Source organism: Treponema sp. OMZ 798, from assembly GCF_024181385.1.
GTDB lineage: Bacteria > Spirochaetota > Spirochaetia > Treponematales > Treponemataceae > Treponema_B.
Genome location: NZ_CP051305.1, coordinates 1,960,702 through 2,018,372 on the forward strand (window position 1 = coordinate 1,960,702; position 57,671 = coordinate 2,018,372).

The window sequence follows — 57,671 nt, forward strand, 5'->3', positions numbered from 1 at the left end:
GCATATAGGTAATAAAATGAAAAGTAAGGGAACTAAGATAAAGAATCCAAGTTTTACACTAGACAATTTATAAAAAAGCTACTAAAATAATAAATAGGTACACTAAAAAATAGGTTTTTAGAGGTGCCCAAAAATATATCTGAAAGGGAGAATATAAGGAAACTATGGACAAAAGAATAATTGATAGAATCACTAAACTTGGCGGCAAATCTGCCTTTGAAGGCGAGAACTTGCTGCACAATATGGAAAGCATTAGCTTACCTAAAAGTTATCTTATGCAGGACTTTAGCGATTACTTAGAAGATGATTTGCTAGATAGAATAAAGGCAGAAGGAATATTACCTGAATTGGAAATCCCATATCCAAGGATACAATACCAAACTGAGAAATTTACTCCTTTCACAAAAGGAACAGCCGACTATGATGAATACTCCGGGTTTATACATAAAGAATATGTAAGCTCAGTAATTCCTTCTAATGATTTAGAGTTTTTAATTATTGGCGAATCCAACTCTTATCCCAATTATTACTTTATATGCCTAAGCGATAAAGATATTAGCAATCCCAAAGTATATACTACGGATCATGAAGTATTCTTTAGAGAGATTGAAGAATTGGGGCGTTTCTCTGACTTTCTTGATTTATTCGTATCTGAAGATGAGTATAAAGTAGAAATCAACAAGCTGAGAGAATAGGGAGGTTATAAGAATAATTATGTGCAAATATTGAGATGATATAGACAGCAAAGCTATGTTTGATGAACTACCTGGCTCAAAACCTAAAAGGAGACGATAGATTGGGAAGATTAATTTTTATTTTGCTGCTTTCCGTTTCAGGACTATTTTTTTAGCGGTTATCTTCAGAATGTATATTTATATGAAACGAACTGTTTCCAGTGGAAAATCATTGATGGAAGAAGCAGTAAATGAACAGACAGATACTACAAAAATGGCGCTCAGTGAGTTTTTAGTATATGCATCTTTGATACTTGGGGCGGTATTATTTGCCTTACAGGTGATAAAAAAGGGAGGTTCAGGATTTTCTAATTTGGCAACATATATTATTTTGCCTCCGGTTATGGCTCTCTTTAATGCTCGGAAGCGTACCGGAAGAAGTATTTTTGTGTTTGTGGCTGTCGCAATATTTTCACTTTATATGTTTTGGTATATATCATAATCAGCGTTCCGGTGAAGGCACCGGTTTTTACGATTAACAACACAAAGATTAAGATGGCTCATACAACTGTTGCCGATATAGCCGCAGATGGATTCGATATTTATGTAAAACAAGCTAATCCTTCCGGCAGAGATTATAAAAAACTACTTTCCTCGGGTGCTTTTAAAAAATATCCTGTCGATCGAAGTATTCTCGTTGAAAAAGGATTCCGAAGAAATAATACTGCTATACCTTATGCTAATTATCTTCTTGTAAAAGACGGTTTTGTAATCGGGAGCATCGGTCTTTACGGTCATAAAAAGAAGGATACGGTATTGGAGGATTGTAAAATCATTCATTTAAAAATTGACGAATACTGTATTTTCGATGCAAGAGCAAATTCAATTCGTTATTGTCTTGATGATATTGATCTGATGGTTCCATTGCAACTGGATACCTTGCAAAAAACATTCGATAAAAAACTGTGGTTAGTACCGCCAAGAAATACGAGAGACATAACTCAGCTGCACTACGGAATTAAAGGCCTTGTCCAAAAAAGGAAAGATTCAATATAAAATTGAGATTTTAAACTTTTTAGGATATATATTTCAAGAGTATATTCGAGACGAAAATTGCATTTTGGTACCCCCTATTGAATATCAGGTCGCTGCACCAAAGTTATCATTACAATATTCTGACGAGTTTAAATTTTATAAACGATTTCAATCCTTTGTAAAAAGAGTATTCCCTGACAATATTGAAACTCAAATACCGGAAGTCATTTTTTATAAGTCCTCATTGGATAACAGCCAAAAAACTTTTGAAACATTGATGTATAACATTAACTTACAAAATATAGGAGAGTCTCTTTTTGCATGTGGATTGATGAGTTTCAAAAATCCCAATTTGAATATCCATAATTTAAACATAACTCAACAGGATAGTATTACTAATTTGGGCTTATGTATAAATCGAATGGAATTTGACAAAAGACTCGCAATTAATTCGCTTTCTACACCCACACAACATTCATTTGTATGGGGAAATGGTTATGAATGTGTATTGGCAACATCATCAATGATGATTGATACTTTACATAAAGATTTTAGATGTCAAAAAAACACTGTCAATAATATAATGAATGGATACGATACAACAAAAAAATTAAACATTGATGAAGAAATAGATTTTCCACCCCATAGGTTTATGTTAGAAGATTTGAGTAGTGTTTTATTTCAAGAACATCTTGGTAAAGAGATATTAATTGACAAAAAAATCTAACCGAAATACAATTATACTTTTATAATTTATTATCAAAAGAGTATCGTACTCACACTTACACGCTCCTTTATGCAGGAATACTTCCCAATGGGATGACAATTGAAGATGTTAACAATGTAGATGATATTTACAATTGTTACAACTAAGGTAATGCTCCGGATTGGAAGTCCTGATTGTAACAATCAGACAACCGGTTGTAAATTTTGAAATAAAAGCGTAAAGCCGGGGATATTCTCCGAGCCTTTTACTGTTTTTAGAATTAAAACAACTTTTTAGAGAAAAATTTGGAATTTTGCAAAGAGCTCTTTGAGGTGAGATTATCCGTTCTTATATCAAGGTCAAAACCTTGATATAAGAACCGAATTAGCGTATAATGATAGATATAGGTATTACAACCCAAACACAGGGAATTACATAAGCCAAGACCCGATTGGGTTCAAAATTAGATTTATAAGATTATGAAGAATATTAAAGTTAAAATTGGCGATGTATTTCTTATACCATATCAAGATAAATATGCTGTTTGTAAGGTATTGTGGATTTCAAAAAGGACAAAGAATGCTTTTTCATTTATTGTAAAAGACAAGCTAGTTGATACAAAAGAAGAAGCTGTAGAAATAATAGATACCGCCCAAAATATTTCCGTTCAGATTTTTACCGGATTAATTAGTGTATTTTATACTGACATTACAAAGCTAAAAAAAGGCGAATGGGAAATTATTGGTAGCCAAAAATTGACAATTGAAGAAAGTGATAATTTTCAGTATCACAATATTGGGGGCAAATTATTTAAAGGCGACGAAGAGGTAAGACCATTAAATAATGCTGAAATAAAAACAATTCCCAAAATGTTAAATGCAGGATATGAAGCTATGAATAATTTTCTAAAAATGGCATTTGAATAATTAAAAAACGCTTCAATTGAAGCATTTTTCTGCTTTCTTTCTTCCACCTTTGGCGGAACATCGGCGGTTTTTTTTATATCAAGGTCAATATCTTGATACCGAGACTGAATTAGTATATAATTATAAGCGTTATTACAGCCAGAAGACAGGTGCTTATATCTCACAAGACCCTATAGGGTTGGCGGGTGGTAATCCGACTTTGTTGCCTACGTTCTCGATGTGAAATAAAATGTGGAGGATAAATATATGAAATATTTCAAAATTCACCGGCTTCACAGTTTTACAGATGAACCGAAGTATATTTTTTCTGAAATTGATAAAGAAGGATACGAAGTAAGGAAGGTCGAGATTTTCAAAAATGGTAATCATATCCTATATTCTAATTATATCAATTCAGATAGATTAGTTGAGGGGAAATATCCTTCTCTTGAAGAGCTTAATTATGAAGAAGAAACGGAAGTTATGCAAACAATAGAAATTCCTAAAAGTGAGTTCTGTAATGTATGGTTGAGATGTAATTCAGAATAAACTGTTCCTTGGAATATGCCGGTTTAACAGCAGAAGAAACCGCTTAAAAAAGCATTATCTTATAAAACTTTTCAACTGTAGTTGGAGAGAATAGTATGACAAATCGATTAACGGCAAGAGACCGTTTTTTTTTAAACTGAAGTTTAACGATTCAGAGCTTTTTGTAATAAATCGTAAAATTTTAAAAAATAATTTGAGTAAAGTTAAAATCTTTATGAAATAACCGTTTTCATTTCTTTTAAGGTATTAACATAGTTTTCTTTAAACTTTGCAAGAAAGCCGTTGAGCAATTCGACATTTGCGGGTGTTTTGATGTTTGAAGGCTCAACCAGGAACTTTTCTATATCCTTTGCGGAATCACCTAGGATGCTTGCACCGACCATATACGAGCTTCCCTTTATCTTGTGAGCCGTTTTCCGTACATTTTCACGCAAATCACCATCGCTTAAAACGGCCTCAGCATTTGAGTCAAAAAGAGTTTTTAACCGCTCTATTTCAGTCGCATCTTTTTCATAGGCTTCGATAAAGGTTTCAAGTAAGCTCATGTATATTTCCATGTCTCCGTCTACAAGCTCCATCGCAGCCGCTCTGTCTAAATACATATTTTCCCCTATAAAAACTTTTATAAATTAAAGCTAAGGCCTTGCAAAAACCTGGTTTGCGAGGCCTTAAGTTATTTCAAAATCTATTTTAAGTTTGTCATCAGCCTGTTAAGCCTCTTTACAAAGTCGACCGGGGCTTTTAGCTCTCCGCTTTCGACTAAGAGGGCTTGTTCCAAAAGCAGGTTGGACATATCCTCTACAAATTCCTTGTCCTCGGAATCCTTTAATTTTTGAACCAAGGGATGATCCGCATTTACCTCCAATATCGGCTTAACGGCACTTGTGTTAAACTGCCCCATAGCCCTCATCATTCTTTCCATCTGGAGGCTGGGATCGCTTTCATCCACAACTATACATGAAGGAGAATCGGAAAGGCGTTTTGAAAAACGTACCTCTTTTACCTTATCGCCAAGCACTTCTTGAATCTTTTCGAGAACGGGCTTAAAGTCTTTTTCTTTTTTTTCTGCTTCTTTGGTTTCTTCTTCGGTGCTAAGCTCCTTATCGGAACCGGCTCTGTTTGCAGCCTTCAATTCCCATTCCTTGTATTTTCCCAATGAAGGAATAATTATATCGTCAACCTCATCGGGCATGATTAAAACTTCAAAGCCTTTTTGTTTGTAAACTTCAAGATGAGGAGATTGGCGCAAGGTCTTTTCATCTTCTCCGGTAATATAGTAGATAGCCTTTTGATCGGCCTTCATTCTCGAAACATAATCGGCAAAACTTGTCCACTCATCTTCTTTTACATCGGGAGAAGTTGTTTTAAAGCGGACGAGGTCGGCGAGTTCTTCCCTGTGCTCATAGTCGCCGTACAAGCCTTCCTTCAAAGGACGGTTAAATTCGGCTATGAATTTATTGTATTTTTCCTTGTCGTTTTCGGCGAGCTTTTTAAATTCTCCTAAAAGTTTTTTTACCGAGGCATTTTTAATGCTTGAAAGAATTCTATTTTGCTGTAAGATTTCGCGGCTTACGTTTAAGGGCAAGTCCTCGCTGTCGATAACGCCGCGTACAAAGCGGAGGTATGTTGGGAGAAGTTCTTTTTCGTCATCGGTAATAAAGACCCTTTTTACAAAAAGCTTAACTCCCGGCTTATAGTCCGCATGGAACATGTCGAAGGGAGCCTTCGACGGAATATAAAAGAGGGTTGTATATTCTTGAGTTCCTTCTGCCTTTGTGTGAACATAGAGGAGGGGCTCTTGGGAGTCGTGCGAAAGGGATTTATAAAAGTTAAAATAATCCTCTTCTTTTAATTCCGACTTAGGTTTTTGCCAAAGGGCTCCCGCATCGTTTATCTGCTCCGTTTTAAAGGCTTCGGACTTTACCTTTCCCTTATCGTCATATTGCTTTTCCGTAAAATGAAGATAGATGGGGAAGGCAATGTGATCGGAATAGGTTTTAATTATTTCTTCGATACGCCAGCGGGCAGCATACTCCGAGTCCTCATTGTTTAGGTGAAGTATAACGCAGGTTCCGTTTGCTCCTTCGGGCACATCGTCTATTATGGGGAAGGCAGTATCGTCAACCTTTTCCAAGTCGTAGGCACCCTTTCCGTCAGAGGTCCATTTCCAAACATCGCTTTCTCCGGCCTTTTTGGAAATAACGTCGATGGTAGATGCGGCCATAAAAGCCGAATAAAAACCTACACCGAACTGACCGATAAGGTTGGAGTCTTTTTTATCGGCTGCGGCAAGCTGATCTAAAAAAGCCTTTGTTCCGGATCTTGCTATAGTTCCCAAATTATTTTTTAGATCTTCCTCGTTCATACCCAAGCCGGTATCCCGCACGGTGAGCGTATTAGCCGTATCGTCAAAACAGATATCGATTCTGGGCTCGAATTTAATCTGCTTATAAGCCTCATCGGAAAGGGTTAAATACTTTAACTTGTCCAATGCATCCGAAGAGTTGGAAACAAGCTCCCTCAAAAAGATTTCCTTGTTTGAATAAAGCGAATGAATGATGAGCGACAAAAGCTGGTTCACTTCAGTTTCAAACTTGTACTGTGCCATAACAACCTCCAAAATAAACCGCAGAGCACGCAAAGAGCGCAAAGGGGTATTAAAAATTAATTATTAATATAGATATTCAAGGATAATAAATTATCGGTAAAAAGGCAAGAGGAGGGAATTCTGTGTTTTGAAAAACAATGATAATGTCTCCATTGACCTTAAAACAAGCTGCCATAAAAATGTTTGATAAATAAAAACCGGCCGAGTCTTTTTAAGATCCGGCCGGTCTTGTACAGAGTCTTTTTAAAAATACAAGAAGATTTTTAAAAAGATTTATTTTCTGTTTTTCTTAATCTGCTCAACGGCATATTCTAAGGCTTTTTCGTAGAACTCCTGAGGAGGTTCTTTGATGAAGTTCTTTTCCATTAACATTTTGGTCAAGGAGCGGCTTTCTTCGATATCTTTTTTTGCTCGCTCGTAAGCTTCTTCCCATGTCATGGTTACGCGGGCCAAGCCTTCTTTGATAGCCTGCATTGCAACGTCGGCAGCTTCAACAGCAAATACATCCTCATCCTGCATTGTAACTACTATATTGTCGGGATTGATTCCCTTCTTTTCGGAGTAGTCTGCAATCGAGTGAGAACAGCGGATTGCCATTCCGTCGGAAATCTTTTTGGCTCGTACCAAGAGGGCACCCTTTAAGATGCCGGGGAAACAAACGGAGTTATTGATCTGGTTCGGGAAGTCTCCGCGGCCTGTTCCTACGATATAGGCACCTGCGGCCTTGGCTTCATGCGGCCAGATTTCGGGGATGGGGTTTGCACAAGTGAAAACGATGGCCTTTTCGTTCATCGAAGCGACCTGTTCCTTTGTTACGGTGTTTGGCCCGGGAGTAGAAAGGGCTATTAAAACGTCGGCACCCTTCATAGCCTCATCAAAGCTGTCTATCTTCTTGGGGTTGGTCTGTAAACAGAGTTCCCACTTTCGGTAGTAGCGTTTATCTTCTTCTATGTCTTTTCGGCCTGAATGTAAACCGCCTCTTGAATCGCAGATTATCATGTTTTCAGGCTTACCGCCGTCAGCCAAGATAAGGCGGGCGATTGTCGTGTTTGATGCCCCTGCTCCCAAAAGAACAATCTTGCAGTCTTCCATTTTTTTGCCTGCAAGTTTTATGGCGTTCAAAAGACCTGCAAGGGTGATACAGGCAGTCCCTTGAGCATCATCGTGCCAGACAGGGATTTCACAGACCTCTCTCAAGGTGTCCAAAACCTTAAAGCAGTCAGGCTGCTGAATATCTTCGAGGTTTACGGCACCTACAGAAGGTTCAAGCATTCTGACAAAATCTATAATCTTGTCGGGATCATGCTTTCCGGATTTTATACCTCGTTTTTCTTCTTCATCAACTCTTACTTTAGAATCGATACACAGGGGATAAGCGTCAACGCCGCCTAAATACTTCATAAGCATACATTTGCCTTCCATAACTCCCAATCCTCCGGGAGGGGTGCAGTCGCCGTCGCCCAAAACTCGTGTAGAGTCGCTTACAACAGCCACCAAATTACCTTTGTTGGAAAGAGCAAAGGATGTTTCATTATCATCGCGAATTGAGGTAGAAACGGCAGAAACGCCGGGCGTATACCAAACGTTAAACCAGTTAAAACCGTACAAACCGCATTTGGGAACAGTTTGAAGCTTTCCGCCGTAAAAACTGTGAGTCAAAACAGACAGTTTTTTTAAAAAATGCGTTTTCGCGAGAGCCTTTTCATCATCCGTAAAATCGGACGGGAATAATTCAGTAATGGAGTTCAACTCCTTATCGATGCTTTTCATACTATCAATGATAGCATAAGAACCGAATTTTATCAAGCCGTAAATTTATTTACAAAGACAAAATGATTTGTTCCGCTGTGTTTTCCGGGGAAAGGTTTTTCGGATTTATGGAAAATGAAGCCAGCTCTCGATAAATTTTTATCCGCCTTTCATATACGGCAAAAAAACGGTCTTCCGCATCTTTTTCATCTTTAATATTTTCTCCCAAAAAGGCAGGATAAAAACCTTCTTTGTGTTCAGCCGCTTTTATTCTATAAAAAATTTCGGCAGGCTCGGTGTCGATTAAAATTATTCGGGGAAAATCTTTTAGTTTTTTAATAAGAATTTCGTTTTCGGCATAACCTCCTCCCGTGCTGACAACAGCGTTTTTCTCATCACAGATAACGGCGTTTTCGTTACCAGAGAGAACGGCGTTTTTCTCATTGGAGCAGGACGAAAAGTTTTTGATTATTTTGTCAAAGCATTCCAATTCTTTTACTCGGAATTTTTTTTCTCCATGAGCTTTATAAAGTTCTCTTATAGTTTTACCGTAAAGATCTTCCATAAAAGAATCGGTGTCTATAAAGGAGGCTTTTAATTTTTTTGCTAAAATCTTTCCTGTTTCGGTTTTTCCTGCCCGGCTCATTCCGATTAAAAATATAATCATTAAAATATTTCCTTTGAAATAAATTGGTTTAAGTTAATCCTTTTTAATTTTGCGTAAAATAAGAAGCTCGCCCAATTCGCCGGAATACGGCTTTCTTTGAGCGTTTAAAAATGAAAGAGAGCCGTCCGCATTTTTTATAAAAAATTCGCTCGGGACACTTTGTTCAAAATACAAAATAATAATTCCGTCCTTTGCTATAAGCCACTTGCCATAAGAAATTTCAGGCTCCGTTCTTCCTTCTTTAAAAAGCAAAACCCTTGCAGTTTGATCGGCCTTAAATTCCACAGAATAGCTTGTAATTCCGCTTCGCGATGAAGGCAGGTCCATAATATAAACACCCAAAAATGGGTCTTCCGGCTTCTCTTCGATTAAAACCTCAGGCGTTTCCAAGGGTTCGGCAAGTCTGCGGCTCTTACACGAAAAAACACAGAACAGGGTACAGAAAAAAAATATCAATAATTTAAATTTTCGAGTTTTAATTTTTTGCTCCTCGAGTTTTCTTGTTTAAGTATAACCTATAAGCACATTCGATTCAATAGAAGCGGAACCTTATTTCGACGGCCAAGAATACTAAATTACTAAATAATTGACAAGCTATCCTGCTTATGCTAGACTATTAGTTATGATGGATTTTAGTAGAAAACTGCCTATAGGCGTACAAAGTTTTAAGGTAATACGTAATGATAATTTTCTCTATGCAGATAAAACGGAACTTGTGTATAAGTTAGCTTCATCAGGACGTGTTTATTTTTTAAGCAGACCGCGCCGATTCGGTAAGAGTCTCCTTCTTTCAACACTAGAGGCATACTTTTTAGGGCAAAAAGAATTATTCAAAGGTTTAGCCATCGAGAAATTGGAAGAAGCCGAAAAAGAAAAAAGGGAAATCTGGCAGGAATACCCCGTTTTTCATTTGGATTTTAATGTCGGGAAGTATAGCGGTATTGAAGATCTCAATGAAAGGATTAATTTTTTGCTTAAAAATATAGAAAAGCAATATGGCATAATGCATGAAAACACTGCGGCTTTCGGTCTAAGATTTGAAGCAGCAATAAAAACCGCTTACGAAAAAACCGGCAAACAGGTTGTCGTCTTGGTGGATGAATACGATAAACCCCTCCTCCAAACAATGAGTATAAATGAAAAATTGAATGAAGAATACAGAGCCGTGTTAAAGGCTTTTTATTCCGCATTAAAGAGTTCCGACCAATATATCCGTTTTGCATTTTTAACCGGAGTTACAAAATTCAGCAAGGTAAGTATTTTCAGCGATTTAAACAATCTCCGTGATATAAGCATGGAAGAAGACTTCGGCTGTATTTGCGGGATTACTCAAGAAGAACTTGAAAAAACCTTTCAACCTGAAATTAAAATTCTACAGGAAAGAGAAGCTTGCAGCTATGAAGATATCTTACTAATGCTAAAGCAAAGATATGACGGCTATCTTTTTAATCAAAACAGTATAAATGTATATAATCCCTTTAGTTTGCTGAATGCCTTTGCAAAAAAAGAACTGGGTAATTACTGGTTTGAAACCGGAACTCCCACCTTCTTGGTAAACTATTTAAAAAACTATTCATACAATATCCCCGACCTTGACGGAAATGTAGAAATGGATGCATCAGGTCTATCCGACTACAGGGCAGAATCAGGCTCGGTAATACCTATCTTGTTTCAAGCAGGATACCTAACGATAAAGAGTTATGATAAATTGGTACGGCTTTATAAATTGGGCTTCCCGAACGATGAGGTACGCTACGGATTTTTATATAATCTTTTCCCAAGTTATTGTAATGTAGTATATGCAGAAGGGCCTTTTTGTATAGCCCAATTTTATAGGGATATTATTGCAGGACGGGTAGAAGATTTTATGCAGAGGTTAAAGTCGATAATGGCAAGTCTTCCATATAGCAATGTAAAAAAAGACAGTAACGAAAACCTTGCTTTAAGGGAGTATAACTATCAGATATGTATTTATCTTGTCTTTGCCCTGATGGGACAATTTGTCGAGGTGGAAATACCTTCATCAAAGGGGAGAACTGATTGTGTTGTAAAAACCGGCACGGCAATTTATATCTTTGAGTTTAAACTAAAAGAAGATGCAAAAACCGCTTTAAATCAAATAAAAGAGAAAAACTATGCCGAAAGGTTCAAGGCTGATAATAAGCAGATAGTGCTTATAGGTGTCAGTTTTGATCCTGAAGAAAAAACCGTCGGGGAATGGATTAAGGAAGAAATTTAAAACCTCTTATTACTCATGTCTTATAACTTCAAAGCGGTACATAGTATAAGGTTCTTCGGGACTTATACCGCCCTTTTGAAGAGCAATGGCAAGCTGCATACCGACGGAGTCTATGCCGTCAAGATTGGGTAAAAGAAGTCCTGTACGGCCACCCGAGGCAACTATTACGCCGAAACGCTTTACATCCAAATCCAAAACGGATTTTATTTCTTCCGGTTCTGAAAGAATATCCACAGAGCAGATAATATCGTTCATTTCGGATAAATCGACAGGCGGAAAACGCGGATCATTTAAGGCGGCTGATACGGCATTTTTAATTATCTCTTCCTTTATAGTCCTTTTGGTAGGCATAATTGTTCCTATACATCCGCGAAGCGTTCCTTTTTTTTTCAAACATACAAAAACACCGGCCCTGTCTGCAGGAATACCTCTTATGCTTTTATGTTTTAAAAATTCCTTGTGCTTTAAATAGTAGGTAATACTCTTCCTTGCAAGCTTTATATATGGGTCCTTAGTTTGAGAATCAGGCAAGATAAATTTCTTTTTTCCGTTAAAAACTTCTTCAGATTCTTCATCATCTTCTTCCTGCCTTATAGATTCAACCTTAAACCGGGCTACACCATATCCGACACCGAAGGGCCCCTCATAAGAAAGCAGCTCTTGAGAATATTCATAGCAGGATAAAAGGCCTGACAATATCAAGAAAGAATTTAAGCCGCACTCTCCGGCTCTTTCAGCCAAGACAGGGGACATTTCGGCAAATTCGGAAAGACAGCCCTTTTCTATAATTCTTACAAACTCCTTATCGAATTTAGGTCCTTCAGGAGCAAAACCGTAAGGCCCTGTAGAAAGAAGCCGGTGAGAAAGATCTCCGCTTGCAACAAAAACAGATTTGCATTTTTTTTCCTCTATAATTTCGGAAAGAATTGAACCGAATTCTTCGAGCATTGCACTCAGCATAATTCCGTAATTTATATGAACAAGAGAAAAGGTTGAGAGTTCGGAAGCTATAAAATAAAGAGGAACAAAAGAGCCGTGATCAAGGCTCATATCTACTGCAGCATAAGGAAAACCGGTTTTTTTACATTTTTTGATTATACTTTTGACTATATCTGTGTTGTTATTTGCCGAAAGGTTTAGGTCAGGGCAGCCGAATTGCCTCATGCTTCCTTCAATAATCTTGGCAGTATTAATGGTAACTGCCCCTCGGTGCATTTTTGCATGGGGAGTAATAATTATAATGGTTTCGGGTTCTATTTGCCTTATTTCTTCCGATATAGTTTTAAGAGCCCCAGAAGTTGAGGCTATTTTTTTTTCTTCTCCCCTTCCTATTTCGGGGATTATAATCGGAGGATGCGGCGTTATATAAGCAGCCTTCAAATTAACATGTTTTAAATCAGCTGATTCTTTATTCATAAAAACATTATAATATAGTTTTTATAATTATATCAATAGATTTGTTATGATTCTATTTACTTTTTTTGGATAAGAAGATATACTTAGCCCTATGAATGTCGCTATTTTCTATGATGAAAAGAAAAAAGACGCAGCGATGGCTATAAAAAATATAATCATATCCCACGAATGTGATGTCATTCTATACAATGAAGATGAGATATGGAAAGATGAAAACTTAAACACGCCGCGCCATATTATGAAAAACATTACCCATGTTCTCTTTATTTACAGTAAAAATCCGGTGGCCTATTTGGGCTTTATGTTTTTTTCGGGCTATGCTACGGGCTTAAACCTTCCGGTTCTTGTACTTGAAGAAGAAAAGCTTGAACTGCCTAAAAACTTTTTGCGTTCCTTTGTAATGCTTACGATTAAGTCCTTTGATGCCTACTTCGAGGTAGAAAAAAGACGCTTTAACGAAAACCTGCTCAAAGAACAAGCCCGGGCAAAATTGTTGGAAAGCGGCTATTCCCTCTTTATTCCGAATTATGTGCGTGCCGTTAAAAACAACGAGAAGGAAATAGTCAGCCTTTTTATCGACGCAGGTTTTGACCCTTCGCAAAAGGATTCCCTCGGAACACCTGTTCTATCCCTTGCCGTAAGAAATAAGTGTTTTGAAACGCTTGAGCTCCTCCTCGAAAAAGGAGCAGCAATAAACCTCTGCGCGGAAGACAGAAACTATTCGGCCTTGATGGATGCAGCCCAAGTCGGATACGGCGAGGCGGTAAAGGTTCTCCTCGAAAAAAAAGCCGACACCAATATTCAAAGCAAGGACGGGCAGACAGCCTTGATTCTTTCGGTAGGCCGCCGTGAAGCCGATATCGTGGAAATGCTTGTAAAGCACGGAGCCGACTGTAATATAAAAGACGGCCTAGGTATGTCAGCCTTAGGATATGCAAAACTTTTCGGTAATAAAGCAATTTTATCCTTGTTCGGAGAACAAACAAATTAAAAAATACTTTAAAAATTTACCTTGATGGAAGACTATGCTTACAAAAGAATTTAACTTTGACTTACCCGAAGAGCTCATAGCTCAGTCGCCTTCAGAAAAAAGAGGCGGAGACAGGCTTTTAATTTTAGACAAACAAAGCGGAAAACTTGAAGACCGCCTTTTTACGGAGCTGCCCGATCTTCTCCCCAAAAATGCCCTGATGATTTTTAATAATTCGAAGGTGCGCCATGCCCGCATTTATGCAAAAAGCAAAACAAATGCAGTGTGCGAATTTTTGATGATTAACCCCATGAAGGGCTCGGACGGTTCTCTTTGGCAGGTTATGGCAAAAAAAGCAAAGCGCCAAAAGCCCGGCAAAACCTTTTTGTTTGAGGACGGAACTGAGGCCGAAATCATTGAGTCCGAGATTCCGCTTGAAAGCGAATTCCGCTGTATGAAATTTAACAGAATCATCGATGACGAGTGGCTCGATAAATACGGCCACATGCCGCTTCCGCCCTACATTCACCGAAAGGACACCGAAGAAGATGCCGACCGCTACCAAACTGTCTATGCCGAAATATACGGCTCGATTGCAGCGCCCACTGCCGGCCTTCACTTTACCCGGGAGGTGCTTTCAAAAATACGAGATAAAGGAATCGAAATTGAATATGTAACCCTCCATGTCGGGCTCGGCACCTTTCTTCCGGTCAGGGCAGAAAGAATAGAAGACCATAAGATGCACACCGAGCATTTTTTTATTTCGGAAGAAACGGCTCAAGCTGTTGAAAAAGCGAAAAAGGAAGGGCGGCCCATTATAGCCGTCGGAACTACCAGCGTGCGCACCCTCGAATCCGCATGGGATGAAAAAAGAAACAAACTAAAAAGAGGGCATCAGGCTACCGATATCTTTATTTACCCCTCTTATAAGTTTAAACTGATAGATAAGCTTTTTACGAATTTTCACACCCCCGAATCGAGCCTTGTAATGCTAGTCTCAGCCCTCGCCGGAAAGGAAAATATTTTTAATGCCTACCGCCACGCCGTCGAAGAAAGATATAAATTCTTTTCGTATGGGGATGCGATGCTGATTTTGTAAGTGAGGTTTACCTCAAGGCAAACCTCGCTTGATTACTTGGATAGATCTTCGGCAAGCCAGTTATTGGAAGACTCCGAATCCATACCGTCACCGAAGACGGCTCCTACCAAAACTATTTTTTTACCGCTCATCCGGTATGGTTCGGCATAGCCCTTTTCTTTTATCTGTTGAATTGCCTCCTGAGGCGTTCCATTTCCCATCAATTTAAATTCAAAAACATAAACTGTGTTAGGAGTATGCACAACGCAATCGGCTCTTCCTTTTGAGCTTACTACCTCTGTTTGAGCAAATTGCCCCATCAAACTAAAAAGGATATAAAAGGCAATTTGATAATCCCTCTCCCTCATATTGGTGTTGCCTTTTGCAGCAAGGCTGTAGGGTAACCCTGCACAGGCTGTGTACATACGCTCCATAAAGGAATCTATATTTCCGCTCCGCAAATCCCTTAAAAAATTAGCTATAAACAAGCCGCTCGCATCTTTTGCTATTGATGTAAATGCAGGTACAAGGTTATCCAAAAAGCCGTATTTTACCTCATCATTCGGAAAGCCCAACTTATAAAAACCGAATTCGGGATCAAAACTTTTTATAGTCAGATATCCGGCCTGAAACAAAATAGGTATGGGGTTTTCCATATCGGGACGGTAATCCTGTAAGGCATTTTCGGTCATCTCCGCATCCTCAAGTATCTCCCTGACATTGCCGGTCTGGTTTTGCAAAAACTTGACCAAAAAAGACGGAGTTCCTGTGGCGAACCAATACATACCCATTTCTTTTTTGACAAAGGCATTAAGCAAGCTAAAGGGGTTGTACAAGGATTCACCCTGAGGATGAAAAAGATAGCCGTCATATTGCTTTTTTAAAAGAGAAAGGGTTTCTTCATAGTTTATATTTTTTTCTTCAGATAAGCTTTTGATTTCAGGCTGAAAAGATTCTTTTAATTCTTCTTCCGTAATGCCGCAAATACCTGCATAATACCTTTCAAGGGAAATATCCCTCAAATTATTCAAATCGCTAAAAATGCTGACCTTACTGAATTTTGTCACTCCCGTTAAAAAGGCAAACCGGAGATATTCGTCACTCGACTTAATTACCCCATAAAAGCCTTTTAGAATCTTTCTGTATGTTTCATTTAATTCTGGATTATCATTCATCGTTTCCAAAAGAGGTTTATCATATTCATCGGCAAGAATTACAACCCTCTTACCTGTTTTTTCGTATGCTCGGCGGATAAGGCCTGCAAAGCGGCTTGAAAAACTTTTTTCGTATAGCTCACTTCCATACTCTTTTTCCCACAAAGAAAGATTATTATCGATTATAGTTTCAAGGCTATGTATATCACGATAGGTTTCGGAATTAAAATCCAGATAGAAAACAGGGTATTTTTGCCAAATTTCCCGCTTATCGGCTTGAGCTTCTTCTAATTTTTCTATTGCCAAACCCGTGAGAAGCTCTTTTTGTCCTAAAAAATAGGCCTTTAAGGTAGAAAGAAAAAGACTTTTCCCGAACCTGCGCGGTCGGCTTAAAAAGTGGGGATTAAAATTTTGCACCAGCTCCCAAATATATTTTGTCTTATCGATATAAACGTAGCTTTCTTTTCTTAATTTTTCAAAATTTTGAATACCTATCGGCAGCTTTCTTTTTTCAGGCATTTTTACTCCCCTTAATCTAATTCTTAATTAGATTATAGCATATTTTTTTGATTTTTATAAGATGTGGAGGGGGATTTGTGGGACGGAGCCCAAGTCCTTATTTAGAATGTTTATATAAAATGTTACGATTTTTCATCCTCACCTTTTGATAACCAAAGCTTTTCGGCAAACTCTTTTATTTTTTCATTTCTATCCATCCCGGTTTTAATCTCATTTATAAATGTCTGCTGCTCCGGTTCATCTGCTCTATCCATTATTTTTTTAATAATATCTGAAAATTTAAGTAAGATTTCTATATGTGAATCGATAACATCAGCAGGGAATAGTGTACGCAAAGCTTCTTTTTTTTCTTCAAGTTTTCCATATTTTAATAAGTATGAACCTATAACAGAGAATATATTTGCATTCATTTTCTCTTTTCCATTTGTAAAAATATCCCGTACATTTTTTGCACCTGTCTGTAATGGGCAATTATCATTTTCAGCTTTACTGATAAGGTATTTTATTTGGGCAGAACAATTTGCAAAACCCGATTCCGATTTAATAAAATTTTCAATAACTTCTTCCAATGCTGTAACTGCACTATGCTCCAATGGTATCTTGCTATAATCTAATACTTTATAAGCAAAAGTTTGATCTTTTATGGATTCAATCCAGTCTTCTTTTTTAAGATTTTTTAAATACTCGGAAAGCGTATTCATACAATGTTTAGTCAATTCATTATTGATATTTTCAGTATGCACAGCCTTAAAAAAGGCTATAGGTATATCCGATATATTAGATTCGTTGATAGCTTTTACTGCAAAATCTCTCCACGCATTTAAATGTGATAACAGCACATCATGCGAAAGCTCTAATTTTTCATTAATCGAGTCATAATGCATGAGCAGTTTCTCTATATGTGCGCTAGATATACCATAAGAATTCTTTGTTAATTCCTGTGCAACAGCTTTGTAGACAGGGAACTCCATTTCCGGTAAATGGAGAAGAATATCACCATAGCTTGTATAATATTCAATTCGTTCTGATATTTTTTTAACAATATTAGGATCATTACTATTTAACACAGTATCAAAATAAATTGAATATGAGGAGTTAAAGTTATCATATTGCGCAATTCTCATACAAATTAAATCATAATAAAAATCATTTTTACTATCCCAGTCAGTAAATAGGGAGTATATATTGCTATCCGATAAAAGGTCTTTTTGAACCGGACGTTCCAGTTCCTTTAAGCGAGTGTATAATATTTCAATATATTCTTTATTATCATAATTGTTTTTAATTCCATCAATTAATTTTGATTTGTATTTTTCTAAATCGTCTTTTTTTGTAAGATACGGTATAAATGTAACTCCCTTTAACTTTTCAAGTTTCAGTTCAGATAAATATGTATCAATCTCATTATTATCACAAGTAATTTTATATTTATTAATATTGGCCTTAGCCAGATTAATAAAAACAATAAACTGCTCAATCTGTAACTTCTTTGGCATAAGATGAGAAAATACATCAATATTTTTTAATTGAGTAAGTTTTGTGATATCATTATAATACTGCTGAGGATTAAAGTTTTTATTATTTGCTAACATACTTATAATAGTTTCTAGATATTGTGCAGGAGCTTCAATATGAGATAGTAGTATATACTGATAATTTTCAAGCTTTGTTTCCACTTTATCTCTTGCCTTATTGTAAAGAACTTTCCAAATATATTTGGCATACTGAGTATTCATTTTATCATCAAAAATTTTATTAATAGATTCTACAGCATTACCGATATTTGTAATAATCGGTACAGCAGATTCTAACGCATCAATAAAAATTGGTGATTCGCTGATCTCTTTAACGGTATTTGCATCGTTATTATCAAGTGATTGCTTAAGTTTTTCCCTAAATATAACACTTTCTACTTCTTCCGGAGGTAGTTGATAGTGAAGTGCTGCAAGGTATTTTGCTAAGTCAGTATCATTTTTATATAGAAATTCAATAGCACCTAAAAAGGTAGGCGAAAAAATTTCAATAATACCTTTTTCGGTTATTTTCTGTTTACCGAATATGTACAATGCAATATATTGATAAGGTATAGCATCTTCTACAATTTGTTTAATTGTTACTATTTCGTTGATGAATGCAATAATTTTTCGAGGTGATTGTTCTATCGTAAGCATATCATATATTTGCATTACATTTTCATAATTATCTTGATCAATTGTATTCCCAAATGCCTCCTTCCACTGAATTCTAAAATAGTTTTTCCAGTCCGACATAATAGGCGGAGAAACTCTATACACTACATCAAAAGTTTTATTGATAAAATCATCGCCATAACATATATATTCATCTAAAAAATTATCTTTATCTTTATCGTTATCTTTTGTGAGTATTTGTATATCCTCTTTTTTAAAAGCATTTCGTATATGTTGCCTATCGAAAGGAACAATAACCCATATATGTTCGTATCTTTCTTCTGCAAAAAAACTATGAATAGATGACCAAAGTTCTTGCACCTTATCTGATGGGAGTCTATCCATATTATCAAAAATGATTATTAGATTATTGTTTATCAAGTCATTAGATACTTCTTCTATCCAATCTTTAAAGTCTTTTGAAGAAGGATTGCGTTCAGATATTATTTCATGTGTTATAGTATCTTTTCTATCTTTTGTATAAAAAGCAAATATATCATTAAAAATATGTATAAATTTTTCCTGTTTTTTTTGTTTTTTGAAGAACCCAAAAAGATATTTTAATATTATATAACAAACTGCAACTATAAATAATGATAAAGGTGTAAAAAATATATATTTACTAACTTTTGGACAAGTTTCTTGTAATAAATCTGAAAGAGGTTTTAAAGCAGGTGTGATAATGATAGAAAAAATACCTATCATAACGCTAATACTTAACCTTGGTATAGTTTTTACTTCGGTTTCTTTTGTTCTTGATTCAAGATTTTTGCATTTTTCTTCCCATTTTTTACTACCAAGAATTTTTTTCTCATTAACCAGAAAATCGGTTAAATTTTCTAAAATTGCACGTCTTTGAATATCCTCTTGATGTCCCCATGCGTCATATAGAAAAAAGTGATATTTTTCATTCTCTTGCTGATTAAGCTGTTTTTCTACTATCTTTAACAGATTTGATTTACCGGAACCCCAAGACCCGTCAAGACCTATCATACGGCAATCCGAATTATTTTTTATAGTATCACAAATATTCTTTGCAATTGTAGTATGAGCCTTACCGGTAAATAAATCTTCTGCACAAAGAATTATAACCAACAATAAATTCTTCTTTTAGATTACAATCGGAAAGATAAAAAGCTTTATTATCTCCACTCACTATTCCCTGAAAGATACCTTTGAAAATATGTTTTACCATCATCTTTTGTAATTGTAATTTTTGAATGAGTGAAGTATCAGCTGAAGCAGATAAATGCCAAGCTCCATTGTCTTGCAAAATATCAAAAGGTAAAATATCAAAAAATAGTTTATCTGTTATTTTTTCAGGCTCGGTTTTTATAAATTTAAAGTCGGTATTGTTGTGTGAAAGTCCAATAATACAGGTATAAACAGAAGCCGTATTGAATACAAGATGTGATTCAAAATGAACGATACTGTTCAATGCATGATTTTCATATATAAATTGTCTAATACCTGAGCCGAAATCACTATTGATAAATTTATTAGGAAGAATAAATGATTGTACTCCATCCTTATTAAGCAATTTAAAACCTTTTTCCATAAAAAGTATATAAAAATCAAAGCGTCCGGTTGCAGATTTATATACCTGCTCATAGTATTTTGATTCCTCCGTATAATATTCACGCAATCCTTGTACTCTAAGATACGGCGGATTCCCTATCACACAGTCAAAGCCGCCTTGAGCAAAGACTTCGGGGAATTCCTTGTCCCAGTCAAAGGTGTTGATTTTCCGCATGGCTTCATCATCAAAAAGGCTTAAATCTTTTTCGTTATAATAGTCGGAACCGACGAGGCTGTTGCCGCATTTGATATTTGAATCGAGTGAGGGCAATAGTGTAAGATCCGAAAACTTAAAAAGCTGTCCCTGTGTTTCGCTGCCTTCGTTTTCCAAAAGTTTTAAGTAAAGCGACAATTTGGTAACTTCAACAGCCTGACCGTCTATATCAACTCCGTAAATACTGTTAAGCAATATTCTCTGTTTTTCTTCAATGGTAAGCTTATATACATTTTTTCCTGCTTCATAAATATAACCGTTTTTTAGCGCAGCCTTCCGCTCCTTTTCATTTGAATAATAGTCCAAATGATAATTAAGCAGCTCTTGATAGGCTTCCACAAGGAAGGAGCCTGAACCGCAGGCAGGGTCTACAACTTTCAGCTTTGCAATATCTTCGGGAGTTTTTCCCCTTATCTTTATACCGATTGTATTATCAACAATGTAGCGGACAATGTATTGAGGCGTATAGTACACGCCGCCTGCCTTTTTTACCTCAGGCTTTTCTTAGATAAGGGCGGTGTGTCCGCCTTTTACATTGCGGAATTTAATGGTCTTTCCTAAAAACTGCTCGTAAATATTACCGAGAATTTCTACGGGTAAAATAGAAAACTCATAAGGACATTCAGGGTAATACAGCCCGTTTATAATGGAAGAAAGAACCGCATCGTCAATCGTCAGATTCCGAAGCCAATCATGCGGTTTAAAAAGACCGGAATTGTACTTTGCATTTGCCTTGTCAAACACAGCTTGCAGCTTTTGGTATACCGCACCGCTTTCCGTTATTTTTTTAAGAAGTCCGTACTCTTCCATTTCTTTATCTTCTGCAATCCGCAAGAAAATAATACGGTCGATAATTTTTTGTACGGCAACATTTAAATGGTAAATGCTTAAAGAAGGATTGCGTAAGGCAATATTCTTTGCAATGTCCGTCCGCCAGCTTTCAATCAGCTTTAGTAATTCTTTGTCGACTTCGGAAGTGCCCTTTTTATTTTTATTTTCTTGAATATAGGAATCAAAGCTGCCCTTTAAAATTGCCTCTTTTGAAAAGGTGTTAAAAATAAAATCGAAATTCTTTTGATATTCATCAAAGGTGCAATAAAAAATACGGGCCGTACTCGGTTTATCGGAAGGCGAAGGTTTTATGCGTGTATCGTACACGGCAAATTCTTCAAAGTCGGTGAGAATACACAGGGGCAGCTTTGCCGTATAGCCGTACCGCCTTACCTGAAAAGCAGGCTCAAGGTCATCTTTGATATTAACGCTAGGCTTTTTCGCTTCTACAAAAAACTTTCTCACTCCGCCTATCCTAAACGCATAATCGGGAGCCTTAACTTTACCTTCGATTGTTACCTTGTCTTCACGCACAACCTCGCGATACTGCTCGGAATAACCTTGTGTATTACTGATATCCCAGCCCAAAAGCTCAAAAAACTTATCTATAAAATCAGTGCGGGTATTTGCTTCATCATAAGCCGCTGCATTATACTGTTTTTTATTTTGTTCAAACAGATCAGTTAATTTTGTAAGACCGATTATATGTTCATCTAAAATATTCATGAGTAACTCCGTAAAAGCATAATTACATTTGATTATACCAAATTCCTATAAAAAAATCAGAGGGTAACAAATAAATCTTTAGCAAAATAAAGTTTGAATGAGGCAAATGATATAAGCAAGGAACCTTACCCAAGCCAACAATCTTCCGTAATGAGGCCTTCTTTCAGTTTGAGAACTCGGCCGCACGAAACTCCCAATTGCCCATAGCTTTCAAGCATTAGGGAACGCAAGCCTGCATTATGTAAAACATCTGTAGAAAGCTTCACGATTTTAGAACTTTTAATTATAAAAAAATCTTCACAATTTTTAAAATTATCATTGACAAATTGTCAGTTACGTGATATTCTAAGTGTTGGGATGAATAGTATGAGAGATGTAAAAGAACCTGAAATACGGCGTGCCGAGATTATGAATGCGGCAATGCTGCTTTTTATGGAGAAAGGATATACTAACACAACAACTCAGGATATAGTCGATAAAGTAAATATATCAAGAGGGTTGTTATATTATCACTTTAAGAATAAAGAGGATATCTTATATTGTCTTGTAGAACAATATTCAGATAAACTATTGAAAGATATTCACATTATTACCTATGATGATAAAACTGCCATAGAAAAAATCAGATCATTTATGAATGCCACCATTATATCTTCGGAAAATATTTCGGCAGAGGGTACAGTGCTACAAAAAACAGTTGACCTTAAAGAAAATCAATATATGATAGATAAGTTATCCCATAAGCTTGTTGAAAAACTGACAATATATTTTGAAAAGATTATAAATCAAGGAATAACGGAAAAAGTTTTTTTTGTAAAATATCCATCAGAAACAGCAGAATTTCTTATGACAGCTTATGTTTTTGTTTCAAATAACATAAGTATAAGATATTCGAAAAAAGAACCTGTTAATGACTACTTAAACGCATTTAAGATAATGCTTGAACAAAGTTTAAATACGAAAAAGCTCTTTAGTAATCAAAAAAAAATAGAATGTTTGTAAGGAGAATGGTATGCCGATAGATGTTGCTACACAAGTTATCGGTTTTATTTTAAAGAATAACTGACAAATTGTCAATAGAGGCGGAAATTATGTTAGAGATAAAGAATTTTAGTAAATTCTATGGGAACAAAAAGGCTGTTGAAAACTTATCCGCTTCAGTACAGTCCGGAGATATTTATGGATTCATTGGTGCAAATGGAGCCGGAAAAACTACAACGATAAAAGCGGTAGTTGGGATTCATGATTTTGAGAATGGAAGTATAACGATTGACGGGCATTCCATTAAAGAGGAGCCTGTTATTTGTAAAAAAATGATGGCATACATTCCGGATAATCCGGATTTATATGAACATCTGACAGGATTTCAGTACATCAATTTTATTGCAGATTTATTTGAAGTTTCTACTGAGATACGCAGAGAAAGAATCCAGAGATACGGCGATTTATTTGAAATGACGAAACATCTTTCGGGAATGATATCTTCGTATTCACATGGCATGAAGCAAAGAACGGCGATTATTTCTGCACTGGTGCATTCTCCAAAGTTACTAATTTTAGATGAACCTTTTGTTGGACTTGATCCGAAAGCAACTTTTCTACTAAAGAAAATAATGCACGAATGCGTATCAGATGGAGGAGCCATTTTCTTTTCAACACATGTATTGGATGTTGCAGAAAAATTATGTAATAAAATTGCAATTATAAAAACCGGAAAGTTAATAGCGAGCGGAAATACAGAAGAAGTCAAAGGCAATAAATCTTTGGAAACTTTTTTCATGGAGGTGCAGGATAATGAGCAAAATTTGGATACTAATTAAAACACAATTGATGAATTTTTTTCCGATCAACGAAATGAAAGAGCCGGGAAATAAAAAACAAAGTTCAATTGTTATTGCAAGTTTTGGAATAATAACTCTTGCCATATTTTTCTTTGTTTATAATATCATAACAGCCAAAACATTGGTACAAGCGGGACAGCAGGAGTTGATACCGGCATATATGGTATCGGTATCAAGCTTTGCAATATTATTTTTGACAATATTTTATTCGAATGGGATTTTATTTGGCAGTCGTGATATGAAAAATCTTTTGTCGTTGCCTGTAAAAAGTTCGGATATTATAAGCAGCAAGTTTATGTTTATGTATTTATTGAATTTTTTAATAGGATTGATGTTTATGCTTCCGGGAGGAATTGTTTGGGTGTTAAACGGAAGTTTAAATGCATTACAGATTATATTGTATTTTACTTCCATAATTTTTGTTCCGTTGATACCGATGTGTATAGCAGCATGTATGGGAATCGTTATTGTTGTTGCTTCATCTTTCTTTAAGAGAAAAAATGTTATTACATTAATCTTTTCATTTGCGATGATAGGAATCATTGGATATATTGCAGTGTCGGCTATGAAATCAGGTAATGAAAATAGCATTGGGATTATGCTTTCTAAGCAAATTACCGGACTGTACCCGCTATCTAAGTTATTTATGGAATACTATAAATTTCCAATGCACATTGGAGTAGGGTTATTTATTGTTCTCTCGATAGTATTTTTTTATATATTTGCCAAAATGGTTTCATTGAAGTATGGATTGCTTAATACTCTTGCTAAAACAACAACAAGATATTCCGACAACAAAAATTCGAATAATAGAAAATCAGTATTTTTTGCCCTATATAAAAAAGAAATGGGACGGTTTCTAAACTCATATATGGCAGTGTTGAATGCAGGTCTTGGTGTAATACTTTTATGTGTTTTCAGTATATTTTTCCTTTTTAATTCTTTACAACAAATAGGGGAATATTCGGGAATCGAAAATATTAATGAATATCTTTCAAATTTTGCTCCGATGTGTATTGCTTCAATGTTTTTACTTAGTTGTCCGGCAGCGTTTTCCATATCTTTAGAAGGTAAAAATGTTTGGATTTTGCAAAGTTCTCCTATTCGGGTAAAAACGATTTTAAATTCTAAAATTGCAGTAAATCTTACAATTCATTTAATCGGATACATGATTTCCATATTTGTATTTACACTGAAACTCGACATGAGTCCAATTCAAATGATTAACCTAATAATTGTTCCTATATGCTATTCCGTTTTTATAACAGTGATAGGAATTTCTTTGAATAAAAAATATCCTAACTATGAATGGGAAAGCGAGATGATGGTAGTAAAACAGAGTATGCCTGTTATTGTGTCTGCAATTATTGGAATGGCTGCATTAGTTATACCAATTCTTCTTCATTGGTTTTTAAATCTTCCGATAACGCCTGTTTTTCAAATAATATCGGTTACTTTACTTGTTATTGCAAGTGGAGTTTATATAAAAATCGGTAAATCAAATTTTATTTAGTTCAAGGAGAGAAATTGTATGAAAGATGGACTGTTAAAAGATGTCTTGGTGTTGGTGGTAATAATGGTTGTAATATTTATTATTTGCTTATTTCTCCCGGAGAAAATTCCTGTTCATTTCAATGCAAAAGGAATCCCTGATATGTATGTGAATAAATTTTATCTTTTATTTGCCACAGTCGTTCCTTACTCTGCATACCGGAAATTTGTACGAGGAAGAAAAAACAGAAAGCTAAGTGAGTAAGCATCCACATTTACAAATTGGTTGCAATCCTTTTATCAAGCCTTTTTAGCATCATACATAAAAACAAATGCGGCAATCTGTTCGTTGAAACGTGCTTCATTCGTTCAATTTCAAGGAAGCCCCCTCCCCCAAATTTTTCACTTTTCTTTGTTAAATTCGGTTGACACTAACTTTAAATTATGTTATCTTTATATTAGCGACGGTAGCGTCGCTATAATCTGCCGGCAAGGCAGGGTGTTTGGGAGAATGTATGTGTGCAAAAGAAAGGCTTCCGGCTGATGTCCGCAAAAAGGAAATCAGGGAGGCGGCAAAAAAGGTATTTTTAAAAAAAGGCTTCGGCAGTACCACAATGGAAGACGTTATCGCTGCAACGGGTATGAGCAAGGGCGGGGTTTACCGGCACTACAAAAGCACGGCAGAAATGCTCTATGACCTTATGCTTGACGGCAACGAATACCGCTCCTATCTTTCCGAAGACTTTATGCGCAAGCATGAGGGAATTTCTGTCGAAGACCTTGCAATCGAAATTGCCGTTATGAAAATGCTTGACCCCAACGAGTACAAATCCTTATATGCCATGTTTTTAATGGAAGCGGAAAAAAATAAAAAACTTCAAAAATTACGCGATGAACTTATAAAAGAATCTGCAAAGGAATTACGCTCATTTTTACATGAACATAACTTGGATAAACTCATACCCCTAACAAGCGAAACGGGTATAGCTTTTCTAAATGCCGTCATCGTATCATGCGAAGTCCTATCGGTGGGTAAGGTTTTTAGAAAAAACAAAGATTTTTTTAGAAACATAATTCGTCATTATTTTAGTGAATCAGAGGAGAAACACAATGAACCTGATAAAAAAATACATCAGTAAAAACAAGGGTATGTATGCAGCTTCCATATTCTGCGCCTTGCTAGAAGTCGCTATGGGACTTATTACATACATCACTTTGGCGGGAGCAGCTGCCGCTCTTATCGAAGGCAATAGAGATATGCAGTTTTACACAAAGGCAGCAGGAATTATTTTGATCTGCTTTACGTTAAAAGAAATCTTTGCGGCAATTTCTACATCAATATCGCACAGAGCAACTTTTTCTGCATTGAAGGATATACGCAAAGATATTTCGGACAAGATGTTTAAGATGCCCTTAGGCGACATTCTCGACATCTCATCGGGAAAGCTTAAAAATATTCTTGTCGAACAAGTCGATTCAATGGAAACAACATTGGCTCATCTTGTTCCCGAAATGACGGCAAACATTGCAGGCCCCGTCATTCTGTTAGTGTATATGTTTATTTTGGATTGGAGACTGGGGCTTCTTTCTCTTGTGCCTCTTGTTATCGGCATGATGTTTATGAAAACCACAATGAAATCATACGGAACAAATTATGCCGAATCGGTAAAAATAAATCAGGGAATGAACAGTGCCGTAGTCGAATACATCAACGGTATCGAAGTTATAAAAACCTTCAATCAAAATGAAAAGTCATACAAAAAATACAGCGATGCAGTCTACAACAATGCTTCATTTTATTATAAGTGGATGAAGCAGTGTATGGTCGGCGTTTCGGCATACCGAACTATCTGCCCTATGATGCTCTTAACAATTTTACCCTTCGGCGTTTTATTCTATTTAAATAATTCGATTACGCCTGTTAACCTTATCACGATAATTATCCTTTCATTCGGTACAATCGAAAATATTATTGCAGCAACAAATGCTTTGGATGACCTTGCACGCATAAACACCATTACAGGAGAAATAAACGGAATCTTGGAGTCAAAAGAATTGGTTCATGCAGAGACGAGGGCAGAGATTCCAAATTATAATATAGAATTTAAAAATGTGGAGTTTTCATACAAGGACGGCAAAAAAATATTGAACGGCTTAAATCTTTTATTAAAAGAAAAACAAATTACCGCCATCGTCGGCCCTTCGGGTTCGGGAAAGTCAACCATCATAAGACTCATTGCAGGCTTTTGGGATACAACGGCAGGCAGGCTCAGCATCGGCGGTACGGACATAAGGGCACCTCTAAAAACCTATTTTTTAGTGTACCTATTTATTATTTTAGTAGCTTTTTTATAAATTGTCTAGTGTAAAACTTGGATTCTTTATCTTAGTTCCCTTACTTTTCATTTTATTACCTATATGCTCCCTCATTTTATTTCTTTAGATAGCAATATCGGCATAAGTTGTATGTTAAGTTCATCATTATTATCGAAAATGTTGCACGAGCTAATCCTATCGTTCTTACATATATACCTTTCATTGAGTTTGTCATAAAGCCAAATACATGTTCGACTCTCGCCCGTATTTTTGATTTTTTTCTGTTACCGATTTTTTGTTTTTTACTAAGAGGTTTCCCTCTTGCTCCTCTTTCACAAATTTGCCCTTCTATTCCTTTCGCTTTTAAAATCCTGTCTATTTCTTCTCCTATATAGGCACTATCTGCGTATAATCTTTCATCTTCCCTTTCAATCAAATTTTTTAACTCTCTACTATCATGAACATTGGCTGCTGTTACCGTCGCTTTCAATATAAGCTTACTTTTTTTATCTATTTTTATATGATCTTTATAACCGTAATAATTACGTTTATGCTTCTTTGTCCACCTCGCATCACAGTCTTTTTGCGATAATTTTGCCTTATTTTGTTTTTCTTGCCATTGTTCAGGAATTTTTCCGTTTTTAATTTGTTCATTTTCATCTTTGCTGTTATGCTGTATCGGAGCTTCTACTATTGTCGCATCTATTATCGTTCCCTCTTTTCCTATTAAGTTATTCCTAGCTAATTCTTTTCCAAACTTTTCAAATAACTTTTTTGATACTCTCGCTTCAATGAGTTTTTCTTTAAAAAGCCATATTGTTTTTGAATCGGGTACTTTATCTTTTAATTCCAATCCTAAAAATCTCATAAAGGATAGCCGATCGTTTATTTGATATTCCGTTTGATCATCACTTATGTTGTATAATTTTTGTAAGATTATTATTTTAAACATCATTACATAATCGTATGCAGGTCTTCCGCCTAAACCTTTTGACTCTTTGGTTAATGCTTTTTTTAATAGGGGTTTGAATATTTCCCAATTTATTTTTTCGTTTAATTTTTCAAGACTATCTCCTAACTTGCTTAATACTCTTAAACGATCTTCTTCATCAAATAATCCTTTTTGTTTCATACCTCATTTTATCATCTTTTTAATCTTTTTTAAAGGGGGTTTTTAGAGGTGCCCATAAAAGATATTCCGCTTGCCCGGCTTTCAGAAATTATTTCCTATGTATCGCAGGATAATTATTTATTCGATATGTCCATACGAGAAAACATCAGAATAGGAAAACCCGATGCAAGCGATGAAGAAGTTGAAAGCATTGCAAAAAAATCGGGTTGTGATGAATTTATACGGAACCTTGAACACGGTTACGATACGATAAGCGGTCAAGGCGGAAGCCGTCTTTCAGGCGGAGAAAAACAGCGCATTTCTATCGCCCGTGCTATGTTAAAAAACGCCCCGATTGTTATCCTCGATGAAGCGACGGCATATATGGACACCGAAAACGAGAGCCTCATGCAAAAAGCTATCGGCACCTTGGTACAAGGCAAAACCCTCATTGTAGTTGCCCATCGATTAAGAACCGTCGTCAATGCAGACAACATCGTTGTAATCGAAAACGGCAGCATAGAAAGTACAGGCACTCACACCGAACTTTTGGAAAAATCGGCTCTTTACCGCAGCATGTGGGAAGCAGCTCTTAAGGGAGAAGAATAATGATTAGTGTTTTTAAAAAGATTATCCGCTTTGCTCAAAAGGAGCGGGCAAATATAAGAAAATCGATTATTGCAGGTTTTATGAATGCAGTTTTTAACGCATTACAATTTGCGGCAATTTATTATGTATTAGTTAGAATATTCAATAAAACAATCGGAACAAAAGACATTGCTGTAAGCCTCGGCATCCTGCTTATAAGCCTTGCAGGAAAGATGATTACCAAATATATTTCGCAATTACAGCAAACCCATGCGGGTTATTTTATGGCAGCCGACAAAAGAATCGAAATCGGCGAAAAACTAAAAAAAGTTCCTATGGGATTCTTCTCCGACTTCAGTTTAGGAAAACTCACCACACTCAGCACCACCACTTTAAGCCTCATCGAGGCACAGGTCCCTCTTCTTTTGGTTTTAATGCTAGGCGGTCTACTGAACACAAGCATTTTTGTATTAAGCCTTTTCTTTTTTAACGTAAAAATAGGCTTAATTGCGGTAGGCGGAATGACAGGCTTTTTTATCGTTACCGCCTGTATGGAAAAACGCTCGCGTAAAAATGCCCACCAAATCCATGAAGCGCAACAGGACTTAACAAAGCAGGTGCTTACAACCGTACAGGGAATGTCTGTTATAAAATCCTACAATCTTGCAGGAGAAAATAACAAGGAACTTCACAAGGCCTTTGACGACAACTGCCGCATTACGATGGGTCTTGAAAAAACAATGACACCCTACATTGCAGCACAGCGCATCATTATAGGAGCCGCAATCAGCCTGATGGTTTATTTTTCTTTTAAGCTTTATTTAAAAGGAGCCATGCTTTTACCTGATGCAATTATGTCGATGATTGCAAGTTTTATAATCTTTGAAGGATTAAAAGGAGCAGGCAGTTTGATGGCAATTTTAAGAATTACCGAAAACGCTATCGACAGTTTAAACTATCTTGAAACAATGCCCGAAATACAGGAGGGAGAAAAAACTCAAACAACCGCATCCGCTTTCGGCAATTCAAAAACCGAAATCGAATTTAAAAATGTGTCATTCAGGTATGACGAAAAAAATATTCTTAACAATGTTTCATGCAAGATGAATGAGAAAGAAATTACCGCCGTTGTCGGTCCCTCAGGTTCAGGCAAAACTACTCTATGTAATTTGATTGCACGCTTTTGGGATGTACAAGGCGGAAGTATTTCTATCGGCGGAGTTAATATCAAAGATTTAAGCTTGGAAGATTTGATGAGCAAAATCAGTATGGTATTTCAAAATGTTTATCTTTTTGAAGACACAATCGAAAACAACATCAAATTCGGAAAACCTGAAGCAAGCCGAGAAGAAGTTATCGAAGCTGCAAAAAAAGCAATGTGTCACGAGTTTATCGAAGCCCTGCCTCAAGGTTACGACACTCTTATCGGTGAAGGAGGCGCTTCCTTATCGGGCGGAGAAAAGCAGAGGCTTTCAATCGCCAGAGCTATCTTAAAGGACGCTCCCATAATTATTTTTGATGAAGCAACTGCCAACATAGATCCGGAAAATGAAGACAAGCTGCGCCTTGCCATCGAAGCCCTGACCGCAAACAAAACCATCATCATGATTGCACACCGCCTAAAAACCATCCGCAATGCCGATAAAATTTTGGTACTCCACGACGGCACAATCGAACAAAGCGGAACTCATGAAGAGCTTACGGCTCAAGGCGGTCTTTACAAAAACCTCATCACCGCCAAAAATGAATCGGCGGGATGGAAGCTGTCCAAGAATTGACATCCTTGTCAATTCTTGGACAACGAGTTTACTTCGTAAACTCGATTCTGTTAAGAACCGGCGGCATCCGTGCCGCTTCTGAATTGACATCCTTCTTCAATTGACTTAAAAAACTATTTGAGCTAGAATAAGTCCTATGAAAAAGCGTATCTTTTTGGACAATGCGGCCGGAGCTTTTCCTAAGGCGCCAGGTCTCGATCAAGCTCTTGCAAGAGCTGTTAATATGGGCACGGGAAACATTAACCGCAGCACCTACACCGAAACGGAAGAAGCAGGCCTTGCAGTTATCGAAACAAGGGAACTCTTGTGTAAGCTCTTTAACTTTCAGCCGGCTACCCATGTTATTTTTACCTCGGGAGTTACCGCAAGTTTAAACTATATTATTAAGGGTTTTTTAAAAGCCGGAGACAGGGTCTTAACAAGTTCTTTTGAGCATAATGCCGTAATGCGCCCCTTGGTTCAAATGGAAAAATCGGGCGTTAAGATTGACCGTGTTCCTGCGGTTTTAAAAAACGGAGGAGCCTTTGTAGACACATCCCTAATCGAATCCATGATAAGGCCCGACACCCGTCTCGCCGTGTTTTCTCACGCTTCGAATGTAACCGGCTTTATTCAGCCGATAGAAGAAATTGCCTCAATCCTAAAAAAGCACAATATTCCGCTGGTAATAGACGGAGCCCAAAGTGCAGGCCACATCCCCGTTGACCTTGCAAAATTAAAACCTGCGGCCTTTTGCTTTACGGGACATAAGGGCTTACTCGGCCCGCAAGGAACAGGAGGCATCCTCTTCGATAAGGATTTTGCAAAAGAAGTCGAACCCCTTATCACAGGCGGAACGGGAAGCGCATCCGACTCGGAAGTTACCCCTTCCTTTATGCCCGATAAATTTGAAGCCGGAACTCAAAACATAATCGGAATCGCAGGTCTTTACCACAGCTTAAAATGGCTGGACTCTTTCGGGATTCAAAAGATTCACACAAAAGAACAAAAACTGTTTAAGCTCTTTTTGGATGGAATAAAGGACCTCCCAATAAAAATAGCCGGAGGAGATTCAGCTGAAAACAGGGTCGGAATAGTTTCGATAGATTTTTCAGAGCTAATGGATAATGCAGAAGCAGGCTCCATCCTCGAAGAAAAATACGGCATCCTTACCCGCTGCGGCCTTCATTGTTCGCCTTCGGCACATAAGTCCATCGACACCTTTCCGCAAGGCACGGTAAGATTTTCGACGGGCCCCTTTACCATAGAAGAAGAAATTGAAACGGCAATAAGAGCAGTAAAGGAGCTTTGCTCAAGGACTTAGCTTACCCTAAGTATTTTATCCTCACGCTTGGTCACAAGACCGATAATAGCGGGCTTTCCGCAAGGTGTGTTTTCCAAGGCTTGAGACAATTCCGCATAAAGAGCAGCCGCATCTTCCTTGTCTACCGAAATTAAAAGCCCTCCCGAAGTTTGAGGATCGAACATCAGGTCTTGGTATGCAAGAGGAACATTTTCAAAGGCAACATTTTCTCCGACAAAATCCCTATTGGTATAAACGCCGGCAGGCAAAAAGCCCATTTGAGCGCTTTCAATCACAGAATCATAAACAGGAATGGATTTGTAATCCACCTCAATGCTCATACCGCTCCCCTTCCCCATCTCGTAAAGATGACCGAGAAGGCCGAAGCCTGTAATATCGGTACAGGCGTTTATCCTATATTTTACCATGATATCGCGGGCCTTAGCATTTAAAAAAGCCATAATCTTATAACAGCGGTCAAGCTCTTCAGGCGGCGACATATCGGCCTTTGAAGCCGTAAGCAATACTCCTGTTCCTATGGGCTTGGTTAAAATTAAAACGTCGCCTTCCTTTGCCGTCGAGTTTTCTAAAATTTTTTTAGGATGAACGAAGCCGTTAACGGCCAAACCGTATTTAGGCGAATCGTCATAGATGGTATGCCCGCCGCAGACAATGGCCCCGGCCTCATAAACCTTATCGAAGCCGCCGCGTAAAATTTCTTTTATCATGTCTTCAGGCATATCCTTGGTTATACAAAAAAGATTTAGTGCCAGCTTGGGCTCTCCGCCCATCGCGTAAATATCGCTTAAAGAATTTGCTGCGGCAATTTGTCCGAACATGTAGGGATCACCCGAAACAGGCGGAAAAAAATCTATGGTAGAAATAAGAGCCGTTTCATCGTTTATTTTATAAACTGCGGCATCATCGGAAGTATTAAAGCCTACGAGTAAATTATCGTCATTCCTTACGGAAAAATGTTTTAAAAGTTTATCGAGTGCACCCGCACTCAGCTTTGCACCTCAGCCGGGATTCTTTGCAGATTTTAATAAATCGAAATTTTCATTAATAAGTGAACAGCTCATATCAGCCTCCGAGTAATAATATCTCACAATTTTAAATTATGGTCAAGATAAAAAATAGGGTATTGAACATTTAATTTTATAATTGTATACTCCAACCGACAAAATCTCATTCAGGAGGAAATTATGAAGATGAGTAAAAAGGTAAGAGCTATAGGATTATTTGCAGCAGCTCTTTTGGTATTTGCTTTTGCCTCAGAGCCTAATCCGGTACTTTACGGTACGGCAAAGGTAAAAGGCTCGCCCTCAGCCGGCCCTAACTATGAGTACGGATATTCCGTATGTATAGATGTAGAAATCGATGCCCAAGGCAAGATCATCAAAGTAAGCGATGACGAAAAAAATACCGATGCATCAATAGAAGCTGATGTTACCGGAAATGCAGGAACAAACAAAGTTTATTGGAAAAAATTTTTAGAAGCCAAGGGTTTTGACAAATACAGGAACAAAACCTTAAAGGATGTAAAAAAAATAAATGTAGGTATTCCCGGAAAAGCAGGCCCCGATGTTGTCGGCGGAGCCTCAGCTTCTTCTTTGGCTGTAAAAATGGCGGTTCTTCAAGCCTTAACGCTGGATGCTTCAATAAAAGAACTTGAAACATACAAAAATCCCGAAAACTACAAAAAGGCCGAACAAAAAAAATTGGAAAAAATAGTTACGGAAGGAAAAACTCTTCTTGAAAGTTTAGAAACTTATGAAGAAATAGAAAAGGCCCTTGAAGAATTAAAACAAAAATTGGATGCATTAAAAACAAAATAATAAAGAAACGGCAGTATTGATGAGTTTCTCCAAAACGGAGACCTCATAATACTGCCGCCTTTAATCGCACTACACTTCAACGTACTTGCCGTCTTCACCTAAAAAATAAAAAGCGTCGTAATCAAATTGACTAAAATCATCTTTATTGAAGGCTAGGCCTTCTTTAAAAATTAATTTTAATGCAGTGCCGCAGCTTGAACTTACAGAGCGCGGCACCGGAACAAGTTTTGCAGTCAATCCCCCTGTCTTAGCATTATCCGTTTTATTCACGGCCCTCATGCAGACAAGAGAATCGTAATGCGTATGAAAGGTAATTAAATACTCTTTCATTATTTTGATACGGCAATTTTCCAGCCGTCATCAGTCGGTTCAATCTTTGTTTGAGCCTTTGAATTATCGCAAAAGCGTTTTATATTTTCTTTTGCAGTCTCGTTATCTACCAATACAACAAAGCCGGAATTTGATCCAAGAGCTTTTTTGGTTAAAACCACAGGCTCAGGGCAAGCAAGCCCTCGAGCATCTACAATAATATCAGACATAATCTTTCCTTATAATTAAAACTTATTTATTCTTCAAAGAATAATAGATACTTACAAAGGCTGTAAGAATCAAGCCTACAACAACAGCTATCATACCGGCACTTGTCGGCCCCTTGGGAGAAGAAGCAAGACCGAAGTTGTGAGCAAAGGCTGCACCGGCTATAAGACCTACAACGGTAACTGCCGAATCGCTGTTTCCTTCACCTGTCAAGATTAGCTGTCTTAAGGGGCATCCGCCTAAGAGAACGCTTGCCCAGCCGACCAAAACCATTCCGAGGGCATTCCATAAACCGTCTGTGTGAGCAACAGGCTGACCTGCAAAGCCTAGGTTGAATTTTCCTAAAATAAAAGAACCAACCAATACGGTTACAAGAACAGTAAGGCTTCCCCATAATAGGTGGAAATCTTTAAGCATTATTGCATCGCGAATTCCGCCGACCGTACACATTCGGCTTCTTTGGGCAAGACCGCCTACAACAAGACCGATGGCCAAAGCCAAGAAGATCGGAGCCTTCATAGAGCCGGGGCCCTTTTCGCTGAAAGCAAGAACTGAGGGGAAGGCAACCAAGAGCACAAAGAAGACGATCATAAAGATGATAGGAATTACGCCTTCCTGCTTTGACTGATTATAGGCCCTGTTAAGAGAGAAGTTTTTATTTAAGAAGAAGATACCGATCACAATTCCTACCACAAAGCCTGCTAAACCGAAAATAGCATTTAAGTCTCCTGCACCCAAGCGTAAAAACATTCTTAAGGGGCAGCCCAAGAATACCAAGGCTCCTATCATAACAAAGAAACCCAGGGTGAATCTGGTAAAGGCAGCAGAACCGCCTCTCGGCTTAAATTCTTTTTTTGCAAAGGCCAATACAAAGGCACCTATAACAAGACCTATTACCTCAGGTCTCATGTACTGAACAACACCGGCATTGTGCAGTTTCAATGCTCCGGCAATGTCACGCAAAAAACAAGCGATACAAAAACCCATATTTCCGGGGTTTCCGAATCTTACCAATACAAGAGCGGCAATACCTATAACTGCTCCCGTTACAATTACCATGAGATGTTTTTTCATAAACTCTCCTTTTAAATTTAATTAAGCTAAAAAATAGAATTTTCAAATAAAATCTATCGGGGGAGAGTCTAACAAAAAGAAAATAAAATGTCAATATATTAAAAAAAATAGATATTTATTATTTAATTTAAAAAAGCGGCAAGAGCCGTACCTAAGGTTACAGCCTCATCATTTGTTTTGAGCACAAAATAAATGCCCTTTTTTTCGGTTAAACAGGTGTGTAAACTCTTAAAAATTCTTTCCTTAATCAAAAAGCCTTTTAAAAACATAGAACCGTCGGCACTTATACATATAGGCTTATCCGGAGATTTACCCTTTCCCGTCTTTATACAGGCTGCAGCAATGACGGCAGCCGACAGCCTTCCGGCTCTTTCAAAAAAACTTTTGCATATGGAATAAATCTTAACATAGTCTTCCGAAACCGAATGTGACTCGATGATACCTGAAAAAATATTTTTATCGTGATTTTGATCTTTTAAAAATAAGGAAATTTCCTCACTCGAAAAATTACGAGAATTTAAAAGCATCTTGTTGGCCCGCGACGAAAAAATTCCCTCGGCGGCACCTGCTCTTAAAGCGATGGAGCAAAGCTCTCCAAGATAACGGCCTGAACACATTCTCTCCAAAAAATACTCGTTTTTTAAATTGGAATTTTCAGAGAGGGTTTTATCGAATTTGCTTTGCGGAATCTTATTGCTCTTACCAGACTCGCATACGATTATTTGAGGCTTATTATAAAATTCGGTATCCTTTAGTTTTTCAATTTTATCATACTCGATATATGCAGAATTTAAGCCTGTTCCTAAAACAATGCCTATATGGGAATCGAATCTCTGCTCATTCGTTTCTGAAAATATCCCCGACTGGAGAACTGCAGCAGTATCGTTTACCATAATAACTTTTTTTACTTTTTTCCAAGCCTTTCTTGAAAGAGCCTGAAAAAGTCCCTCATTTATTTTACACTCGCCTATATAAGGCAGCTTTATTTCTTTGGAAAGCTTAATAGCCTGCCCGCCTCCATCAGGAAAAATCTTTATAGCATAGGAAAAGCAAAATGAAACTACCTCAGCCTCATCCTTTAGAGGCTCTAAGTATTCTGCAATGTTGTCAAAAAATTCCTCATTAGTCATTTCCCTGTCAAGGGCCGGCATGGGATGTTTAAAAAAGGAAAGAATCTCAGGCACTCCTTTTTTATCAAAGTATACAAGCCCCGCTCTAAAATTGGTTCCTCCGGCATCTATTATAATTACCTTCTTGTTTTTAGGTACACTGTCGGGAAGATTTTTCCATAAGGGAATCATATCCATGGAAGAAGCAGTCTCGAAATCCACCTTCAATCCCTTTGTCATATCTTCCAAAAGAATTGAAGATGCATATTCTATATCGATTTTATAATCAAAATTATTTCTCTTAAAAAAATCATCTATCTCTTTCATTTAAATAATTCCCTCAAGTCTTAGTTATGGAACAATAACCTACGAGCCTATTTGATTGCCTTCTTTAAGGCTTCTGTCTTGTCGGTCTTTTCCCATGAGAATTCGGGACGGCCGAAATGTCCGTAAGCAGCTGTTTCCTTATAAATAGGGCGTTTCAGATCTAAGGTTTTTATAATACCTGCAGGAGACATATCAAAAACTTCTTTTATTGCCTTTTCTATTTTTTCTTCAGGGACTTCACCGGTATCAAAGGTATCTACTCTGACGGCAACAGGGAAGGGAACCCCTATTGCATAGGCCAACTGAACCTCACAGCGGCGTGCAAGATCTGCAGCTACTACGTTTTTTGCTATGTATCTGGCCATGTAGGCAGCAGAACGGTCAACCTTTGACGGGTCCTTACCCGAAAAAGCACCTCCGCCGTGTCTTCCCATTCCGCCGTAGGTATCTACGATTATTTTTCTTCCGGTAAGACCTGTGTCGCCGAAGGGGCCGCCTATAACAAAGCGTCCTGTAGGATTTATAAAATACTTGGTATCATCGGCCAAAAGTCCGGTCGGCTCCAAAACAGGTTTAATAACCTGATTTATCAGAGTATGCTTTAATTCGTCATATTGAACATCGGGATAGTGCTGATGAGAAAGCACAACCGTATCTATCTTGATAGGCTTAAAGCCTTCGTATTTTACCGTAATTTGAGTCTTTGAATCGGGTCTCAGCCAAGGAATAACCTTTTCCTTTCTGAGCTTTGCAGCATAGCGTAGAACCGAATGAGAAAACATAATGGGAGCAGGCATAAGCTCAGGAGTTTCCTTACAGGCAAAGCCGAACATCATACCCTGATCGCCAGCACCCTGCCGGCCCTTGTACTCATCAAGCCCCGTTCCGTCTACACCCTGAGAAATGTCGGGGGATTGTGAGTGAATCATATTCATAACGGCCATAGAATGGCAGTCCAAACCGAAATCCGTATTTGTATAGCCGATTTCTTCTGCTATAGTCCGTGCAATCTCTTGAATATCTACGTAGGTATTGGTAGTTATTTCTCCGCCGACAAGTACTAAGGCAGTAGAGGCAAAGGTTTCACAGGCTACATGACTTTCAGGGTCGTCTCGTAAACAGGCATCTAAAACCGCATCCGAAATTTGATCACAGAGCTTATCGGGATGACCCTCGCTTACCGACTCTGATGTAAAATAACTTATATCGTTTTTCATATTAACCTCGCATTTTAATAATAGTATCAAGGTTGATATTATATCATAAAATTAGGTAATTTTTCAAGCTCTACGGAATTACCGCTATATGGAAGTACTAAAAGTTTATCTTACTATACCGTTAAAAGCCGGAATTTTTAAAGTTTTTCTAGGCTTTTTCTTTTTTTAAAAATGAAAGCTTTGTTTCCGAAATTATTATCGCTATAAAAATTAAGATAAAGCCTAAAACCGAATAAACGTCAAGGCTTTCACCCTTAAATATAACCGAAAAGATAATTCCAAAAATAGACTCAAGCCCTAAGATAATGGCGGCACTTGAAGCATCCGTGTGCTTTTGCCCTATGTTTTGTAAAAGAAGAGCAAGTCCCGTACAAATGGCAGCAAGGTAAAGTACGGAACCTATGGACGAATAAGACCAAACTATTGCACTATTATCTTCAAAAATAAGGGTTACAAGCCATGAAAGTATTGCAGCCGCACCGAACTGGATAATCGTCATAAGAATCGGATCCTTTCTCTTGCTTAATCGTGTAATACTTATAATGTGGCTTGCAAAAAGAAGACCGCTTAAAAGAGCATAGAAGTCTCCCATGGTTATTCCTACACCAGAAGAAAGCACCAAATCCTTAAAGGACACAAAGCCTATTCCCAAAATACACAAAACCGCTGCAGAGGCATTGTACCTATCCGGACGAACCTTGTTCACAATCCAGCCTAAAAAGGGTACTATCACGCAATAAGAAGCCGATAAAAAAGCGCTTCTTCCCGGAAGACCTCCCGCAGTTGTAACGCCGAAGGTTTGACTGGAATAAGCTATAAATAGAAAAAAGCCGACAATTCCTCCGCTTATAAGGTAGTCTTTGTTTATAAGTTTTAACTTTTTATAAAACACAAGACAAAGCAATAAACAGGCAATAGAAAACCTCAAGCCCAATAAAAAATTAGGCTTAAAAAAATCGGTAGTTTCGCTTACAACTACAAGAGAACTACCCCATACTATAGCAACAAGTAAAAGGGCTAAACGCGATAAAACATTAATCTTGGTATTAGTCAAAATAAAATCCTTTGCATCGTCAGTAAAACGGCAAATGCAAATGCCTCAAAAAGTTCCGGAACGAGCTTTCCTTTTTGAAAAAGGTTTATTACATATTAGGAGGGTATTATACAAGAAAACAAAAAAAAAGACAAGTCGATGGAAAATTGTACAAAAATAATCCTATTGACATCTTTTTATATTTTATATATAATCAGCCTTTAATCCTAAAGCCGGAGGGGGTGAAAAGAGAAATGGCATATGTAACAATTGACGATTCAGAGCATCTTGAAAAAGCTCTCAAAAGATTTAAGCGTCAAGTCGAAAAAGAAGGTATTATCCGCGAATGGAAAAAGAAGGAATTCTACGAAAAACCTTCCACTGTTTTAAACAGAAAGAATAAGGCCCTCCGCCGAAAACTTATGAAAAAAACAAGACGCTCACGCGATTCAAAGAGCTATTAATGCAAAAAGAGCTTGCGGTTTTATCTTAAACCGTAAGCTCTTTTTTTATGTCAAATAGTTTTTTGTCAAACCTTATTTTTCAATCCGAGTCAAATTTTTGACCCAGCGTTCTTTTTTCAGCTGGATTTCGGCAAAGACGGCCTTCATTATGCTGGTGATTTTTGCGATTGCATACATCACGGGTGAAGACCAATCCGTAAGATAATACAATAAAAGCATACAGGGCATAAATAAAAATAAATTTACCGTAGTATCAACCCAGACTCCCATGACGGCATCGCCTCCGGATCGGGCTATAGCATATTGGGTGTTTTGAAGAGTCCACACAGGCATATAAAGAGCGATAAAGATTATAAGAAGCCTTGTAACCTCATGGGATGCAGGGCTTAAACTTCGGAACACAATCGGAACCAGCATAATCGAGAAAAGCTCCAAAACAGCTGTTCCAAGCCCGATTGCAAGAGCCCCGCTTTTAATCCAGCGGGCCTGCTCTCTTGCCTCTTCCAAATTATTCCGTCCGAGGGTACCGCCTATTATAACGCCCACCGAAGTGCCTATCGCGGGAAAAATCAAAAAGAAGAGGTTTGCGATCGTCCAGCCCGCAGACATACCGGCTACAACCTCGGGGCCTCCTCGGCTGTTATAAACGGCAGTTGCTACTATCTCGCTCATAACCCAAGACATATCGGCAAAAAAGATGAGGGCCGACTTTTTAAAAATCTCATGGAAAAGATGTAGCTTTATTTTAAGCATCTCCTTTATCTTTACATAGAAAAGAGGCTTAATTTTTTTGGCATAAAGCACAAAGATTATAAGTTCGGCCGAACGGGCAATGACCGTCGCGTAGGCAGCCCCTGCAACCTCAAGCCTCGGTGCTCCAAGATTTCCGTATATGAGCATATAGTTTCCGATGGTGTTTATAAGGGTCGAAACAAGGGATATATACATGGGCACCTTTACGTTCCCCGTCTCGCGGAAAGAAGATGCTATTCCTATCGAAAAGGCTGTAGGAATAAAGGATAATAGGATGACATCGCTGTAAATTACGGCCTGTTCGACTATTTCTTTTTTTGCAGCATTGCCGCTGACCAAAAGACCTAGCACAAGGTCGGGAACTGTAAGACAGACGGCAAGAAGAGCAAGGGCGAAGATAAGGCCCGATATCTGCTTAAAGCGGTAGGCTTGCTGCATTCCTTCTTCATCCTTTGTGCCGTTGTACTGCGACATAAACATTCCGCCTGCACTGCAAAGAATATTGAGGCCGGTTATATATACGAAGATAATTTGATTGGCAACATTTACCCCGCTCATCTTTAGGTCGCCAAGGTCTGCCACCATAAAATTATCTATAAGAGAAACCAGAGATTGAATAAAAAGCTGTACCATTACAGGTACAGCTAATTTTACGGCCTTTTTATAAAAAGAAAAGGGGCCGAAATACTTATGTCTTAAATTTATAAACACTATTTGATTATCGTTCCGGATTTACCGTCGATTGCATCCTTTGCTTTTTCCAAGAGGGTAATAAGGGCATAGCCTTTTTTGTTCGATTCGGCAAATTGAATGGCGGCCTGAACCTTAGGCAGCATGGAGCCGGGGGCAAAGTGTCCTTCTTCAATGTATTTCTTTGCTTCTTCAACAGAAATTTCTGAAAGCCATTTTTGATCGGGCTTGTTAAAGTTGATTGCAACCTTTTCTACAGCCGTCAAAATTATAAGGCAATCGGCATTTAAAAGCTGAGCAAGTTTTGCACTTGCAAAGTCCTTATCGATAACGGCAGGAACACCGCAAAGAGCGTTTCCTTTTTTTACTACAGGAATACCTCCGCCTCCGCAGGTAATAACTATCTGACCGGCATCGCAAAGAGCCCTGACGCTTTCGATTTCTGCAATATCGACCGGCTTGGGAGAAGCCACAACACGCCTGTAACCTCGGCCTGCATCTTCTACAACATTTTCACCCTTAGCTATTAAAACATCGGCTTCTTCTTTGGTCATAAAACTGCCTATGGGCTTTGTAGGCTTTGAAAAGGCAGGGTCGGAAGGATCTACGATAACCTGAGTTATTAATGTAGCAACGGGCTTATTGATACCGCGGTTTAAAAGCTCTTCACTTAAAGCGGCTTCCAAATCGTTCCCGATATAGCCCTGGCTCATGGCAACGGAAACCGCAAGTTCCGGTTCCGAAGTTTTAGGATCGATTTTGTGGTATTCGGACATAGCCAAATGAATCATTCCGACCTGAGGCCCGTTTCCGTGAGAAACGATGACCTGATGACCTTCTTCAGCCAAGTCGGCAATGGCCTTTGCCGTAATCTTAACGGCCTTTCTTTGTTCTTCCAAATTATTTCCCAATGCATTGCCGCCCAAGGCAATAACAATCTTTTTCGGCATAGAATTCTCTCCTTAAAATAGAATTATTTCATTCAATCCGGAGATTATATAGGATTTTTTTGATTGTTTCAAGCACAAAGAAACTTAGTTGTCAATACACCATAGAAATGTCTGTCAATACACCATAGAAATGTCCCCTATTTTAGCACAATAAAAATGTCCCCTCTTGTTATGCCGATGAGGATAATTATACCTTTTTTGAATATTCTTTAGTTTCAAGACAAAAAAAATTACGGCTTGAAAAAAGCGGGAAAAAGGAGTATCATTAATTAATATCAAATGGGAGGTATTTAATGAAGAAAAATTATAAATTACTTATTTTGATGTCCATCCTTGTGCCGATTTTTTTTGCATCATGTGCATCGAAACAAAAAGCGCAAGAGATCCTGCCTGAGCCGAAAGTTGAAGAAGTAAAGACTCCGGCCGTAGAAACGGAAAAGCCTAAGCAGGAAACCGTCAAACCCGAAGTACCCAAGGCTGACCCTCTGCTTGCAGAGCTTAAGCTTTTTCAAGGTCAAAACGGAAAGGTTAATAAGGCGAGAAAAAAAGCTGTAGAGCTGGGTGCCGATAAGGCTTATACAGAGCTTTTCCAAGTACCGGAAGCCTTAAAACAAAAAGCCGACTCTGATGCCCAAGCCGGCAACTATAAAGCTGCAATAGCAAAGTATAACGAAGCTATTATACGATATGACACTCTTTCAAATTTGATGAATGCCTCAAGTTTAAGAGCTGAAATTGAAAGCAATAACTTTGGAAGATATTCGCCGGCAGACTATGTTGATGCCGAAAGATTTTCGATCAACACGATAGATCATTACCGCTTAGACCACAAAATGGCAAAAGAAGCTTCGGAAGATGCCGTAAAGCTTTATAAAAAGGTAGCCGCTAAGGGATACCTTGAATTTACCAAAACTGCTAAAGATACAGCAAAAGAGTACAAAGATGACTGTGACTCTATCAAGGCAGCAAGAAGCAGAAAAGAAGAGTACAACAAGGCAGTTAGAACCTATAATAAAGGCAAATCGGCTGCAGACAGGGCTGATTATAAGGAAGCCTATATCTCGTACAATGAAGCTGCAAAGCTCTTTGCAAAACTGTACGAGGAAGTTTCTTTAAAACGAGCTGAGGCCGAAAAAGCTATGGCCGAAGCTGCAATGAGACAACAGGAAAGCTCGGATCTTGCCTTAGAAGCGGACAAGGAGGCTCCTTTGACCGAGGCCGGAGAAGGCTTTACTGAAGGAGAACTTGATTTACAAAACCTGTCCACACCTCAGACCGGAGCACCTGTTGAAAATATAAATACACAGGGAGATGAGCCGGCAAACACGGAAAATAACCAAACAACAGCAGGAGGAGGTCAATAATGAAAAAGCTTATCACAATTTTAATATTTTTAACGGTTTTAACACCTCTTTTTGCCGTATCATATGATGATAACGAATACCAGAGAAAAAGCCGGGCGTATACGGAACTTGCAGCAAAGGCCTATGATGAAGGGGATTACGAAGCATCTATAGAATACTCTAAACTTGCAGAAAGCTATGCACAGCAATCCTCCGAGTTCATTCAAAGAATGTTGGCTAAAACCGAAGCCGAGCAAGAGATGAACAAGGCACGAACCAGATTCACTTGGGCTAAGGCAAATGGAGCTGAAGAAAAATATCCCGATGCCTATAAGACTGCAGAAGAAGCCTTAAATGCAGGAAGCATAGCCTTCGATAACGAAAACTACGATGTAGCAGTCGTATGTGCCCAAAGGGTAATGGATGCTCTTTCTGTTGTCAAGGGAAAGGATGACACGGGCCTTGCAGAATTACCTTCTCAATATAGAATTAGGACATGGCGGGGAGAGCGAGATTGCTTGTGGAACATCGCAGCCAAAAAGGAAATCTATGGTAATCCCTTTATGTGGCGCAAGCTGTATGAGGCCAACAAGGACAAGCTGCCTGATGCAAAAAATCCCAACTGGGTAGAGCCCGGCATAGTTTTGACAATCCCCTCGATTAAGGGAGAAAAAAGATCCGGCCTCTACGATCCTTCAAAAACCTATAAACATTTTAAATAAATAAATTAAAAAAGCCTCCAAAGTCTTTTAGAGTTTGGAGGCCTTTTTATTAAGAGCCTTATTAAGCACCCATCAAGGTTTTAACATCGGTAATCTCATATCCCATTTCGGTTAAAACATCAATCAAAAGCTGCAAATTATAATAAAGATAATCGTTCCTGCTTGAAAAGCTTCTGCCTATGCGTATGGGAATTATAGAGCCCGGCTGAACCGCATCGGCTATATCTTCAATCAACTCGGCAGAAGACTTATAAAGAGAAGGAACTGCGAATTTTTCATCAGGGCTGAGCCAATCGGCCACCCGCACATCAGGCGAAATAAAAATATAGCCGGCATTTTTTCCTGCATTTACGATGAGGGAGGAAGAAATATAATGAGGGGTGTGCCAGATAAGGGAAAGCTCGGATCCTGTGAGAGAATAAAAACTATCCTCATTTCGAGCGAGGCCCTGCTTTATAAAATTATCATCGATTCTATAAGAGGCATCGTTTAAATTCCATGTGGTAAAGAAAAGGGAGCCGCATTGATGTCCGCTTTTTACAATTTCTTTTACGGCATTAGGATTTTGCCTCATCGCTTCTCCGTTTATAAAAAAAGTTGAACTTATATTATTCTTTTTTAGGGTGTAAAGAATGCTCGCAATTCCGTCCATGTCATCCATGGCATCAAAGACCAGGGCAACCCGTTTTTTTCCGCTCCGGCTTCCATGCGAAAAAACGGAAGAAGAATTACCGCTCTCGGAAGAAACCTTTTTTTGAGCTTTCTCCCTTAAAAAGCCCCCGTCTTCCAAAAGAGGACGCGTTATAAAGTCTTTAAGACGGCGGATATAGATCATATTTGAAAAATAGCCGGAATTTGAATCAATGTAAATCCTGTCGGAAAGATTTGCATTTTTCTTTTGCATAACTTTTTTTTCGGAAAGCCTCCATTTTAATTTGGAAGCATATTGCAAGATTTCTAAATTAGCGGAATCAAGACTGCCGCTTTTTAGGCTTATTAAAATTTCCTTGCCCGAATCAGACCAGCTATAATCCTGCATGGCCGAAACGGAAATCTTTTTTTTGCCTGCACCGGAAGAATTATCGTTAAGGTTATACTCGTAGATATAATTTTCACCGCCTAAAAAAACGGTAAAATTATTTTTCCAAACGGCTGAGAAAATTTTTTCATCCAAAAAAATATCGAGCTTTTTCCATGAGGGCTCTCCATTTTCACCTTTACCAAAGGTATCATAAAAAACCAGACCCTCATCTTCATTAAAAGCGGCAATTTCAAAATTAGGGGAAGCAGCAAGAAAGGAGCTTTTTTCCGTAATTGGGATTTTTTGAAAACTTGAAGAAGAAGGAAGAATTTGCCATGCCCTTAAAATTTTTGCTCCGTCTGTAAGACCTTCGGCAAAAACGATGGGAAAATTATCCTTCCAATAAACTGAAACTTCAGCCGTATTTCCCGGGAGCAATAAATAAGGAATGGAATCCGAGGAGTAAACATTTATATAATCGTCTCCATCCAGTTTAATATAATAAACATTTCGTTTACCCTTAACAAAAACGGCGGTATTACCATCAGGTGCTATAAAAATGGAATCAAAGGCTGGAGAAAAATCCGAAGGGATTTTTGCGGCAAGCTTTCCGGCCGAAAATAAGGGGGCGTAAAAGGCCTTCGTAAAAAGCTCTGTGGAGTAGACCTTATAAAGAGCATTTCCCGATAAAAAAACAAATTCCGAAGATGAAATCCATTTTAAATTCTTTATTTTGCCTTGAGATAGTTTTCTAAAATTCTTATCGGTAAAAGAAGATTCCGAAAACCACTCAGGCCTGACAAAGTAAATAACACCTTCATCTTCGTATAAAATAATTTTTGAATCAGGAGACCAAGATACGGGAAGATCATTTCTGACATTTTTTTCGCTCAATATATATCTTCGGTCGGTATGGGTGTCAACCAGCACGAGCCGGCCGAAAACAAGGGAGAACGGCTCTATCAATGTAAGCCATCTTCCGTCAGGGCTTGATTTTATATTGTTAAGGGCTCCTATCTTTGATGAATTGGATGCCGAAAGAGGTTCAAAATCGGAGTGAGAATCAACAGCTCCGGAATCGAGGTCAAGCCTTATAATGCCGAAGCGGTTTGAAACCTGTAAAAATTTATTGTTTCCTAAAAGCTGCAATTTTTCGGGGAAAAATGTAAGCTGTTCTATTTTGTTTTTTTCATGTGAATACTTAAAAAGGGTTTTATATGAATAGTCCTCATAAGCATCTGCTTTTATATCGAATAAAATATCGCCTTCCGCATTGATATCTGCGGATTCAAAATAAAGTTCGGAATGGAGGTTTAATAAAGTAAAAAAAATAAGGCAAAGCGTTAAGGCAAATTTTAATTTTTCTTTCATAAAAAGCTCCGTCAATTTTCCGTCAATATATTTGAATGGGTGTTAATAATATCGGTCAATTCGTCTTCAAGTTTTTCCAAAGATTCTTCCATCTCGGTTATTTTTTTTATTGCGATTTTTTTTTGCATTTCGCCCATTTTACCGAAAACCTCGTCTATGTCCTCGCAGCCTTCGACGGCCCTTGTTTTATTCATCTTAAGCACTCCCTTCTAAGAAATCAGAGCAGTTATATTCTTCCTGAATTCACCCGATGTGATTTCCCCGCTGATAAAACTTTTTATCTCCTGTTTGACTCTCATCGGAAAACGGCTCCAGTATTTTTCGGTCCAGTTTCCCATCGCCGTTTTTAGTTCATCGTTTTCTTTTGCACTCATTTCGCCTATGCTGTAAGAAACAAATTGCAAAATCATTCCATATAATACATCGGCAGGAAGGCCGTCAATCTTTCCGTTTTTTGCAAGGCTTTTTACCGAACCGTCATAGGAGCCTTGTTCGGGAATCCAAGAGTCGATAAGAGCCTTCATCTGATCTTCGGAAAGTTCGGGGGCTTCTTTTAAAAGCATGTCGGCCGCAAAATCACGGAAGGTATGGCGCACCCCCTCAAGACTTGCCTGAATCGACTTGTTGATGGATTCCGACATCTGTTTTGCCATATTTTCGGGATTTATAGCCGATAAGGGGCTTGCCGCCGAGGCCTCATGCTTTTTTCGTTCCAAAGCAGCCGAAATAACCTCTATTTCTCTCTCTCCTGCCCTGTTTAAAATATAATCGACGACAGCCAAAAGCTCCCGTTCCTTGTTTTGCACATCATTAGCCATATCTTTAATTATACACCTTTTTTAAGGCTTTGAAAAGGGAGGAAATGGCGAGGGAGGAAGATGGGATTACAAGCAACGAAGTTTCGAGGTCAATAAAATTTTATCCGAACAAGCATCTTTGTTCCATTAACCAATTATAGTTTCTCCACCTCTTCCTTGCTAAGACCTGTAGCTTGTGAAATAAGCTCTACGGAAAGCCCTATATCAAGCAAGTTTTTTGCAGTTTCAAGCTTATTTTGGTATGCACCATCAGCAAAGCCGCGTTCAATACCTTGATGATACCCTTCACTTATACATGAAGCTTTATCATGTTCATATTTCATTCTGGATTCATACAGCCATTTATCTCTAGGACTCATTTCCATTACTTCTATCGTTGCATTTGCTTTTCGCATCATCGGTGATTCTTGTGCCAGCATATTACGTACCTCCGGATCGTCAGTTTCGATAAATTTCAGCCAATTTAATAAGCGTTTTGTTTTATTATTCTTGCATTGACCTTCTTTTAACAGCTTTGCCTGTTCAAGATTTAGTATATGAATCTCAAGTTTTGAAACTAAAGGCTCTTTTGTATCTTGTTCAAGGACAACATACTTATTGTGGAGACGCTTATTGTTATTAAAACCTTCCCCTATCAAGTTTATTGTAATACACTTTGGAAGTTTTGTATAGTCTTGACCTTGTTTGATACCCTCGTTGTACATTTTAGACCAATAATACAAGGTCCTTTCAGGAAAATCACGATGCCACCTATTTTGGATTTCGATATCGACAAATGTTCCGTCTTTTAGCCGTAGTTTGATATCCAAGATGCCCAATTTTTCATTTATAAGATCCTTATGAAGCTCCTTGTCCATAAGTTCCAAACCTGCGATGTTTTCAGACGGAATATCCAGAATGCATTCCAGAAAATCCTGTAGAATATCCTTGTTTTCTTCTACTTCGAAGACACGCTTAAAGGCATAGTCATTTCGGAGAGTAATTTTAAAAAGTTTTTCCATATTTTACCTCTTGAAATAATTTTTTAAAATAAGAAAAAAAATTCCCCTTTCATAATTATTCTAGAGATTGATTGTAAGAAATAGCAAAATTTTTTTAAAAAATTATAATTTACGGCATGCCGACTTCATCGAGCAGGGCTTGATAGAGGGTGAGGGAATCCTTGGTCGCTTCTTGGAGGGCCTTTGCCAATCGGCAGGCGATCCGGTAAATAACCTTGGAGCCTTGGGCAGGCATTTCTTCGCAGAGACTTAAAAAGTCTTGGGACCTTAACTCCAAGACAGTGCAGTCACTCAAGGCCTTTACGGAAGAACCGTGAAAGTCTTCTCCGAGTAAGGCAGCTTTTCCGAAGCAGACATTTTCTTCAGCTTTCAGATTGCTTAAGGCAAAGGGCGAACCTTCAAGGGTTGTGCGGAGCATTTGCACTTCACCATTTAGCAAAATATAAAGGCTTCTTCCTGCATCGTTTTTATCGAGTATAATTTCGCCCTCGCGGAAATTTTTTACATTTAAAAAAGAAAAAAGCTTTTCTAAAAAAGTCTTATTTTGCTCTCCCCTAAAATGCTCAAAATTGTTCATACCTTCTGAAACCTGAGCTTCCTCTGCATCTGCAAGATCGGCAAATATTTCCAGCCTCGATATAAGGGCTATAATCTCATCTTTCTTTTCCATGATTTCTTTATCTGTCATCGGAGCCTCCTTCTTCATTTAAAATTTGGGAGTCATCGAGAGCAGTTCCGTCAAGGGTAAAGTCGGTACGCTTTCTTCCCGAAACGAAGATACCGCGGGAATTGGGTTTTATTATATACTCATCGGGCGGAGTTAAAATAGGCTCGTTGCTTTTAAGCCTCTTTATCTTTTTTAGATTATTTACTATCTGCCGGATATTGGGATTTTTTTGAGCCTCATGCAGGGCTTCTTTTCGGCGGCTGTAAAAGTTCCCCGTATTTTCCAAAAGGCCTATCAAAACTCGGCCGCCTGAAAGGCTGCGGCGGTATTCGCGGTAGGTCTTGCCTATAAACTCAAAAGGAATATCTTTTATGATAAGCCCCTCCCCCGATTTTTCCGTGATTAGTTCTCTCAACACGTGGCTAAGTCCCGTGCCGCTTGATGCCGAAACTAAGATGCTCCTTTCGTAATCGGTACTTAAAATAATTTCATCGCAGTGAGCAAGGGAAAGGTGCTGACGGAATTTTGAATCGATAAGCTCGGCTGCCGTATAAATACGGGAATTAAGACTTCCTATCGTAAGAACCGCAAGCACCGTGCGCGAATCGATTTCCATGGGGGAAGAATTCTGCGAATAGTCTGAAAGAATAAGGGCGCGCTCTGCATATTTTACATTTGCGCGGAGCAAGGTAGCCTCGTCGGTATAATCTCCGAAAAGGTAGATAAGCCCCTTAAAGCGTTTATCGGTTTTGATTATATCCATGTTTTCGGGGCTTGCATTGTTTATAAGCACAATATGGTCTATGGGAATGTCGGGGTTTGCCGAAATAATCCCTAAAAGAATCCTGTCAAAGTTAGGCTTCCAGCCGCAAATTAAAAAATGATTTTTTATCTTTTCCAATCTAATAAGCCCCCTATCTTTTTTTATTTGTCTGTCAAAAAAAACTGATGCAATTTTTCCGCTCACCCCCGCAAAGGCAACAACCCCGAAAAGAAGAAGAATGATACCTGCCAAGCGGCCCAAGAGGGTGGACGGCGTAATGTCTCCGTAACCGACAGTTGTGATAGTTACAAGAGAATACCAAAAGGCATCGAAAAAATTGTTAATCCTTGAATTGCTGTTTGCTTCCGAAACAAAGATAATCACAACCAGCACAAGAAATATAAAAGCAAACCCTGCCAGTATTCTAAATATATCGCTTGCAGGAATATGCTTAATCCACAGCATAAACCTGACAAGCAAGGGTGTTTTTTTTGGCTGAGAAAATTCTATATCTGCTTTTCCCGATTTTTTCTTTGCCTTCATTGGATGAGTTACTCCGCGATATAACCTATCAATAGAAGAAGAGTGTTTTCAAGGCCTTGCTTGTGGATTCTTTCATAGCCGTGAGAGGCTGCAACACCCGTACCGATTAGGGCATGGCGGTAGTCATAGCCTGCACTTAGAGCAGCGGAAGCGTCCGAGCCGTAAAAAGGATAAATATCTACGGCAAAGTTAAGCTCCATCTCCTTAGCTATTTTGATAAGCTCGCTTGTAAACTCGTAGTTATAGGGCCCGGAAGAATCCTTCGCACATATTGAAACTGCATATTCATCGGTATCAAGGTCGCTTCCTACAACTCCCATATCGACTGCAAGCATGTCGCTTATGCCTTCGGGGTGTCCTGCAGAAGCGCCGTGTCCTATCTCTTCATAGTTGGTAAACATAATATAGGTCTTGCGTTTTAGTTTTAATTCACCCTTTGCAACCTGCTCTGCAAGATAGATGAACATACCGCAGCTTGCCTTGTCGTCCAAGTGGCGGCTCTTTAAAAAACCGTTCCCGGCCTTTCGGGCAAGGGATTCAATGGCCACAACATCGCCGGCCATGATGCCGAGCTTTTCGACATCTTCACGGGATTTTACGATTTCATCGAGGACGAGCTCCATGTTTGCGTCATCTCTTTTTAGTTCATTTATTTCGCGGGAAGCGTGAACGGCGGGCTCGGTAAGGCGCATGGTTCCCTCGTATTTTTTCCCTTCTCTTGTGATAACGGTTACATTGGACTGCTCCACATAATTGTACGGAAAGCCTCCGTCAAGAGAGGTACGTAATCGGCCTGAAGATTTAATGTGGCGCACAAAAAGCCCCAGCGTATCGATGTGGGCTGAAAGTAAAAGAGCCTTATCTCCTTTTTTGCCTGTATTAGGTTCCGCATTTTTATCCAGCTCACAGACAACAGCGCCCTTGTTTGTAAGCCAAGGCTTAAAGCCGAGACCTGAAAGTCTTTTCATAACATAGTCGGCGGCTTCGCAGGTGTAGCCCGTGGGACTGGGTATATTGCAGATAGTTATGATCTCATCCATAACCTTTTCGGCTGAATTTGAAATTGAAGTTTTAAGTTCGTTAATCTTATTTTTTTCCATGATAAAGCTCCTCTATATCTTATCTTAAGACTTATAGAATATTATAGATGGGGAGATATGTCAAGAAGAGGAGAGATGATTCAAATCTCATTGAAAGACGACGAGAAGACTCTTTTGTAAAAAAAAAGATTTTATATGAAAATTAAATAATTCTAAAAAAACCTAAAAAAAGCTTTGTTGATGCCGATACTCTTAAATATTAAAAGTAAGTGTATTTAAGGTTGTACGATAAAGCCTCCTACCAAATCATACTGCAAAATTTTAAAGCTTAAATAATGTACATAATACAAAAAGTTGTAGGTCAAGCATGTATAATAAATTTCAAACTAACCAAAGAGCTATCGGGTCCGAGAATTCTTATAAGGATAAAACTCAGGACCAGATTTTAATCGAGAAAAGGGCAGAATTATTTTTAAACGCAGCAAAGAAAAATCCCAAAAGATTTCCCTATAGGATAAAAGGTTTCAAGCCTAATTTCAACTATATTAAACGCAGTTTCCATAAGAAGAAATAGATATTTTTTTAGCAAATACAGTAACCTTTAACATAGATTATATATTTATAACATATCTGCTGCCCGCCTTTGAGCCTAAAATAAATTTTATTGGAATAAAGACCGTTATTGTGTTTTTATATTGAAGGAGAAAATAAAATGAAAAATAATGATTCAAGAGGTGACCTATACCCTAAAAAAAATTCTTATGCCGGGAAATGGGGATTTTCTATAAAAATGAAGTTATTGCTAAGTGTTTTTGCTCTGCTGCTCTTACAATACATGGTTTTAACATATAAAGACTGGAGGAGCATAAAAAAATTTTCAAACAATCAAATAGAAACACTCGGAGATATCAAATATTTAGCCTTTATGGATGCCATAAACGGATATACTTTGACGGGAAAGGCCGTTCTTGATGGGATAACAAACAACGAGTCCATAGTCAAGGCTTTTGAAGAACAAGATAGAGAAAGTCTTTTAACCATAATGAAGCCTGTATATAAAAAACTAAAAGAAAAATATAATGCCAAGCAAGTCCACTTTCACACTCCGGAAAACCGTTCATTTTTGCGTCTTCAAAAACCCGAAAAATTCGGAGATGATCTTTCTTCATTTAGAAAAACAGTGGTAAAAGCAAATTCCGAAAAACAAATAGTATACGGTTTGGAAACGGGTGTCAGCGATTTAGGTTTCCGCATAATTTTTCCTGTCAATAAAGAGGGTAAGCATCTGGGTACGGTTGAGTACGGAGGAGCCGTGAATACGGAATTTATTAAAAATTTTACAGAAACCTGCCCTGAAAAAGTTTCAAAATACGGTTTGAATATAAGCGTTTATGCAAAAAATTTAAACGGTGAATACAAAATAATGGGCTCAAATTTCGAGCAAGAAATAAAAGAAAACCCCGAAGAAGTTATAAGCAAACTGGACAAGGGCTCTTTTATAAATATCTCAAATGATAAAGCTTCCGCCTATTATCATCTTAAAGATTTTTCGAACAACGTAATAGGTTATATAAAATTCGATTACAGCATCGCTCAAATCATAACCGCAACCAATCTCTTTTTTATAAGGACATTGCTTATATCCGTAGTAATACTGATTATATTTATTATAATGCTTGTTATATTTATAAATAAATTTATAAATTATCCAATAAAAAATACGGCCCGCATACTTAAAAATATTTCTGAAGGAGACGGAGACCTAACGGCAAGTCTTCCGATAAAAGGTAATGACGAAATAACTTCCCTGTCTCATTATTTTAATTTAACGATAGAAAAAATTGCAAATTCGGTAAAATCGGTTACACACGATACGGAAAGTATGCAGGAAGTCGGAAACAATTTAGCAGTCAATATGAACGAAACTGCGAGTGCAATTTATCAGATAAACGAAAATATTTCAAACATAAAAAAGCAAATGATGACTCATGCCGGAAGTGTCATAGAAATAGGAACCTCATTACAGTCAATGATGAGAACAATCGAAAATCTCGATAACTCGATAGATATTCAAACCTCTACTGTAGATGTTTCAAGCGAATCAATTAAGCAGATGGTCGAAAATATAAAAGAAGTATCAAGTATAGTCGAAGAGAACCTTCAAACTCTTGAAGAGCTTAAACTTGCGACCGAAAACGGTAAGGCCTTAATTACCGAAACGGTCGAGTTAAGCAAGGCTGTAGATTCAAGCTCCGATATTCTTTTGGAAACAAGCGCCATCATCCAAAATATTTCTGCACAAACAAATCTTCTTTCAATGAATGCAGGAATTGAAGCGGCTCATGCCGGAGAAGCCGGAAAGGGCTTTGCAGTAGTTGCAGGTGAGATTAGAAAACTTGCAGAACAGTCGGGCGGTCAAGGAAAGAAAATCAATGCAATGCTCAAAGATTTAAAAGAAAAGATAGAAAAGGTAAATGATTCCGCTTTAAGCATAGAAAAGCATTTCGATAATATATTCGCTCTTGTGGAAAAAACAAAGCAGCAAGAGCATGTTATTATGAATGCAATGGATGAACAAAATGAAGGAAACCAACAAATACTGAGTACAATAAATACTATTGACAATATAACTCATAAAATAAGAAATGTTTCTCAAGAAATGCTTAAAGGAAGCACTCTGGTATCAAATGAGATGAATACTCTTTCTGCGATGTCAGACAGCATAGCTAACAGTATGAATGAAATGTCATATGGAACGCTTGAGATAAATAAGGCTGTTCACGAGGTAAACGAAATCACTCAAAAAAATAAGGAGAGTATTGAAAACCTCTCCTTGGAAGTTAAGAAATTCAAGGTAGAATAATTTTTTTTTATAAAACCCGATTAAACGGTTTAAGATAAAGCTTTTAATCGGGTTTTATAATTTTAACTAAAACTAAAAACTTCTTCCTCCGCCTCCGTGAGTTCTGCCGCTGGAAGAAGTATGCGTAGAACTTCCCCCGGATTTAGATCCGCCGTCTGATTTTGCAATAATTTGCGATACCGTATTGGTAGAAAGAAATACATCATCGACAGTTGCAAATGAAACAAGGCTGTTTTTATTCACATCGTAGAAGGGAGCAAAAGCAAAGGCTTCTTTATTTTTATATTTCTTTTGTGTTCCGAAAAATTTAAAAAGAAATACTAAGGCCGCAAGACCTAAGCTCATTGCAACTTCCAAAAGAGAAAGGCTGTTGTAAAATCTTCTTCCCAAAGTTTTAAGATAGGATTCTATACCGCTAAGATAATCATTTTCTTTTAGTCCGCCGTATATAAGAGAGTCTAAAAGTTTTTCAATGTTATTGTCGGTCAGGGTGCTTATCGTCTTTTTTCCGTGGGTCGAAATATGGGCATAGCGGCTGCCTTGACTACCGTCTCCCGTTACAATGAGTAAGAGGCTTCCTTCATATTCGGATCCTTGCCCGTAACCATTATAGTCAAAATAATCATCGGCATAGTCTTGGGGGCTCTTTTCTCCTGTAGAGGAAACAATTACAATTACAGCATCGGATTTACTTTTGCGGGAAACAGCTTGCAAATATTTTTCTATCTTTGTAAAATTTTCTTGGCTCAAAACACCGGCTTCGTCTATCAAAAGTTTTTTTTCATTCTCTGCATACGAGCTTAAACCTATGCAGAAAAAAATCATCAACGAGCAAATAATTTTTTTTACTACCATATAAACCTCCCGCCCAAAAGTAAGAGAGCTGCAAGGATTCCCGATATAAGACCTGAAACAAGAGCAAGTTTAGACTTATTTAGCGGAAGCTCTCCTGAAGATTTTCCGGTCTGTCCGTTTACTGCAAATACATAGGTTTTCCCCCTATAAAGATATGTAAGTATCCACGAAGGAAGCAAAACATAATTATAATTTTTTACGGTGTAGGAAGTATTATCTTTTTCATCTTCAATACCTCCGCTGTAATCGGCAGAATCTCTGATAATTCCCTTAGCATAATCTTCTGCTCTGGTTTTTATTATAGGTTCTACATCTTCTTTTTGGATATCATATTGCTCCGAAAAAAAGCCTGCAAGATAGCCTTGAGAAAAATCTTTTTGCTCATCGGAATCATAGGGGCTTATTCCATTGATAAGGTTTTTATCTATCTTTGTAAAAGCCAATTCCTGAAACTTATTCAGTTCAAGTTTTCCGGTACGGTCAATCTTATACTTATCGGTTTTTGTATATTGGGTATCTCCCGCTTTCCATGATGAAGTTTTTAGACCAACGGCGTGATAGTCAACATCGGCTGTAACGTCGGCCTGCCAATGAGGAAGGTAAACTCCGGTCATTTTTTCTTGTGTACTCGTACTTGTAAAATCAGCCGGAACATATTTTTTTCCTTCTACCCATGAAGCAAAGCGCTTTAAGGCTTCCTTTTTATCAAGCTTAAAGGGAATAATCTTATCGGGCTTAAATTCTCCTCTAAGCCTGTCGGATAAAACGACAGGACTGTGACAATAATAACAAAAGACCGCACTTGAAGTTTCTCCTGCCGCAACTTCCGCTCCGCAGTTATTGCAGTGATATTGCTTTATCCCTCCTTCACCTCCGCTTTCATCTTCGAAAGAAGATAAGTCTTCAAAGCCGCCCTTCTTTGCTTTTAGTTCCTCCATGTAGCGGGTAATTTCTTCTTCCGTGTAGCTTGAAAAACAATAATCACACTTAAAACCTCCCGCCGAGGGTTTATAACTTATCGGTGCTCCGCAGCCCGGACATTTATAATTGTCAACACTCATGTTCCACCTCCATGTTTATCATACCTCTATAAAAATAGAACTTATAATTTTGTTCCGCATTCGGGACAGAATTTAGCTCCGGCCTTTATCTCTGCACCGCATGAAGGGCAACCGCTTCCTGCAGGTTTAGGAGTTCCGCATTCGGCACAAAATTTCCCGGTATTTTTATGGCCGCACTCGGTACAAAACCATTCTCCCGCAGCCTTGCCGGCTCCTCCGCCTGATTGCTGCACAGCCCCTTGAGAGGGACATTGAGCATTTTGCTGCATCTGCATTTGCTGCATGTTATTTTGGCTGGCCTGTCCCATAAAGCCGCCGGCCGTATTCATGCCCATACCCATTCCCATAAAGGCCATTCCGGCACCGGCTTGATTTGAACCGGCAGCTTCCATACCGCGAGCAACAGAACCTTGAACATAGCCTTCACGAACGGACGGATCACCGAGCATAGCGCCCTTGTTCCGCATATTGATAAGCTCTTTAGATTCATCATCGTAGGAAATGCTTGCAATACCGACCGAAAGCACCTCCATCCCGCGCAGCTCTTTCCATGAATCGTCGAGGATTTCGGACATGTGTTTGCTTAAAACCGTTCCCTTAGACGGAATAAAGGAAATGCGCTCGCCTTCCATGGACATTTGGCTGATGGCAGCCTGTAAGGCTTCTAAAAATTCGCTCAAGTATTGCTCGTTTATTTCATCAATGTAAACATTTTCAGCATCCCGAGGACAGGCTTCTTTAAAAAATTTTATCGGATCGGTTATCTTAATAGAATAATTTCCGAAGGTGCGCAAAAATAATTCCGCATTATAGAAGTTGTCAAAGTATTGCAAGGGGTTTGGAGTACCGAATTTAATACCCTTAATCTCCTGTAAATTAACATAGAAAACTTCCTGTTTCATCGGAGTAGTACCGCCGAATTTAAAACGGCTGAATGTTTCTTTTAAGGCATCGCCGAATTGACCTCCGAAAAGAGAAGGAGAAGCCGAATTTTCAACCTTAAAATATCCCGGCTCTGCCGTATAATCGACTATCTTTCCTCCGTCTACCAACATCATAAACTGGTTTTGATTTACATGAACGATAGAACCGTTTGAAACGATGTCGCTTGAACCCTTTGTGTTTTTGTTGCGCTTATCGGTGCGTACGGCGACCCCTTTTGCAAGGACAACGCCCTCGCTCATATCTCCTGCCTCAATAACTTCAAGCCATTGATCGGCCAAACCGCCGCCTACAGCTCCAACTGCTGCTGCTATAAGTCCCATAATTTACTCCTTTACATTTAAATGATATATAACTATAATATAACGAAAAAATCAAAATATCAATATTTGAAAACGATATTTTAATTTAGGAAAAACAATGGTCAGACTTGCAGAATTAAAAGATTTATCAAG

53 protein-coding genes and 3 pseudogenes (1 of these 56 running past the window's edge) are annotated in these 57,671 nt (G+C 38.1%); 25 read left to right on the top strand and 31 right to left on the bottom strand.

All coding sequences use genetic code 11. The annotated features are described in order from the left end of the window. The first annotated feature begins 164 nt into the window (after positions 1-164). From E4O07_RS09100 to E4O07_RS09125, 7 genes and pseudogenes are all read left to right on the top strand, one after another. Positions 165-695 (top strand): hypothetical protein, encoded by a 531-nt coding sequence (locus E4O07_RS09100; protein WP_253685128.1) that lies wholly within the window; start codon positions 165-167, stop codon positions 693-695. 62 nt (positions 696-757) lie between these two features. Then, positions 758-1,697 (top strand): annotated as a pseudogene (locus E4O07_RS13520) (hypothetical protein); the annotation flags it as partial. 4 nt (positions 1,698-1,701) lie between these two features. Then, positions 1,702-2,436, top strand: a complete 735-nt coding sequence (locus tag E4O07_RS09115) for a hypothetical protein (RefSeq protein ID WP_253685131.1) — start codon at positions 1,702-1,704, stop codon at positions 2,434-2,436. 351 nt (positions 2,437-2,787) lie between these two features. Further along, the gene (locus tag E4O07_RS13525; protein WP_371921974.1) at positions 2,788-2,898 is read left to right on the top strand and encodes a hypothetical protein; all 111 of its coding nucleotides are present in this window, start codon (positions 2,788-2,790) and stop codon (positions 2,896-2,898) included. Beyond that, a complete protein-coding gene (locus E4O07_RS09120; protein ID WP_253685132.1) occupies positions 2,895-3,341 on the top strand; it encodes an Imm26 family immunity protein in 447 nt (148 codons plus the stop codon). Before E4O07_RS13525 ends, E4O07_RS09120 begins: the two co-directional genes overlap by 4 nt. Before the next feature lie 49 nt (positions 3,342-3,390). Then, positions 3,391-3,564, top strand: coding sequence for an RHS repeat-associated core domain-containing protein (locus tag E4O07_RS13530; RefSeq protein WP_371921975.1), 174 nt, complete (start codon positions 3,391-3,393; stop codon positions 3,562-3,564). 23 nt (positions 3,565-3,587) lie between these two features. Continuing rightward, complete coding sequence (locus E4O07_RS09125) at positions 3,588-3,869, top strand: DUF6881 domain-containing protein (protein WP_253685133.1); 282 nt, start codon at positions 3,588-3,590, stop codon at positions 3,867-3,869. A 212-nt stretch (positions 3,870-4,081) separates the two neighbouring features. Here E4O07_RS09125 and E4O07_RS09130 read toward each other — a convergent pair whose 3' ends face one another. The 5 genes from E4O07_RS09130 to E4O07_RS09150 all read right to left on the bottom strand — a co-directional run bounded on the left by E4O07_RS09130 (position 4,082) and on the right by E4O07_RS09150 (position 9,349). Then, positions 4,082-4,471 (bottom strand): Hpt domain-containing protein, encoded by a 390-nt coding sequence (locus tag E4O07_RS09130; RefSeq protein ID WP_253685134.1) that lies wholly within the window; start codon positions 4,469-4,471, stop codon positions 4,082-4,084. 83 nt (positions 4,472-4,554) lie between these two features. Next, positions 4,555-6,477: a molecular chaperone HtpG gene (gene htpG / locus E4O07_RS09135; RefSeq protein ID WP_253685135.1), complete on the bottom strand. Its 1,923-nt coding sequence runs from the start codon at positions 6,475-6,477 to the stop codon at positions 4,555-4,557. A gap of 273 nt (positions 6,478-6,750) precedes the next feature. After that, positions 6,751-8,247 carry an NAD(P)-dependent malic enzyme gene (locus E4O07_RS09140; RefSeq protein WP_253685136.1) on the bottom strand — a complete coding sequence of 499 codons (1,497 nt, stop codon included), beginning with the start codon at positions 8,245-8,247 and terminating at the stop codon, positions 6,751-6,753. Between the two features lie 49 nt (positions 8,248-8,296). After that, complete coding sequence (locus tag E4O07_RS09145; RefSeq protein ID WP_253685137.1) at positions 8,297-8,893, bottom strand: shikimate kinase; 597 nt, start codon at positions 8,891-8,893, stop codon at positions 8,297-8,299. A gap of 33 nt (positions 8,894-8,926) precedes the next feature. Next, positions 8,927-9,349 carry a hypothetical protein gene (locus E4O07_RS09150; RefSeq protein ID WP_253685138.1) on the bottom strand — a complete coding sequence of 141 codons (423 nt, stop codon included), beginning with the start codon at positions 9,347-9,349 and terminating at the stop codon, positions 8,927-8,929. A gap of 169 nt (positions 9,350-9,518) precedes the next feature. On the opposite strand from E4O07_RS09150, the gene E4O07_RS09155 reads away from it, so the two are divergent. After that, on the top strand, positions 9,519-11,132 hold the full coding sequence (locus E4O07_RS09155) for an ATP-binding protein (protein ID WP_253688135.1): 1,614 nt from the start codon (positions 9,519-9,521) through the stop codon (positions 11,130-11,132). A gap of 9 nt (positions 11,133-11,141) precedes the next feature. On the opposite strand, the gene amrA is transcribed toward E4O07_RS09155, so the two are convergent. Next, positions 11,142-12,548 carry an AmmeMemoRadiSam system protein A gene (gene amrA, locus E4O07_RS09160; protein ID WP_253685139.1) on the bottom strand — a complete coding sequence of 469 codons (1,407 nt, stop codon included), beginning with the start codon at positions 12,546-12,548 and terminating at the stop codon, positions 11,142-11,144. Positions 12,549-12,639: 91 nt separating this feature from the next. On the opposite strand from amrA, the gene E4O07_RS09165 reads away from it, so the two are divergent. Together E4O07_RS09165 and queA are read left to right on the top strand one after the other, a co-directional pair. Further along, positions 12,640-13,539 carry an ankyrin repeat domain-containing protein gene (locus tag E4O07_RS09165; RefSeq protein ID WP_253685140.1) on the top strand — a complete coding sequence of 300 codons (900 nt, stop codon included), beginning with the start codon at positions 12,640-12,642 and terminating at the stop codon, positions 13,537-13,539. A 34-nt stretch (positions 13,540-13,573) separates the two neighbouring features. Continuing rightward, positions 13,574-14,617 (top strand): tRNA preQ1(34) S-adenosylmethionine ribosyltransferase-isomerase QueA, encoded by a 1,044-nt coding sequence (queA, locus tag E4O07_RS09170; RefSeq protein ID WP_253685141.1) that lies wholly within the window; start codon positions 13,574-13,576, stop codon positions 14,615-14,617. A 32-nt stretch (positions 14,618-14,649) separates the two neighbouring features. On the opposite strand, the gene E4O07_RS09175 is transcribed toward queA, so the two are convergent. From E4O07_RS09175 to E4O07_RS09195, 5 genes are all read right to left on the bottom strand, one after another. Continuing rightward, a complete protein-coding gene (locus E4O07_RS09175) occupies positions 14,650-16,269 on the bottom strand; it encodes an ATP-binding protein (protein ID WP_253685142.1) in 1,620 nt (539 codons plus the stop codon). Between the two features lie 122 nt (positions 16,270-16,391). After that, the gene (locus E4O07_RS09180; RefSeq protein ID WP_253685143.1) at positions 16,392-19,556 is read right to left on the bottom strand and encodes a P-loop NTPase fold protein; all 3,165 of its coding nucleotides are present in this window, start codon (positions 19,554-19,556) and stop codon (positions 16,392-16,394) included. Next, on the bottom strand, positions 19,513-20,724 hold the full coding sequence (locus tag E4O07_RS09185) for an Eco57I restriction-modification methylase domain-containing protein (RefSeq protein ID WP_253685144.1): 1,212 nt from the start codon (positions 20,722-20,724) through the stop codon (positions 19,513-19,515). The genes E4O07_RS09180 and E4O07_RS09185 overlap by 44 nt, the downstream gene beginning before the upstream one ends. A gap of 30 nt (positions 20,725-20,754) precedes the next feature. After that, positions 20,755-21,807, bottom strand: coding sequence for a type I restriction endonuclease (locus E4O07_RS09190; protein WP_253685145.1), 1,053 nt, complete (start codon positions 21,805-21,807; stop codon positions 20,755-20,757). Positions 21,808-21,932: 125 nt separating this feature from the next. Further along, positions 21,933-22,073 (bottom strand): hypothetical protein, encoded by a 141-nt coding sequence (locus E4O07_RS09195; RefSeq protein ID WP_253685146.1) that lies wholly within the window; start codon positions 22,071-22,073, stop codon positions 21,933-21,935. A gap of 100 nt (positions 22,074-22,173) precedes the next feature. Here E4O07_RS09195 and E4O07_RS09200 point away from each other — a divergent pair, with 100 nt between their 5' ends. The 6 genes from E4O07_RS09200 (at position 22,174) to E4O07_RS09225 (ending at position 27,494) form a co-directional block, all read left to right on the top strand. Further along, positions 22,174-22,809, top strand: coding sequence for a TetR/AcrR family transcriptional regulator (locus E4O07_RS09200; RefSeq protein WP_253685147.1), 636 nt, complete (start codon positions 22,174-22,176; stop codon positions 22,807-22,809). Positions 22,810-22,898: 89 nt separating this feature from the next. Then, complete coding sequence (locus tag E4O07_RS09205; RefSeq protein ID WP_253685148.1) at positions 22,899-23,627, top strand: ABC transporter ATP-binding protein; 729 nt, start codon at positions 22,899-22,901, stop codon at positions 23,625-23,627. After that, complete coding sequence (locus E4O07_RS09210) at positions 23,602-25,161, top strand: hypothetical protein (RefSeq protein WP_253685149.1); 1,560 nt, start codon at positions 23,602-23,604, stop codon at positions 25,159-25,161. The genes E4O07_RS09205 and E4O07_RS09210 overlap by 26 nt, the downstream gene beginning before the upstream one ends. An 18-nt stretch (positions 25,162-25,179) precedes the next feature. Then, complete coding sequence (locus E4O07_RS09215; protein WP_253685150.1) at positions 25,180-25,404, top strand: DUF1648 domain-containing protein; 225 nt, start codon at positions 25,180-25,182, stop codon at positions 25,402-25,404. Between the two features lie 250 nt (positions 25,405-25,654). Beyond that, positions 25,655-26,278, top strand: coding sequence for a TetR/AcrR family transcriptional regulator (locus E4O07_RS09220; protein WP_253685151.1), 624 nt, complete (start codon positions 25,655-25,657; stop codon positions 26,276-26,278). Further along, positions 26,250-27,494, top strand: a complete 1,245-nt coding sequence (locus E4O07_RS09225; RefSeq protein WP_253685152.1) for an ABC transporter transmembrane domain-containing protein — start codon at positions 26,250-26,252, stop codon at positions 27,492-27,494. The genes E4O07_RS09220 and E4O07_RS09225 overlap by 29 nt, the downstream gene beginning before the upstream one ends. Before the next feature lie 76 nt (positions 27,495-27,570). Here E4O07_RS09225 and E4O07_RS09230 read toward each other — a convergent pair whose 3' ends face one another. After that, entirely contained in the window at positions 27,571-28,587 is a 1,017-nt protein-coding gene (locus E4O07_RS09230; protein WP_253730558.1) for an IS5 family transposase, read from the bottom strand. A gap of 54 nt (positions 28,588-28,641) precedes the next feature. Here E4O07_RS09230 and E4O07_RS09235 point away from each other — a divergent pair. The 3 genes and pseudogenes from E4O07_RS09235 to E4O07_RS09245 all read left to right on the top strand — a co-directional run. After that, a pseudogene (locus E4O07_RS09235) lies at positions 28,642-29,175 on the top strand (ATP-binding cassette domain-containing protein); the annotation flags it as partial. Then, a complete protein-coding gene (locus E4O07_RS09240; protein WP_253685155.1) occupies positions 29,175-30,932 on the top strand; it encodes an ABC transporter ATP-binding protein in 1,758 nt (585 codons plus the stop codon). The pseudogene E4O07_RS09235 and the gene E4O07_RS09240, both read left to right, overlap by 1 nt. A 136-nt stretch (positions 30,933-31,068) precedes the next feature. Then, positions 31,069-32,235 (top strand): aminotransferase class V-fold PLP-dependent enzyme, encoded by a 1,167-nt coding sequence (locus E4O07_RS09245; protein ID WP_253685156.1) that lies wholly within the window; start codon positions 31,069-31,071, stop codon positions 32,233-32,235. On the opposite strand, the gene selD is transcribed toward E4O07_RS09245, so the two are convergent. Beyond that, positions 32,232-33,296: a selenide, water dikinase SelD gene (gene selD, locus E4O07_RS09250; protein ID WP_253685157.1), complete on the bottom strand. Its 1,065-nt coding sequence runs from the start codon at positions 33,294-33,296 to the stop codon at positions 32,232-32,234. The genes E4O07_RS09245 and selD overlap by 4 nt on opposite strands. A 123-nt stretch (positions 33,297-33,419) precedes the next feature. Between selD and E4O07_RS09255 the strand changes: the two genes are divergently transcribed. Continuing rightward, a complete protein-coding gene (locus tag E4O07_RS09255; protein ID WP_253685158.1) occupies positions 33,420-34,052 on the top strand; it encodes an FMN-binding protein in 633 nt (210 codons plus the stop codon). Positions 34,053-34,121: 69 nt separating this feature from the next. Here E4O07_RS09255 and E4O07_RS09260 read toward each other — a convergent pair whose 3' ends face one another. The 6 genes and pseudogenes from E4O07_RS09260 to E4O07_RS09285 all read right to left on the bottom strand — a co-directional run bounded on the left by E4O07_RS09260 (position 34,122) and on the right by E4O07_RS09285 (position 39,517). After that, complete coding sequence (locus E4O07_RS09260) at positions 34,122-34,382, bottom strand: putative Se/S carrier protein (protein WP_253685159.1); 261 nt, start codon at positions 34,380-34,382, stop codon at positions 34,122-34,124. Continuing rightward, positions 34,382-34,591, bottom strand: a complete 210-nt coding sequence (locus tag E4O07_RS09265; RefSeq protein ID WP_253685160.1) for a sulfurtransferase TusA family protein — start codon at positions 34,589-34,591, stop codon at positions 34,382-34,384. Before E4O07_RS09265 ends, E4O07_RS09260 begins: the two co-directional genes overlap by 1 nt. A 22-nt stretch (positions 34,592-34,613) precedes the next feature. Continuing rightward, a complete protein-coding gene (gene yedE, locus E4O07_RS09270) occupies positions 34,614-35,663 on the bottom strand; it encodes a YedE family putative selenium transporter (protein WP_253685161.1) in 1,050 nt (349 codons plus the stop codon). A gap of 122 nt (positions 35,664-35,785) precedes the next feature. Beyond that, positions 35,786-37,099: a hexokinase family protein gene (locus E4O07_RS09275; RefSeq protein ID WP_253685162.1), complete on the bottom strand. Its 1,314-nt coding sequence runs from the start codon at positions 37,097-37,099 to the stop codon at positions 35,786-35,788. A gap of 47 nt (positions 37,100-37,146) precedes the next feature. Beyond that, a complete protein-coding gene (gene metK / locus E4O07_RS09280; RefSeq protein ID WP_253685163.1) occupies positions 37,147-38,316 on the bottom strand; it encodes a methionine adenosyltransferase in 1,170 nt (389 codons plus the stop codon). Between the two features lie 148 nt (positions 38,317-38,464). After that, positions 38,465-39,517, bottom strand: a pseudogene (locus E4O07_RS09285) (DMT family transporter). A gap of 86 nt (positions 39,518-39,603) precedes the next feature. Between E4O07_RS09285 and rpsU the strand changes: the two are divergent. Continuing rightward, a complete protein-coding gene (gene rpsU, locus E4O07_RS09290; RefSeq protein WP_002673965.1) occupies positions 39,604-39,813 on the top strand; it encodes a 30S ribosomal protein S21 in 210 nt (69 codons plus the stop codon). Between the two features lie 72 nt (positions 39,814-39,885). Here rpsU and E4O07_RS09295 read toward each other — a convergent pair whose 3' ends face one another. Further along, positions 39,886-41,277 (bottom strand): MATE family efflux transporter, encoded by a 1,392-nt coding sequence (locus E4O07_RS09295; protein WP_253685165.1) that lies wholly within the window; start codon positions 41,275-41,277, stop codon positions 39,886-39,888. Continuing rightward, positions 41,277-42,206, bottom strand: a complete 930-nt coding sequence (arcC, locus tag E4O07_RS09300; protein WP_253685166.1) for a carbamate kinase — start codon at positions 42,204-42,206, stop codon at positions 41,277-41,279. The genes E4O07_RS09295 and arcC overlap by 1 nt, the downstream gene beginning before the upstream one ends. Before the next feature lie 293 nt (positions 42,207-42,499). On the opposite strand from arcC, the gene E4O07_RS09305 reads away from it, so the two are divergent. Next, a complete protein-coding gene (locus tag E4O07_RS09305; protein WP_253685167.1) occupies positions 42,500-43,570 on the top strand; it encodes a hypothetical protein in 1,071 nt (356 codons plus the stop codon). Continuing rightward, a complete protein-coding gene (locus E4O07_RS09310) occupies positions 43,570-44,271 on the top strand; it encodes a DUF4398 domain-containing protein (RefSeq protein ID WP_253685168.1) in 702 nt (233 codons plus the stop codon). Before E4O07_RS09305 ends, E4O07_RS09310 begins: the two co-directional genes overlap by 1 nt. A gap of 61 nt (positions 44,272-44,332) precedes the next feature. On the opposite strand, the gene E4O07_RS09315 is transcribed toward E4O07_RS09310, so the two are convergent. From E4O07_RS09315 to E4O07_RS09345, 7 genes are all read right to left on the bottom strand, one after another. Next, positions 44,333-46,663, bottom strand: coding sequence for a polysaccharide deacetylase family protein (locus tag E4O07_RS09315; protein WP_253685169.1), 2,331 nt, complete (start codon positions 46,661-46,663; stop codon positions 44,333-44,335). Positions 46,664-46,674: 11 nt separating this feature from the next. After that, positions 46,675-46,857 (bottom strand): hypothetical protein, encoded by a 183-nt coding sequence (locus E4O07_RS09320; RefSeq protein WP_253685170.1) that lies wholly within the window; start codon positions 46,855-46,857, stop codon positions 46,675-46,677. Positions 46,858-46,872: 15 nt separating this feature from the next. Continuing rightward, positions 46,873-47,481, bottom strand: coding sequence for a hypothetical protein (locus tag E4O07_RS09325; protein ID WP_253685171.1), 609 nt, complete (start codon positions 47,479-47,481; stop codon positions 46,873-46,875). Between the two features lie 134 nt (positions 47,482-47,615). Further along, on the bottom strand, positions 47,616-48,482 hold the full coding sequence (locus tag E4O07_RS09330; RefSeq protein WP_253685172.1) for an Rpn family recombination-promoting nuclease/putative transposase: 867 nt from the start codon (positions 48,480-48,482) through the stop codon (positions 47,616-47,618). A 109-nt stretch (positions 48,483-48,591) separates the two neighbouring features. Further along, positions 48,592-49,170 (bottom strand): cyclic nucleotide-binding domain-containing protein, encoded by a 579-nt coding sequence (locus E4O07_RS09335; RefSeq protein ID WP_253685173.1) that lies wholly within the window; start codon positions 49,168-49,170, stop codon positions 48,592-48,594. Further along, positions 49,160-50,455, bottom strand: coding sequence for a potassium channel family protein (locus tag E4O07_RS09340; protein ID WP_253685174.1), 1,296 nt, complete (start codon positions 50,453-50,455; stop codon positions 49,160-49,162). The genes E4O07_RS09335 and E4O07_RS09340 overlap by 11 nt, the downstream gene beginning before the upstream one ends. An 8-nt stretch (positions 50,456-50,463) precedes the next feature. Then, positions 50,464-51,555 carry a M42 family metallopeptidase gene (locus E4O07_RS09345; protein ID WP_253685175.1) on the bottom strand — a complete coding sequence of 364 codons (1,092 nt, stop codon included), beginning with the start codon at positions 51,553-51,555 and terminating at the stop codon, positions 50,464-50,466. A gap of 652 nt (positions 51,556-52,207) precedes the next feature. Between E4O07_RS09345 and E4O07_RS09350 the strand changes: the two genes are divergently transcribed. Further along, complete coding sequence (locus E4O07_RS09350; protein ID WP_253685176.1) at positions 52,208-54,358, top strand: methyl-accepting chemotaxis protein; 2,151 nt, start codon at positions 52,208-52,210, stop codon at positions 54,356-54,358. Between the two features lie 72 nt (positions 54,359-54,430). On the opposite strand, the gene E4O07_RS09355 is transcribed toward E4O07_RS09350, so the two are convergent. Genes E4O07_RS09355 through E4O07_RS09365 form a run of 3 tightly spaced genes read right to left on the bottom strand, consistent with a single transcriptional unit; the run spans position 54,431 to position 57,539 of the window. After that, positions 54,431-55,213, bottom strand: a complete 783-nt coding sequence (locus E4O07_RS09355; protein ID WP_253685177.1) for a TPM domain-containing protein — start codon at positions 55,211-55,213, stop codon at positions 54,431-54,433. Then, positions 55,207-56,274, bottom strand: coding sequence for a TFIIB-type zinc ribbon-containing protein (locus tag E4O07_RS09360; protein WP_253685178.1), 1,068 nt, complete (start codon positions 56,272-56,274; stop codon positions 55,207-55,209). Before E4O07_RS09360 ends, E4O07_RS09355 begins: the two co-directional genes overlap by 7 nt. Positions 56,275-56,315: 41 nt before the next feature. Continuing rightward, on the bottom strand, positions 56,316-57,539 hold the full coding sequence (locus E4O07_RS09365; RefSeq protein WP_253685179.1) for an SPFH domain-containing protein: 1,224 nt from the start codon (positions 57,537-57,539) through the stop codon (positions 56,316-56,318). 97 nt (positions 57,540-57,636) lie between these two features. Here E4O07_RS09365 and E4O07_RS09370 point away from each other — a divergent pair, with 97 nt between their 5' ends. Further along, a protein-coding gene (locus E4O07_RS09370; RefSeq protein ID WP_253685180.1) for a GNAT family N-acetyltransferase crosses the window boundary here: on the top strand, positions 57,637-57,671 show its 5' end (the start). Its footprint extends 472 nt past the window's final position; only the first 35 of its 507 coding nucleotides appear in the window; it begins with the start codon at positions 57,637-57,639; its stop codon lies beyond the right edge, outside the window.

Bases quoted from the DNA above. Each gene is read 5' to 3' on its own strand.
- E4O07_RS09335 (WP_253685173.1), bottom strand. From the start codon at position 49,170: ATGACAGATAAAGAAATCATGGAAAAGAAAGATGAGATTATAGCCCTT.
- E4O07_RS09210 (WP_253685149.1), top strand. From the start codon at position 23,602: ATGAGCAAAATTTGGATACTAATTAAAACACAATTGATGAATTTTTTT.
- E4O07_RS09240 (WP_253685155.1), top strand. From the start codon at position 29,175: ATGATTAGTGTTTTTAAAAAGATTATCCGCTTTGCTCAAAAGGAGCGG.
- E4O07_RS09265 (WP_253685160.1), bottom strand. From the start codon at position 34,591: ATGTCTGATATTATTGTAGATGCTCGAGGGCTTGCTTGCCCTGAGCCT.
- E4O07_RS09145 (WP_253685137.1), bottom strand. From the start codon at position 8,893: ATGATTATATTTTTAATCGGAATGAGCCGGGCAGGAAAAACCGAAACA.
- E4O07_RS09125 (WP_253685133.1), top strand. From the start codon at position 3,588: ATGAAATATTTCAAAATTCACCGGCTTCACAGTTTTACAGATGAACCG.
- E4O07_RS09175 (WP_253685142.1), bottom strand. From the start codon at position 16,269: ATGCCTGAAAAAAGAAAGCTGCCGATAGGTATTCAAAATTTTGAAAAA.
- E4O07_RS09310 (WP_253685168.1), top strand. From the start codon at position 43,570: ATGAAAAAGCTTATCACAATTTTAATATTTTTAACGGTTTTAACACCT.
- E4O07_RS09205 (WP_253685148.1), top strand. From the start codon at position 22,899: ATGTTAGAGATAAAGAATTTTAGTAAATTCTATGGGAACAAAAAGGCT.
- htpG (WP_253685135.1), bottom strand. From the start codon at position 6,477: ATGGCACAGTACAAGTTTGAAACTGAAGTGAACCAGCTTTTGTCGCTC.
- E4O07_RS09330 (WP_253685172.1), bottom strand. From the start codon at position 48,482: ATGGAAAAACTTTTTAAAATTACTCTCCGAAATGACTATGCCTTTAAG.
- E4O07_RS09230 (WP_253730558.1), bottom strand. From the start codon at position 28,587: ATGAAACAAAAAGGATTATTTGATGAAGAAGATCGTTTAAGAGTATTA.
- E4O07_RS09190 (WP_253685145.1), bottom strand. From the start codon at position 21,807: ATGAATATTTTAGATGAACATATAATCGGTCTTACAAAATTAACTGAT.
- E4O07_RS09200 (WP_253685147.1), top strand. From the start codon at position 22,174: ATGAGAGATGTAAAAGAACCTGAAATACGGCGTGCCGAGATTATGAAT.
- E4O07_RS09260 (WP_253685159.1), bottom strand. From the start codon at position 34,382: ATGAAAGAGTATTTAATTACCTTTCATACGCATTACGATTCTCTTGTC.
- E4O07_RS09350 (WP_253685176.1), top strand. From the start codon at position 52,208: ATGAAAAATAATGATTCAAGAGGTGACCTATACCCTAAAAAAAATTCT.
- E4O07_RS09340 (WP_253685174.1), bottom strand. From the start codon at position 50,455: ATGAAGGCAAAGAAAAAATCGGGAAAAGCAGATATAGAATTTTCTCAG.
- E4O07_RS09365 (WP_253685179.1), bottom strand. From the start codon at position 57,539: ATGGGACTTATAGCAGCAGCAGTTGGAGCTGTAGGCGGCGGTTTGGCC.
- E4O07_RS09220 (WP_253685151.1), top strand. From the start codon at position 25,655: ATGTGTGCAAAAGAAAGGCTTCCGGCTGATGTCCGCAAAAAGGAAATC.
- E4O07_RS09155 (WP_253688135.1), top strand. From the start codon at position 9,519: ATGGATTTTAGTAGAAAACTGCCTATAGGCGTACAAAGTTTTAAGGTA.
- E4O07_RS09360 (WP_253685178.1), bottom strand. From the start codon at position 56,274: ATGAGTGTTGACAATTATAAATGTCCGGGCTGCGGAGCACCGATAAGT.
- E4O07_RS09325 (WP_253685171.1), bottom strand. From the start codon at position 47,481: ATGGCTAATGATGTGCAAAACAAGGAACGGGAGCTTTTGGCTGTCGTC.
- E4O07_RS09355 (WP_253685177.1), bottom strand. From the start codon at position 55,213: ATGGTAGTAAAAAAAATTATTTGCTCGTTGATGATTTTTTTCTGCATA.
- E4O07_RS09165 (WP_253685140.1), top strand. From the start codon at position 12,640: ATGAATGTCGCTATTTTCTATGATGAAAAGAAAAAAGACGCAGCGATG.
- arcC (WP_253685166.1), bottom strand. From the start codon at position 42,206: ATGCCGAAAAAGATTGTTATTGCCTTGGGCGGCAATGCATTGGGAAAT.
- E4O07_RS09140 (WP_253685136.1), bottom strand. From the start codon at position 8,247: ATGAAAAGCATCGATAAGGAGTTGAACTCCATTACTGAATTATTCCCG.
- queA (WP_253685141.1), top strand. From the start codon at position 13,574: ATGCTTACAAAAGAATTTAACTTTGACTTACCCGAAGAGCTCATAGCT.
- rpsU (WP_002673965.1), top strand. From the start codon at position 39,604: ATGGCATATGTAACAATTGACGATTCAGAGCATCTTGAAAAAGCTCTC.
- E4O07_RS09215 (WP_253685150.1), top strand. From the start codon at position 25,180: ATGAAAGATGGACTGTTAAAAGATGTCTTGGTGTTGGTGGTAATAATG.
- E4O07_RS09275 (WP_253685162.1), bottom strand. From the start codon at position 37,099: ATGAAAGAGATAGATGATTTTTTTAAGAGAAATAATTTTGATTATAAA.
- amrA (WP_253685139.1), bottom strand. From the start codon at position 12,548: ATGAATAAAGAATCAGCTGATTTAAAACATGTTAATTTGAAGGCTGCT.
- metK (WP_253685163.1), bottom strand. From the start codon at position 38,316: ATGAAAAACGATATAAGTTATTTTACATCAGAGTCGGTAAGCGAGGGT.
- yedE (WP_253685161.1), bottom strand. From the start codon at position 35,663: ATGAAAAAACATCTCATGGTAATTGTAACGGGAGCAGTTATAGGTATT.
- E4O07_RS09305 (WP_253685167.1), top strand. From the start codon at position 42,500: ATGAAGAAAAATTATAAATTACTTATTTTGATGTCCATCCTTGTGCCG.
- E4O07_RS09320 (WP_253685170.1), bottom strand. From the start codon at position 46,857: ATGAATAAAACAAGGGCCGTCGAAGGCTGCGAGGACATAGACGAGGTT.
- E4O07_RS09120 (WP_253685132.1), top strand. From the start codon at position 2,895: ATGAAGAATATTAAAGTTAAAATTGGCGATGTATTTCTTATACCATAT.
- E4O07_RS09255 (WP_253685158.1), top strand. From the start codon at position 33,420: ATGAAGATGAGTAAAAAGGTAAGAGCTATAGGATTATTTGCAGCAGCT.
- E4O07_RS09245 (WP_253685156.1), top strand. From the start codon at position 31,069: ATGAAAAAGCGTATCTTTTTGGACAATGCGGCCGGAGCTTTTCCTAAG.
- E4O07_RS09345 (WP_253685175.1), bottom strand. From the start codon at position 51,555: ATGGAAAAAAATAAGATTAACGAACTTAAAACTTCAATTTCAAATTCA.
- E4O07_RS09100 (WP_253685128.1), top strand. From the start codon at position 165: ATGGACAAAAGAATAATTGATAGAATCACTAAACTTGGCGGCAAATCT.
- E4O07_RS09225 (WP_253685152.1), top strand. From the start codon at position 26,250: ATGAACCTGATAAAAAAATACATCAGTAAAAACAAGGGTATGTATGCA.
- E4O07_RS09130 (WP_253685134.1), bottom strand. From the start codon at position 4,471: ATGTATTTAGACAGAGCGGCTGCGATGGAGCTTGTAGACGGAGACATG.
- E4O07_RS09315 (WP_253685169.1), bottom strand. From the start codon at position 46,663: ATGAAAGAAAAATTAAAATTTGCCTTAACGCTTTGCCTTATTTTTTTT.